The sequence below is a fragment of the Collimonas sp. OK412 genome, from assembly GCF_900112135.1.
GTDB lineage: Bacteria > Pseudomonadota > Gammaproteobacteria > Burkholderiales > Burkholderiaceae_D > Collimonas > Collimonas rhizosphaerae.
The window spans coordinates 1-57,671 of sequence record NZ_FOLC01000011.1 but is presented as its reverse complement, the minus strand read 5'-3'; the positions used below and the strand labels follow the sequence as shown (position 1 = coordinate 57,671).

Below are 57,671 nucleotides of genomic sequence, written 5' to 3'. Positions count from 1 at the left end.
TTCGTCGACGCGCTGCTTCTGGTTTTGCTTGCCGGCCTTGCGCAAGCGCAGCGGATAGGCGATGTTGCCGGCCACGGTCATGTGCGGGAACAGCGCCAGCGACTGGAACACCATGCCGAAATCACGTTCGCAGGCCGGCACGTGGGTGAGGTCCTTGCCATCCATGCTGAGACGGCCGCTGGTCGGCGTCTCGAGCCCGGCGATCATGCGCAGCAGCGTGGTCTTGCCGCAGCCGGACGGCCCCAGGAAACATACCAGCTTGCCTTCGGGGATGCTCAGGTTGACGTGCTTGACGACGTGCACAGCGCCAAAGTGCTTGTTGACGTTTTCGATAATTAGTTGATTGCTCATATTGTTCTCGTCAGGTTGGAACGTATTGCTTCACGATTCGGCTAGAGCGCCACGCCATCATCGCCCACCAGTTTTTCCAGCAGCCAGATCAGGCCGAAATCGATCAGGACGATGAATACGGCGAAGGAAAAGACGGTCGGGTCGAGCGACGATACGGTGCGGCTGTACAGCCATACCGGCAAGGTCATGGTATCGACGTCGTACAGGAAAAAAGTCACCGTGAATTCGTTGAAGGAGACGATGAAGGCGAACAGCATCCCGGCCAGGATGCCGGGCCGCATCAGCGGCAGCACCACGTCGAACATGGCGCGCAGGGGCCGTGCTCCCATCAGGTAAGCCGCTTCTTCGAATTCCGGGCCGATGCCGGCAATCGACGCCGCGCAGTTCTTGACCGCGAACGGCAAAGCCAGGATCACATGGGCGATGACGAGCCGGAAAATGCCCAGTTCGACCGGAAAATAATTGAACACCAGCAGCAGCGAAATGCCCAGCATCACCAGCGGATACACCATCGGCAGGGCAATGAACTGCTCGACTACGGCCTTGCCGGGAAAGTTGAAGCGATTCAGCGCATAGGCGGCGGGAATGGCCACTGCGGCGGCGATCAACATGGTCGCGAACGCCACCATCAGGCTGGTGCCCAGCGCCTGTCCCATCGACAGCACGTCGCTGGCGTCGGGCGACATGAAGGTGTGCCAGGCTGCGCGATACCACTGCAAGCCGTAACTCGGCGGCGGAAAAGCCAGCGTGTCGGAAGCGCCGAACGACATGATGATCATGGTGATGATCGGCATTGCCGCCAGTATCAGCACCACTGCCGCCAGCACGCCGGTGAAACGGGTGAGCTGGCCGGGCAGGGCGCGCCGCAGGAACGGCAGGGTAAATGTAGTCATCGTGTATTCCCCAGCATCTTCCGTGAACGATGCACCAGTTTCTGCGACAGTGCCATCACCGCCAGGGTCGCCAGCATCAAGACCACGCTGGTGGCGGATGCCGCCGGCCAGTTGAGCAAGGGCGTAATCTGGTCGCGCACCAGCACCGCCAGCATCGAGACCCGGCGTCCGCCGAGCAGCAGCGGCACGGCAAAGGCGCTGGCGTTGTAGGCGAACACCAGCAAGGCGCCCGACAGGATGCCCGGCATCGCCAGCGGCAGCAGCACGTGGCGCAGGATTTGCCAGCGGCTGGCGCCCATGGTGGCGGCGGCTTCTTCGTAGCTGCCGGAAATCGCTTTCAGGGCGCTGGCCATCGGCAGCGCCGCCAGCGGAAACGCGGTTTGTATCAATCCCAGCAAGACGCCGTTTTCGCGATACAGCCATTGCACCGGGCGCTGCACGATGCCCAGCGCCAGCAGCGAATTATTCAGTACGCCGCCGGGGCCAAGGATGATCAGCCAGCCATAGCTTTGCAGCAGCAGGTTTACCAGCAAGGGCAGCAGCACGCCGGTCAGCAGCAGACGCCGCGCCAGCTTGGATCTGGCGCGCGCCATGGCGATCGCTACCGGGATCGCCAGCAGCACCGCCAGCACCGTGCTCTGGAACGCCAGGCGCAAGGTGAGCCAAAGCGACTTCATGTAATAAGGCGTCGCCAGGTCGGCGTAACTGCTCAGCGAAACGCTGCGCCATTCATCGCCGTTGCTGCCGACGCTCATGCGGATCACCGCCAGCGCCGCTGCCGCCAGTACTGCCAGGAACAGCAGCACCGGCGCCAGCAGCAGCCACGGCCGCGCATTGGAGTCTTGATCGAGCATTGCTTTTACCTTTGCCTGTAGCGGTTAGGCCGAAAAGATCTCGGTATAGCGGCGCACCCATTCGCTTTGCACCACGGCCAGCGCCTTGTCGTCGTGGATCTGCGCTTTTTCGGCGATCTGCCTGGCGCTGGGAACATAGCGGCTGCTGTCGGCCGGTATTGAGGCCTTGGTGTTCACCGGGCCGTTGAGGACGTCGGCGGCCATCTTGCCTTGCACCACCGGATCCAGCGTATGGTTGATGAAGGCGTGGATCAGGTCGAGGTCGCCCGGATGCGATTTCGGAATCACCGTGTACATCAGCTGCGCCGCAAAACCTTCCTTCATGTCATAGGTGACGCCCATCTTGTATTCCGGTTTCTTGATCGCGACCGGGAAGAAGGCTGGCGAGTAGATGCCGCCCAGGTCCAGCGCATTGGTGCGGAACAGTTCGGCTACCTGGTTCGGGTTTTCGCCGAGCATCAGGATGCGGTCCTTGAGCAGCGCCAGTTTCTTGAAGCCGGGGTCGATGTTCTTTTGCGAGCCGCCCGACAGCTTGGCGGCAATGATGGCAAGGTCGACTGCCTCGACCCAGCTTGGCGGCGGCAAGAAGATGCGGCCGCTGTATTTCTCGTCCCAAAGCGCCTCGTAGCTGGACGGCGCGGCCTTGAAGGTCGAGGTGTTGTAGATCAGGCCGTTGGTCCACAGCAGGTAGCCGACGCCGAAGCCGTTGGCGCCGCTGCGGTGCTGGGGGGCGACGTCTTTCAGGTTGGGCAGGCGCGCCAGGTCCGGCTGCATCAGCAGGCCGGCATCCGCCAGGCCGGAAGCGCCGACACCTGCCAGCGTGATCACATCGTATTGCGGTTTGTTGCCGGCAGCCTTGAGCTTGGCCACCATGCCCGAGGTGCCGTCGGCGCGGTCGGCGATCACTTTGGCGCCGGTCTTTTCAGAGAAGCTGGCGGCGATATTGCGCAACGCCGCCAGGCCTGTGTCATCTGACCAGGTCAGGAAACGCAGCGTCTTGCCTTTGAAGTTCTGTTCCTGTGCAAAGACGTTCACAAATGGTGCGGATAACGTGGATGCGGCAATCGATGCACCAATTGCCTTGATGACGTTGCGTCGTTTGGTATTTGTATTTTGCATGGCTTGCTCCTGCTGTAAAAGTATGGAAACAACGATTGGATGCCTGTGGCCAGATTGATCGGCGTTATCCCGGGATGCAAGAGATGTGCCAGATGCTGCTGTAAGGCATTAGTTTTAATGATGGCTAAGATGCGTAAAGCTGATGCCTGCGAAGGCAGGGCGTAATTGCGGCAGGTGCGAGCTTGCAGCAGGAAGCTGGTGGCTTTTGGGTAGGGCGCATTTGTCTCTCTCCGGTATCAGGAAATGTATTTTCTTTGTGAAGTGTCCCTGCGGGATCTGCTCACTTTTTTATGCTTGCTATTCTTGGGCATTGCCCGGGCCTTCACAAACGAAATATAATCATAGGAGCCATGCATTTTCCTGTTGGCTTTGATCTCCGGAGACGCCCATGCGCAAGTTGCCGCCCTTGAATGCCCTGCAAGTCTTCGAGACTGTCGCGCGCCATCAAAACATCACGCATGCCGCCAACTACCTTTGCCTGACCCAAGGCGCGGTCAGCCGGCAGATATTGATCCTGGAAGAGTATTACGGCTTCCCCCTGTTCCAGCGCCATGCGCGCGGCCTGACGCTGACCGAGGAAGGCGAGCTCCTGCTGCCCGCAGTGCGCGAAAGTTTCGCGCGGATCGAAGAGATATCGAACCGGCTGACGCGGCAGCGCACCGACCTGGCGTTGAAAGTGCCGACCTGCATCATGCGTTGGATCTATCCCAAGATCATGCTGTTCCAGGCTGCCTATCCGGATATCCAGCTGCAGGTCACGACTGCCCTGCAGCACAATGTCGACTTCCAGCGCGAATCGTTTGACGCTGCCATCGTGTATGGCGCGCCGACCGGCAAGGATACCCATTCGCTTTTATTGTTTACCGAACAGCTGACGCCGGTATGCTCGCCTGCAATGCTCAAGGAGCAGCCGCACCTGGAGCCGGAGCAGTTGGCGCAGCAGACTTTGCTGCATCCGACCAGGGATCACCGGGACTGGGAAATGTGGCTGCGCTTTGCCGGCGTCAAAGGCGTGGACGCCAGCAGCGGCCAGAGTTTTGAAACGCTGGACCTGGCGGTGAATGCGGCCGCGCAAGGATTCGGCGTGGCGATAGGCGACTGTATCCTGGCCAGCGACGACCTTGAGATGCAGCGGCTGGTGAAGCCGTTCGATTGCGTGATGCCGGGGCAAAGCTATTATTTCGTTTACCCGGAAAGCGTCGCCAACCAGCAGAAAATCACGATCTTCCGCGAGTGGATCGCCCAGCACTGCATGGAGCACGCCGCGCCGCTCGCCTGAGCGGCCAGCTCGCGTCAGTCCGGCCACCATTCCTTTTTCGCGGCTAAGCCCGGCGCCGACGTATCTGTACCTTGCGTGCGAAAAACTCCTGGCGATATTTGCCGGTTTCAAAGACGGCGATTGCACACTCATTGTTAACGTTATGCGCCTGGACACGCGAAGTTGCCGGCGACTCTGCAAGAAACCGGCAGCCAGAAAATATTAATGAGAAGAAATAGTTAAATCGGCTTTGTTTTCCATGGGAAATAATAGGTGTGTATTTAGCGTCATTAGACGGTTAAATTTTGTTAATTTGTGTCAACGATAGTTAAAGATTGAGTTTTCCAGTAGTTTCATGCGGCTCTTGCTTTTACTCTTTGCTTGCATGCTGACGCCGGATTTAACAAACCGGTGAATGTGTAGCGTAGGGGTAACCGACTGGATCTGGACAGGCAATTTCCAAAAGAAAAAAAGATTTGCCGTAAGGCAATTCTACGCGCTTGTTCATTTTCAACAATCAAAGAGTAAACCGATGCAGAAAATTGATGGCGTTCTTCGAGATGATCAGTGGGACAAGCTGGAACCTTTATTGATCGGACGGCCTGGAGATTCCGGGATGTGCGGCCGCGACAATCGCCTATTCATGGAGGCGGTGTTATGGGTTGCGCTGAAATCAGGCTCATGGAGCAACCTGTCGCCCGAATTCGGCCGCTGGAGAACCAGCTACATGCGGTTCCGGCGCTGGACCAAGGCTGATGCCTGGCGGCGCCTGGCCGAAAACCTGGTTGACGACCTGGAATTGCAAGCCATGCTGGGGGCCATCGTCACCCTTGGCGACGAACACACCCGCCTGAACACGGAAAGATCGATCAGGCGCACCAACGTGAAAATCTATGGACGCGCCCTGGCTTCCGCTGCAGGCGCCAACGCAAAACCGGCACGCGCCGACGAATTGTCGTCGTCGTGGGTGTGGCTGGTTACCGACGACAGCCAGACTGGCTGATCTTCAATAGCAAAGCCCCGGCTGCAGGCGCTCATCGTGAAGCGCCGGCGCGGCCGGCGTCATCTGGCATCACGCGCCCAATGCTGGCGGATGTTGATATTGATGCAAATCTTTTTTCCTGAATCGCCACCCGTAAAGCCATTCCTGGTTGGGTAGCTGGCGCCGAAAATAACTCAAAGTTACATTAAAGCACAATAGGGTTCCCGCTCTAAAGGAGTGCCGCATCGCACTACCTTCGTGCGGTATCAGGTATTATCGGCAACCATAGGGAGAGTGTTTGACGGGAAACTTTCTGGGCGGCGCCATTCGGTTGCCGCGGCACTTCCTCGGTGTAAATAACAAAGAATGGCCCCGCCTAAGGGGCTGAGACAAGTCTGAAAAGCAATATGCCGAAGCCGCAAGCGGCCCTGGCAGTGGTTTGGACGATTAACATTCGATTAAAAGTACGATTTTGATGAATTTCATTCTGTATTCGGATATTGGCGAAAGCACGATCGATAAAAGCCTTGGTTTGCCAGAGTACAGCTATTACTTTGTCTTGAAAGCCTTTCGCGCCGCATTGGCGGAACTCGGGACGGTCACGCTGGTACGGCGTCCGGAAACCGAAGTCGACCCGCTGTTTGAAGAATGCCGGCAACGTGGAGAGGAATGCGTGTTCCTTTCCTTTTCCCCACCCAGCAAGACCGCGATCGACCTCAAGTGTCCTACGGTGTCGGTGTTTGCCTGGGAATACAGCAATATCCCCAACGAGCAGTGGGATGAAGATCCCCGCAGCGACTGGCGCAACGTGTTTGCCCGCCATGGCAGGGCTATCACCTTGTCCGGTTATACCGCACGCGCCGTGAAAGACGCCATGGGCCAGGAATTCCCGGTGCTGGCGGTGCCGGCCCCGCTGTGGGAGCAATTTGCCGGCGCCCGCGAGCGGCTGGGAAATCCTGCACTTGGCGGGTCAAACGAGATTCGCTTGCGCGGCACGGTGATCGATAGCCGCATGCTCGGCTTGTCGGCCGATGGCTTGATCGCCAACGCGGCGCAGCCGGCCGCAGTGGAGCCGCTCCCCGCGACGGCGCCGCCGCCAGCGCCGGCTCCAGCGAAAAACCTGCGCTACCGGCTGGGCGCCACCAAGCGCCATCTGCTGGGCTGGTACCGGGATGTATTGCGTGATCTGCTGCCGCTGTGGCTGGCCAGGACACTGGCGAGCGGAGGCCGCAAGGGTTATGCCGTGATACGGCCGGCGCCGCAGCCGCAGCCGGACTTGCCTGCCACGCCGCCGCCGGTGGTGGCGGCGCCGGAACCGGAAACCGCGGTCAAACTCGACGGCGTGGTGTACACCTCGGTGTTCAGTCCCACGGACGGCCGCAAGAACTGGTTCGACATGGTGACCGCATTTTGCTGGACTTTCCGCGAGGTCGAGGATGTCACGCTGGTGCTGAAAATGAACGAACGCGACCTGTCCTCCTATCGCACGACCTTGATGACCCTGCTGTCGCAGTTGGCGCCATTCAAATGCAGGGTAGTGACCTTGCATGCTTTCCTCGACGATGACGCTTACGAACAGCTGATCGGCGCCACCACCTATTATGTCAATACCTCGCTGTGTGAAGGCTTGTGCCTGCCGCTGATGGAGTTCATGAGCTGCGGCAAGCCGTCCATCGCGCCTTCGCATACGGCGATGGCCGACTATATCGACGAGCAGGTCGCCTTTGTGGTCAAGTCCGGACTGGAGCAGAATGTCTGGCCGCACGACCCGCGCGACCTGTTTCGCACCTTGCGTTATCGGCTTGACTGGTCCTCGATTTGCAGCGCTTACCGGGATAGCTACCAGGTGGCCCGGCAGGCGCCTGAAACCTATGCGCAGATGCGCGCGCATACCCTGCAGCGGATGCAGTCGTATGCATCGGTCGATGCCGTCAGGCGGCAGTTGCAGGGCTTCTTCCATCAAACCGGACGCAGCCCCGCGCTGCACGGCGCTGTACGCGACACGGTTCCCGTGGCGCTGGCCAGCCGCCTGACCTGAAGATAGCCGCACATGATCATCATCGTCTACTCGGAAACCGACGCCGGTTCGATTGAAAAGAACCTGGGTTTGCCAGAATACAGCTACTACTTCGTGCTGAGGGAATTCCGGCCGCTGCTGGAGCGGCTCGGGATCGTGGTCGCGGTTACCGACCCGGCGCGCGAAGTCGACGCGATCTACCGCAACGCCAAGGCGCACGGCCAGGACTGCGTATTCCTGTCGTTTTCGCCGCCGCACAAGACCGTGACCGGCCTGGAGTGCCCGACCATCCCGGTGTTCGCCTGGGAATTCAGTACCGTGCCGCAGGAGCCGTGGCAAGGCGAGCCGCGCCATGACTGGCGCACGGTGTTCAGCAAGCTCGGTAGCGCCATTACTCATTCCAATTACACTGTCGCCACGGTGCGGGCGGCGATGACGCCGGCGTTCCCTATCGTTTCCGCGCCGGCCCCGGTGTGGGACCGGTTTGCCGGCCTGCGCCGCTCGGCGATATCGGCCGGCGGCGTCGAGCTGCAGGTGGCGGGCACCGTGATCGATACCCGCAGCGCTGATCTCGCGCCGTTCGGACCGACCCATAAGCATGATCCCAAGCCAGACCTGATCCGGCCGGCCGCGCTGGCGCGGCTGCAGCCGCAGCAGCTGCAGCTCGACGGCGTGGTGTACACCTCGGTGTTCAATCCGTATGACGGCCGCAAGAACTGGTTCGACATGATTGGCGCGTTTTGCTGGGCCTTTCGTGATGTCGCCGATGCGACGCTGGTGCTGAAACTGACCCACCACGATATCAAGAACGCGGTCGACGCCTTGCTCGAGGATTTGCACAAGGCCACTCCTTACCGTTGCCGCGTGGTGCTGATCCACGGTTACCTGGCCGATCCCGAATATGAAAAACTGGTGGCGGCCACAAGCTATGTGGTGAATACCTCGCATGGCGAAGGGCAGTGCCTGCCGCTGATGGAGTTCATGTCTTGCGGCAAGCCGGCGATCGCCCCCGACAATACCGCCATGGCCGACTATATCGACGCCGACAACGCATTCATCATCGCTTCCAGCGAAGAGCCCAGCCACTGGCCGCATGATCCGCGCCAGGCGTACCGGACCTTGCGCTACCGGATTGACTGGGATTCCTTGCGCGCGGCTTATCAGGACAGCTATCGCGTATTCAAGCAGGATCGGACTCGCTACGAACAGATGGCGGAGCATGCGGTGCGCAGCCTGCAGCAGCATTGCTCGCAGGCGGTGATCGCGGAACGCCTCGGCGCCTTCCTGCTGGACCACGCGCGCTCTGCCGGCGCCGGCCAGCCCGCGCCCGCCAGCCGCAGTACCGATGATGCGGCGCCGGTATGCTGAAGATACTGTCAAGCTTTACGGCCTTGTTCAAGGATAAGGCGCCAGCCGCGCCGGTCCTGCCGCCATTGGTTTCGGAACAGGGCGTTGTCGATTCGCGCATGTGCGGCCTGGTCGACGCCTTGCAAAGCGGCTGGTTCAACCATGCCAGCGGCGAACTGGCCAGCGGCTTCCGGATCGGCGCCGAGGACGTGGTGCTCGACGTCGGCTGCGGCGACGGTGCGGCGACGCTGTTTGCCGCGCGCTGCGGCGCCGAAGTGATTTTTTCCGATACCGACGGCGCCAAGATCGAACGCCTGGCGCGCCAGGTCAAGGCGGTCCCGGCGCGCGCCGCGCAAGCGCTGGTCTGCGATACCGATCCCTTGCCGCTGGACGACCGGCGCGCCACGCGCATCATCGCGATGGAGATGCTGGAACATGTCGACCATCCGGCGCAGGTGCTGGCGGAGCTGGTGCGTGTCGGCCGGCCCGGCGCGCTGTATTTGCTGACGGTGCCCGATCCGGTCGGCGAACATGTGCAGCAAGGACTGGCCCCGGCCTCCCATTTCCAGAAGCCGAACCATATCCATATCTTCGAACGCGAGACGTTCGCCGCCCTGGTCGCCGAAGCCGGACTGGTGATCGAAAGCCGCCAGTCTTCCGGTTTCTACTGGAGCATGTGGATGTGTTTGTACTGGGCCAGCGCGACGCAGCAGGAAGGCGCTACGCTGGACCAGATCAAGGCGCCGTATCCGCCGCTGCTGGATGAGTGGGCGCAAACCTGGCATCAGCTGCTGACGCTGCCGGGCGGCGCCAAGGTGAAGGACAAGCTGGATGGTTTCATGCCCAAGAGCCAGCTGATAATAGCTCGCAAGCCGGATTGACGGACGACGCCCAGTACAGGATCAGCAAGGAGAGCAGGCCAGACATGAATCGACGGATTTCAGATATTCAATTATTGCGCGGAATTGCCGTGCTGTTCGTGCTGGTCGAACATACCCAGTTCAACCTGTTTGGCGAGCCGAACCGGCTGCTGACCTACATCTACCCGAATTTCGGCGGCTGGACCGGAGTCGACCTGTTCTTCGCGATTTCCGGTTTTGTCATCGCGCGCGACCTGATCCCGCGCCTGGCGCGCAGCGACGGCCGCCAGTTTTCGACCATGCTGAGTTTTTGGGTGCGGCGCGCTTCGCGCCTGTGGCCGTCGGCCTGGCTGTGGCTGGCGCTGATCCTGGTGGCTGTCGTTGGCTTCAATCGATCGGGCGCCTTCGGCATAGTGCGGACCAACCTGGACGCCACCCTTGCCGGGGTTTTCAACTACGGCAATTTCCGCCTGATGGCGACCTTCGGCCGCTCCGAATACGGCGCCAGCTTTCCGTACTGGAGCCTGTCGCTGGAAGAACAGTTTTACCTGCTGCTGCCGTTCGCCGTGATTATCTTCCGGCGCTGGCTGCCGTGGGTGCTGCTGGTGCCGCTGTTCTACCAGCTCTACGCGCACCGGCACTACGACCTGTTTCTGATGGCGACCCGTTCGGATGCGCTGATGCTGGGCGTGCTGCTGGCGATCTGGAGCCAGCATCCAAGCTACCGCTGGTTCGAACCGGTTTTCCTGAAAAGCCGGCGGTGGCTGCGCTGGATCGTGTTGCTGCTGCTGGTGCTCGGCCTGGGAGCGATGGGTTCCTATCGCTTTGCCGAATTCCGGTTCTGGGTCGGCGTGGTGGCGCTGATCTCGGCCCTGCTGGTGTTCATCGGTTCTTACGACCAGGACTACCTGATGCCGGACAACCCGTTGAAGAAGGTCTTCCTGTGGCTGGGCAGCCGCTCCTATGCGCTGTACCTGACCCATATACCGGCTTATCTCGCCAGCCGGGAAATCTGGTTCCGGATCGAACCGGTGAATACCGTCTTCGCCAAGAATTACAACGGCCGCCTGGCGCTGACCGCGATTGTGCTGGTGGTGATTTTCAGCGAGCTGAATTATCGCTTCGTTGAAACGCCGTTCCGCATCCGCGGCAAACTGCTGGCCGATCGCATCAATTTGAGTCCAGGCTGGTTCCAGGCATGGCTGGGGCGGTTCCGCAATCGTCCGTCGATCGCCGCCGCCGATAGCGAGAAATCCTAGCATGCGTAAATTGATCAACAGACTGCTCGGCGGCCGGCAGGCCATGCAAGGCAAGGCGATCGTGCCGCAGGTTGCGGCGGCGCCGCGGGTGCCGGAAGCCAATCATTTTGACATCGGCCTGAAGGATGCCGGCTACGACGGCTGGTATCGGGTCGACAGCGGTGAACTGTATGAAGGTTTTGCGATCAGAGCCGAGGATGTGGTGGTCGACGTTGGCTGCGGCGACGGCGGTTGCGCATTGTTCTGCGCCAATCGCGGTGCGCATGTAATCGTCGCCGACATCGACGCCGTCAAAGTGGCCGCCACCACGCAACGCCTGAGCGGCACGCCGGCACGCGAGGTACAGGGAGTGGTGAGCGACGCCAATCCGCTGCTGTTGCCGGATGGCGTGGCCAGCAAGATCATTTCGATGGAAGTGCTGGAGCACGTCGACGATCCGGCGCAATTCCTGCGCGAGCTGGTGCGCATCGGCAAGCCTGGCGCGCAGTATTTGCTGACGGTGCCGGATCCGGTAGCGGAACAGCTGCAGGTCGGGCTGGCGCCGGAGGTGTATTTCCAGAAACCGAATCACGTGCGCATCATCCAGCGCGACGAATTTGAAAAGATGGTGACAGATGCCGGCCTGGTGGTTGAACGGCATGAATACTGCGGCTTCTACTGGTCAGTCTGGTGGCTGTTTTTCTGGATTTGCAAGGTCGATCTCAACAACGCCAGTCATCCTTTGCTGGATAACTGGGCCAAAACATGGGAGGCGTTGATGGACACTCCGAACGGTGAACATGTGAGGCGGGCATTGAACGATTTGATGCCGAAAAGCCAGGTAGTCATTGCGCGCAAGCCATGATTGGCGGCGCAGCATGGCATTGAGCAGACAGCAAAGGAGCGGTTACATATGAAACGACTATTTGTTACCGGGCAATCGGGGTTTGTCGGCCTTGCCTTTGAACGCATGCGGACACATATTGCAGCTGCGCATGGCTGGGAGCTGATATCGGCCAGCAGTCCTTATGACTTGCTGGAGCCGGCAGCTTTGGGCCCCGTAATTCAGCAGGCCCGTCCAGACGCCGTCATCCATCTTGCCGGACAAACCTTTATCCCGGAAGCATTCCGCGACCCGGCGCATACCCTGGACGTCAATCTGAAAGGAACGCTGCACCTGCTGCAGGCACTGCAGCGCAACAATTTCAACGGTACTTTCCTTTACGTGAGTTCGGGCGACGTGTATGGCAAGGTGGATACTGAGTCGCTGCCGATCAGCGAGCAGATGCCGGTGCGTCCGCAAAATCCCTATGCAGTCAGCAAAGCGGCGGCTGAACTGCTTTGCTATCAATGGAGCTGCAGCCAGCCATGGCGCATCCTGGTCGCGCGGCCGTTCAACCATATCGGTCCGGGACAGCGCGACGATTTCGTGGTTTCCAGCGTTGCACGGCAGCTGGCGCGCATCCGCCAGGGTCTGCAGGAGCCACGCATACAGGTGGGCGACGTCGACGTCAGCCGCGACTTCCTGGATGTCGAAGATGTCATTTCTGCCTATCTGGCATTGCTGGAGAATGGCCTGAACGGAGAAACCTACAATGTCTGCTCAGGCAAGGAATACCTGATCCGCGATCTGATCTCCAGCATGCTTTACCTGACTGAGATCGATGCTCAAATCGAACAGGATCCGGCGCGGTTGCGGCCATCGGACTTACGCAGGGTCAAGGGCAGCAACCAAAAAATCACGCAGGCAACAGCATGGCGGCCCAGCATTCCGATGCAGCAGACTCTGCTGAATGTTTTATCAGACTGGGAGAGCAGGGCAGCGGCAGAGCATGCAGCTCAAGTTCATTTGCGTGACGAAAAAAATTAGAACAGACACATGGAGAAACAGGTAATGACAAAAACAGCATTGATTACCGGCGTGACCGGGCAGGACGGCGCCTATCTGGCCAAGCTGCTGCTTGACAAGGGCTACAAGGTGCACGGCTTGCTGGCACGGCGCAGCAGCGACACGCTGTGGCGCTTGCGTGAATTGGGCATTCTGGAAAAATTGCAGTTTGTCGAGGGCGACCTGGCTGACGCAACTTCCGCCATCCGCGCTGTGTGCCAGTCGCGGCCGGACGAAATCTATAATCTTGGCGCGCAAAGTTTTGTCGGCACTTCCTGGAATCAGCCAGTGGTGACAGGCATGGTGGATGGCCTGGGCGTCACGCACATGCTAGAAGCCATCCGTCAGTTTAGTCCCGAGGCACGGTTCTACCAGGCATCTACCAGCGAAATGTTCGGCTTGATCCAGGCCGAACACCAGGATGAAAACACTCCGTTCTATCCGCGCAGTCCGTATGGCGTGGCAAAACTTTACGGTCATTGGATTACCGTCAATTATCGCGAGAGTTTTGGCTTGCATGCATCCAGCGGCATTCTGTTCAACCATGAATCGCCTTTACGCGGAATCGAGTTTGTTACGCGCAAGGTGACTGACGCAGCGGCGCGGATCAAGCTCGGCAAGCAGCAGGAGCTGCGGTTGGGAAATATCGACGCCAAGCGCGATTGGGGATTTGCCGGCGACTACGTCGAAGCGATGTGGCTGATGCTGCAGCAAGAGCGGGCCGACGACTACGTGATCGCTACCGGCGTAACCACCAGCGTGCGGGAAATGTGCCGTATCGCCTTTTCTCATCTCGATCTGAATTACGAAGACTACCTGGTGATCGATCCGCAGCTGTTCCGGCCGGCTGAAGTGGATGTGCTTCTCGGGAACCCGGCGAAAGCGCACGATAAACTGGGCTGGAAGCCAAGAACAAATCTGGCGCAACTGATGCAGAAAATGGTCGATGCAGACATGCGTCGCGTAGCTAAAGAATAAGGGGGAGATGAAGATGCGTACGCCAGAACCCGGTATTCCATTGACAGCAACGGCGATCATCGTTCCGGTGGTGCTTTCGGGTGGTGCAGGCACCCGTTTGTGGCCGGTATCGCGGGAAGGACATCCGAAACCCTTCATCAAACTCCCGGACGGCAAGAGCCTGTTGCAAAAGACTTATCAGAGAGTGGCGCAGCTGGGCATCCGCGGCGATATCTTGAGCGTGACGAACCGGGATTATTATTTCCAGAGCAAGGACGAATTCGTTTCGGCCGATCTGGGCTCGCATTATCGCCCGCATTTCATCCTGGAACCTTCCGGCCGTAATACCGCGCCGGCAATCGCGGTCGCTGCGCTGTCGTTGCGCGCGCTGCACGGCGACAACACCATCATGGTGGTGATGCCGGCAGACCATTTGATCAAGGATGTGGAGTGTTTTACTGAAGCCGTGCATCATGCGGTAGAAGTCGCCAAGCAAGGTTATCTGGTTACATTCGGGGTTCGCCCGTTGACGCCGGAAACCGGCTTCGGCTACATCGAATGCGGCGCCCAGATCGACGGCGCCGGGGCGGCGCAGGTTAGCCGCTTCATAGAAAAGCCGGATGCCGAACGCGCTGCCGGCTTTGTCGAAAGCGGCCGTCATCTGTGGAACGCCGGCATATTCTGTTTCTCGGTGTCGGTTTTTTTAAGCGAGCTGGAAAGGCATGCACCTGAAATCCTGGCGCAGGCGGCTGCGTGCGCCGAGGCCAGCCCGACGGCTGCGTCGGCCGGCGTCTTGCTGCAGGAACTGGATGGCGACAGCTTCATGGCGATGCAGGATATCTCCATCGATTATGCGGTGCTGGAACGCTCCGACCGGGTGGCAGTCATACCGGCCGGTTTCGATTGGAACGATATCGGTTCCTGGGGCGCCCTGCGGCAACTGGTGGAACCCGACGAACAGGAAAATCGCGTACTGGGCGAAGCTGTGCTGATCGACAGCCGGAACAACTACATATATTCCGAGCAGCGCCTGGTGGCGACGGTCGGCGTCAATAACCTGATCGTGGTGGATACGCCAGACGCCCTTTTGATTGCGCACCCGGATCATGTGCAGAATGTGAAGAAAGTCGTGCACCAGCTCAAGAGCACCGAACACGCCACTTATAAACTGCATCGCACCGTGTTTCGGCCGTGGGGCAGTTATACCTTACTGGAGCAAGGACCCAATTTCAAGATCAAGCGCATCGTTGTCAAGCAGGGCGCATCGCTCTCATTGCAGATGCATCATCATCGCAGCGAACACTGGGTGGTAGTGCATGGCATGGCCAAGGTGGTCAACGGTGAGAATGAAATATACGTCAATACCAACGAATCGACCTATATTCCTGCCGGCACCAAACATCGCCTGGAAAACCCGGGTTTGCTGGAACTGGTGATGATCGAGGTGCAGAGCGGCGCGTACTTGGGTGAAGACGATATCGTGCGCTTTGACGACAAGTATGGCAGGTGCAAGCCATGCTGAAAATGCAGATGCAGACAAAAAACCAGACCATGCTGCGTTCGCTGTGGCACTACCACGGCTTCATACTCGGCAGCGTCAAGCGTGAATTCCAGGCGCGCTATCGCAATTCGATGCTCGGTGCGGCCTGGATGGTGTTGAATCCGCTGGCGATGATTGTCGTGTATACGGTGATTTTTTCGCAGCTGATGCATGCGCGCCTGCCTAACGCCAGCAGCCAGTTCAGTTACGGCATTTATCTATGCGCCGGTTTGTTGACCTGGGGTTTTTTCACCGAGACCGTGTCGCGCCTGCAGAATGTATTCCTGGAAAACGGCAACTTGATCAAGAAGCTGAATTTTCCGCGCATTTGCCTGCCGGTCATCACGGTAATGAACGCCGGCTTGAATTTTTCCATCATCTTCGGCTTGTTCCTCGGTTTCCTGCTCATCTCCGGCAACTTCCCTGGCTGGGTGTTGCTGGGCATGCTGCCGCTGTTGCTGATACAAGTGCTGTTTTCCGTCGGCCTGGGCATCGTGCTTGGCGTGCTGAACGTGTTCTTCCGCGATATCGGCCAGCTGTTCGGCATCGTGCTGCAGTTCTGGTTCTGGTTTACGCCTATCGTGTATACGGTTTCCACCTTGCCTGCGAAAGTGCAGACCCTGCTTAAATTCAACCCGATGACTGCCTTGATCGGCGCTTACCAAGGGATTTTCGTGAGCGGGCTTTGGCCGCAATGGAGCGACTTGTGGCCAGTGACGCTGCTGAGCACTGCCTTGTGCGCCTTTGGAATGCTGCTGTTCCGCCGGCACGCGGGTGAAATGGTGGATGAGCTCTGATGGGTAAGGTAACCGTTAAAAATTTGGGCAAGGCCTACAAGTCATACGATGGACGCTGGGCCCGGCTGGCCGAATGGATCTTGCCGTTTGCCCGGCAACGGCATCAGCTGCATTGGGTGTTGCAGGATATCGGCTTCCAGCTGGAGGCCGGCGAGGCGGTCGGCATCGTCGGCATCAATGGCGCAGGCAAGAGCACCCTGCTGAAGCTGATCGCGGGGACCACGCAAGCCACCACCGGCAGCGTGGCGATCCAGGGGCGGGTGGCTGCGCTGCTGGAACTCGGCATGGGTTTTCATACAGACTTTACCGGCAGGCAGAATGCCGTCATGGCCGGCCAGCTGCAGGGTTTGAGCGGCGCTGAAATCGAAGAGCTGATGCCGGCTATCGAAGCATTCGCCGAAATTGGCGACTATATCGACCAGCCGGTCAGGACCTACTCCAGCGGCATGCAGATGCGGCTAGCATTCAGCGTGGCGACCGCCAGCCGGCCGGACGTGCTGATTGTCGACGAAGCCTTGTCCGTCGGCGACGCCTATTTCCAGCACAAGAGTTTTGAGCGGATCCGCGAATTCCGCCGCGCCGGCACCACCTTGCTGATCGTCTCGCACGACCGTTATGCGATACAGACCATTTGCGACCGCGCCATCCTGCTCAACCGCGGCAAGCTGGAGATGCAAGGCGATCCGGTGGAAGTGATGGATTTTTATAACGCCATGCTGGCGGAGAAAGAGCGGCAGACAGTCCGGCAGGAGCGCCTGGCCGACGGCAGGCTGCGGACCATTTCCGGCACCGGCGAAGCGAGCATTACATCGGTAGCCTTGTTTGATGACGATGGCAGGCAGCTGGAAGTGGTGGAAGTCGGCACGGACGTCACGCTGGAAGTCAGGGTTGCCATAAACGCTCCGGTATCGCGCCTGGTCATGGGGTACATGATCAAGGACAAGCTGGGGCAATCGATCTTCGGCATCAACAGCCACCGGCTCGGCATGCCGCAGGCCGATTTGCAGCCGGGCGAGGACCTGGTTTATCGCTGCCGCTTTCCGATGAACCTGGGGAAGGGCAGTTATTCGGTGGCGATTTCCCTGTCCCGGCTGGATTCTCATCTCGACACCAACTATGAATGGCGTGATTACAGCGTTATTTTCCATGTGATCAATACGCGCCATCCCGATTTTGTCGGTTGCGCATTCCTGGATGCCGAGATGGCGGTAGAGCGTTCGCACGACCGTGCCAGCGTGAGCAAGGATGGAGTGACGGCATGACCAGGCTGCTGATCGAGTGCACCTACGTGTTCCACCACCCGGAAATGAATTCCGGGATACAGCGCGTTGTCCGCAACATCATCAACCATCTGCCGTCGCTGCAGGAAGAAGTTGTCTGCATTCCCGTCATTTTCAAAAACGGGAAGATACTGGAAGTCAAGCAGCTGACGTCGGAACATGCCGACGATTGGCAAGGCCGTTCGCAGCGGGCATTGGAAAACCTGGCGCGGAAGCTGGTGCAAGTGCGCAACCGCTATTGGCTGATCCACGCACGCCTGCTGCGGTTATGGCCATGGAGAGCTTCGCATAATGTGAGGCGAGTGACATTTGTACTGTGCCGCCTGGCAAGCGCCTCGTTCGTGCTGCCCCTTTATCTGACCGAATGGATCCTGAAAAAGACAGAAGAAAACCCGCGCGCGTTTGAGATGCAGTGCCGCGCCGATGACACCCTGGTGCTGCTGGATTCGTCGTGGCATGCCGATTTTTTCCCCGTGGCGGAGAAGTTGCAGCGGCAGGGAGTGACCATCGTCTCGGTCATCTACGACCTGATCCCGTTGAGCCATCCGCAATTTTGCGACGGCCCGCTGGTGCAGGTGTTCGACCGCTGGTTCGAGTGGATTGCCAATACGGCAAACGGATTCGTTGCCATATCCAGCACCATCCGCGACGAAGTGCACCATGAGGTGCGGCAGCGGCTGGGCAGTGAACGCGCCGGCAGCCGCTGGTTTGATTTCTTCCACCTTGGTTCCGAGCTTGACCTGGTCGATGCCGATAAATCGGTGCGCGGCCCTGTGGAAAAATTATTCACCTCCGGCCTTTCCATTTACCTGATGGTGAGCACCATCGAACCGCGCAAGAACCACGCTTACCTGCTGGACGCCTTCGAGCAGCTGTGGCGGGAGGGCAGCGATGTCGTACTGTGTTTCATCGGCCGCATAGGCTGGAAGAATGAACGCCTGATCGAACGCGTAAAAAAACATCCGCAGCTGAAGCGGCGCCTGTTCATGTTCAACGATCTCAGCGATGTGGAGCTGGAATATTGTTATAGCCATGCAAAAGCACTGGTTTTCCCGTCGTTTGTAGAAGGTTTCGGCCTGCCGCTGGTGGAAGCCATGCAGCGCGGCTTGCCGGTGATGGCCAGCGATATCCCGGTGTTTCATGAAATCGGCGGCGAATTCGTCAGCTATTTTGATTTGAGCGAGCCGGCATCGCTGGCCCGGCAGGTCCGGCAATCGGAAGACAGCGGCATTTTCCCGGCAGCGCGGCAGATATCGGGCTGGTCCTGGCTCAGCTGGGAAGATTCGGCGCGCCAGCTGGTGAAGCGGGTTGTGCGCCAGGTGCGAACGCAAAAGCAAAGTGAGCCTCATGAAATTGAACATTGCCCTGAATAGCAAGATCCTGCTTGCGCCACGCACCGGCATCGGCAACTACGTTGTTGAGCTGGCGCAGGCTCTGCAGCAGATGCCTGACATCGGCATGCAATATTTTTGCGGCTTGCGCTGGCAGGACGCGCTGGTCGGCGAGCCGATGCAGGATTATTCGCGCTGGGCCGGCATGGCCAAGCGCTTGCCGGCCGCCTATGTTTTCCGGCGGATGATCGAACAGCGGCGTTTTAACCAGGGCGTGCACAGGCTGCGTCCCGATGTGTATCACGAACCCAGTTTGTGGCCGCTCAATTTCAACGGACCGACCGTGATGACCGTGCACGACCTGACGCATGTCCATTTCCCGAAAACCCAGCCTAAAGACCGTTTGCGCGAAATCGAACGCCGGCTGCCGTCGGCCCTGGCGCGCGTCAGCCGGATCCTGGTGGATTCCGAATTCATCGGACAGGAGATCAAACAGCATTTCGGCGTGCCGGACCAAAAAGTGGTGGTGGCGCCGCTTGCCAGTTCTTCTGTTTTCCAGCCCAGGGTGGAGCAGCAGCTGGCTGCCCGTCTCGGCAACCTGGGTTTGGCCTATCGCGGTTTCATCTTGTCGGTCGGCACCCTGGAGCCGCGTAAAAACCTGATGCTGACGCTGAAGGCGCATGCGCGTTTGCCGTTGCCTTTGCGCGCGCGTTTCCCCTTGCTGGTGGTGGGCATGCCAGGCTGGCAGGCGGAGGAATTGAACGGCGCGCTGGCGCAGGCGGTCAGCGCCGGCCATGTGCGCCTGGCCGGTTACCTGGACCAGGCGGACCTGGCTTGCGTCACGGCGGCGGCCAAGATGATGGTGTTCCCGTCCTTGTATGAAGGGTTTGGCTTGCCGGTGCTGGAAGCGATGGCTAGCGGCACGCCGGTGATTGCGTCTGATTGCGCCAGCCTGCCGGAGGTCGCTGGTGCCGCCGCTGCCTATGTCGATCCTCAGGACGAGGCGGGGCTGACAGAGCAGATGCGCCGGCTGATGGAGGATGACAGGGCCTGGATGGGGCAGCGCATAGCGGGCCTGGAGCGGTCGGTGCAATTTTCGTGGCGAAAATGCGCAGCCGTTACTGCCGATGTGTATCGGCAGGCGGCTAATGGCTGAGTAGTGTCGGCTGCCGTTGGGATAGGCGGCCCTGATAAATAGAAAATAGCCTTTCACTTCTGGCCGGAACAGAAGATGGGGCAGATTACGAGAGGAGTGTGTAATGCGGGTTCTTCATTTCTACAAGACTTATCAGTCGGAATCGTACGGTGGGATCGAGCAGACCATTTACCAGTTGTGCAAATGTTCGTCCGCCAGCGGCGTCGAGAGCGAAGTACTGACGCTGAGCGATGACCCTGATCCTGCCGAATTGATGTACGAAGGACACAAGGTGCATAGGGTAAAGCTCGACCTGCAGATCGCGTCGACCGGATTTTCGCTGTCCGCGCTGAAGCGTTTCGCGCAGCTTGCCGCCGAGGTCGATATCGTGCATTACCATTTTCCATGGCCATTCATGGACCTGGCCCATTTCGTTACGCGCATGAACAAGCCGAGCGTGGTGACCTATCATTCGGACATCGTGCGCTACAAGACACTGCTGCAATTGTACCGGCCGCTGATGCACCGTTTCCTGAGCAGCGTCGACGCGATTGTCGCCACTTCGCCGAATTACCTGCAAACCAGTTCCGTGCTGGCCGGGTACAAGGACAAGACCCAGGTCATTCCCATCGGCCTCGACAAGAACAACTATCCGACGCCATCGACGGAGCGGATGGAGAAATGGCAAAAGCAGATCGGCGGACGTTTCTTTTTGTTCGTGGGAGCGATCCGCTATTACAAAGGTTTGCATATCCTGCTGGATGCGGCGCGCGGCACCGATTATCCGATAGTGATCGTAGGCGCCGGACCGATCGAGCAGGAACTGAAGCAACGGGTCCAGGAGCAGGGCTTGCGCAACGTGATCTTCCTCGGCATCGTCGACGATGAAGACAAAGTCGCATTGCTGCAGCTGTGCTACGCCATTGTGTTTCCGTCGCATCTGCGTTCCGAGGCGTTCGGCATCTCCTTGCTAGAAGGAGCCATGTACGGCAAGCCGATGATTTCCAGCGAGATCGGCACCGGCACCAGCTATATCAACAACCACCGCGAAACCGGACTGGTGGTTCCTCCCAGCGACCCGGACGCCTTCCGGCTGGCGATGCAGCAGCTTTGGGATGACCCGGAACTGGCGCGGACCATGGGAGCGCGTGCGCAAGCGCGGTATCAGAAATTGTTTACGGCCAGGGTAATGGGAGAAGGCTATGCCAGCCTCTATCGCGATGTGCTGCAAATGCACGGGCAGACGGAAACGCAGGTGAGCCTGGAAGCCTGAGCCGCCGCGCCAGAGGCGATTCTTGCGGTGTGTGATACGATCGTTTAATGAATAATCTATTTGATTTACTGTTTGAATAGATTGTAACTATTAAAAACAATGTATTACATTCCTGCATAGTCTGGACGTATGTTATTTCGTATGTCGCTCAATCGCTTGTTCTGGCTGATTTCGATCTTGCTGATGCTGCTGTTCCTGGTCTTGACCGGCAGGATCGTTAGCAGCGAATGGTCCGTATACGAACGCAGCACAAAAAGCATGCCCGCCATCAAGAATCTTCAGCTGGCATTGCTGGTGGAAGAAAAGCTGGCGGCCGAGCGCGGTCCCGGCCATTCGCTGCTGATGCAAGAAGCGGACGCTGCCGCCAGCGAGCTTGCAGGACTGGAGCAGGCGCGGTCCGCCAGCGACCAGGCGCTGGCAGCGTTACGTCATGCGGTGCAAGCCGTTCCGTCGCTGGCTGCGCAGGCAGCGGCGACAGAGCTGGCGCTGGCGGCGGCGCGCAAAGAAATCGATCTTCTGTTGTCACTGCCAAAACGGCAGCGCCATATGGCTGCCGTCGACGCCGCGCTGGAGACGATGGCACGTGTCGACAGCGGTTTTGCCCCGGTCATCGCCACGTTGTCCGACATTGCCGTGCGGTCGGATGCGCAGCTTAGCGATGGCCTGGAAGCCGCTCTGCTGGCTTCCAGCCTGCGCAATATTGCGGGCCGGATAGGAGCGGTCTTTACCGCTCCGGTGATCATGCAGCGTCCTTTGACTTCCCAGGAAATCCACGCATTTTTGAAACTGTCCGGACAGGTCGACCAGCTGTATTCCGGGATTGAACTGCAGTTGCGCCCGTATCGGGACCGCCCGGCCTTGCAGGGCGCTTTGGACGAGGTGCGCGATCGTTACCTCGGCGCCAGCCTGGGATTCCTGGACGAGCTGTTCGCAAATGGGCGCAGCTCGGGGAACTACGATTTGAGCGGCCGTGAAATGGTCATCCGTTACATGCCGGGAATGGCAGCAATTCCGCAACTGCGCGACCTGGTCCTGGCTGAGATGCTTCAGCAGGCCAAAGACAAGAACAGGCGGGCAGCCTTTTTCTTGCTGGCGGCAGCCGGTTTGGGATTAATTGCGCTGGCTATTTTCATTCTTCTCGCACAGGTAATACGGCAGCGGGTCCTGCGCCCGATTCTTGACGCTACCAACCTGTTCGTTTCGCTGACCGGCGAACGGTTCGACACGGCGATCCCGATACCGCGCCATGACGATGAAATCGGCGCCATGATGCGTGCAATCCATGTGCTGAAGGCGCATAGCCTGGCCAAGGTCGGCCTGGAAAAACAGCGCGAAGAAATGATTGCGCAATTGCAGACTTTGTCTGACACGGATTTCCTGACCGGCCTGCTGAACCGACGTGCCTTTTTTGCGCAAGGCGAGCAGCAGTTCGGCATTGCCCAGCGCTATCGGCGGCAATTGACGCTGATCCTGATGGACGTTGATCATTTCAAGGCAGTCAACGACCGCCACGGGCACCACGCCGGCGACCAGGTGCTGCGCGTAGTGGCGGACCTGTGCCGGCGCCATCACCGCAAGGTTGACCTGCTGGCGCGTTACGGCGGGGAAGAATTCCTCCTGATGCTGCCTGAAATCGACATGTCCCAAGGGTTTGCCGTAGCGGAAAAATTGCGCGGCGCGATCGACGCTTGCCATATCCTGCTGGACGACGGCGCGATGCTCAATGTCACTGCCAGTTTTGGCGTCGTGGCATTTGAATCCGACGAGGATCTTGAGAGCCTGATCCGCCGCGCCGACCAGGCTTTGTACCAGGCCAAGCACAGCGGCCGCAACACAGTCGTGGCGACTCCGAAGGGGAAACAAGACGAAACGATTGCCTTCGCCTGATACCTGTTTTGAGGCTGCAGTCCAACCCTCGCAGAGAGATTTCCATCAAGAAATTTTTCCGTTTTAGTTTGCTAGAATGGCGGGCTAATCTTCGGAGACACAGATGAATAAATTCCTTTTTCTTTGTACCTTGCTGCTGGCGCCGCTCGGCCACGCAGCCACGCCGCAGCAGCAACTCAATGCGCTGTTCGAAAGCGACTGGCAGTGGAGCATGCGCAACGCGCCTGAATTTGCCACTGCGGTCGGCGACAACCGTTATAACGACCGCCTGTCGGATGTCTCGCTGGCCGCCAGCCTGGCCGGCACCGCCCACCAGCAGCAGATGCTGCAGCAAGCCGAGCGTATCGACCGTAGCAAGCTGAGCGGACAGGACCTGCTTTCTTACGACCTGTTTATCTATGAAAAACAGAAAAACATCCAGGCCGCCAAGTTTTATCCCTATAACCCTGAGCCGATTTCGCAGCTGAGCGGCGTCCAGTTCGAGTTTCCGCAGCTGGTTGCGCAAACGCCGTTCAAGACGGCCAAGGATTACCGCAATTACCTGGGACGCTTGCGCGCCTTGCCCAACTATGTCGACGGCGTGATCGCGCAATTGCAGCAAGGCGTCAAATCCGGCTGGGTCGCGCCCAAGGTTACGATGAGCGTGGTTCCCGGGCAGTTGCAGGAATTTGTCGCCAAGCTCGACAGCAGCCCGCTGGCCGCACCTTTCAAAAACATGCCGGCGTCGATCCCGGCGGCGCAGCGCGCAAGCCTGGCGCGCGAAGGCGAGCGCTTGCTGCATGAAGGCGTGGCGCCGGCTTTCCGCAAGTTGAACGCGTACATCGGCGACAGCTACCTGCCGGCCTGCCGCGACAGCATTGCGGCATCGAACCTGCCCGGCGGCGCAGCGTACTACGCTTACAAGGTCAAGGAAAACACGACCACCAGCATGACGCCGCAAGCGATCCACGATGTCGGCTTGCAGGAAGTGGCGCGGATCCAGGGTGAAATGAAGCTGGTGATGGAGCAGACCGGTTTCAAGGGCACGTTTGCGGAATTCATCACCTTCCTGAATACCGATCCGCGTTTCTATTACACCAGGCCGGAAGATCTGCTGGCCGGCTACAAGGACATCATCAAGAAATCTTCCATCCAGCTGCCGCGCTTTTTTGCCGATGTTCCGCGCGCGCCGGTCGACGTCAAAGCGGTGCCGGAAGTGGGCGCCGAGAACCAGGCCGGCGCTTATTACGAACCAGGGACGCCGGACGGTTCGCGCCCGGGCTACTTCTTCGCCAACCTGTCGAAACTCGATTCGCGTCCCAAATGGGAAATGGAAACCTTGACCTTGCACGAATCGGTGCCGGGCCATCATCTGCAGATCGCGCGCGCGCAGGAAATCAAGGGTTTGCCCGAGTTCCGCCGTTTCGGCTGGTACGTGGCGTTCGGCGAAGGCTGGGCGCTGTATGCCGAAAGCCTGGGCGGCGAAATGGGTTTCTACACCGATCCCTATTCCAGGTTCGGCCATCTCAACGATGAGCTGTTCCGCGCCGCCCGCCTGGTGGTCGATACCGGCATGCATGCGCTGGGCTGGACACGGCAGCAGGCGATCGACTACATGAACGTCAACACGGCCAATCCGCCGCACGACAACCAGGTTGAAATCGATCGTTACATCGTCGATCCGGGCCAGGCCCTGGGCTACAAGATCGGCCAGCTGAAAATCAAGGCCTTGCGGGAAAAAGCGCAGCACGAACTGGGCGGCAAGTTCGACCTGCGGCGCTTTAACAACGCCGTCATCGACAACGGCGCCGTGCCGCTGGAGATGCTGGAAACGCAGATCGACCTGTGGATTGCGCAGCAGGCAGCTGCGGCTTAGCGTTCATTGCCTGAACCGGTTCCGGCCGGTTCAGGTGTAGCGGTCGGCCAGCAGCCTGGCGATCCAGTCGACAAACACCCGCACCCGCGGCGACAGGTGTTTGTTGTGGGCGTACACCACCGATACCGGCAACGGCGCCGGCTTGTAATCCGGCAGCACTTCTTCGACGGCGCCGCTCTCCAGCAACTCTTCCAGTCCGAAACGCGGCGCTTGTATCAGCCCCAGTCCGGCGATGCAGCTCGCCAGGTACGCTTCTGAGCTGGCTACCGAAATCTGGCCGGGCAGCTTCAGGAAACGCGGTTCGCCATCCTCCATGTATTCCCAGCCCAGGTCGCGTCCGGTGCGGCTGGAAAAAAAATTCACCACCATGTGATGCTGCAGGTCGCCCAAGGTCTGCGGCCTGCCGTAGCGGTCCAGGTAAGACTTGGCGGCGCAGTTGATCTGTTCCATGCTGCCGATGCGGCGTGCGACCAGGGTGGAGTCGCTGAGCGGCCCGGCGCGCACCACGCAGTCGACCGCTTCGCCGACCAGGTCGATGAAGCGGTCGGTGGCGCTCAGTTTGATCCGCAGGTTCGGATACCGGGCAAAAAAATCCGGCAGCGCAGGGATCACCGTCGTGTGCGCCAGCCGCTCCGGCAGGTCGACCCGGATCACGCCGCGCGGCTGCAGCTGGTCGCGCTGGAACAGAGCTTCGACGTCTTCGAATTCCGCCAATAATCGCGTGCAGCGTTCGAGATAGGTAATGCCTTCATCGGTCAGCGTGACTTTGCGCGTGGTTCGCTGCAGCAGGCGCACGCCGATGTGCTTTTCCAGCGCCTGGACCGCGTTGGTGACGGTGGCCGGCGGCAGGTTCAACTGTTCCGCGGCGCGGCTGAAACTGCCCAGCTCGGCGACGCGCGAGAAGACTTCCATAGTCTGGATCCGGTCCATGGTTACTCCGATTATTAGCGTTTCTCGAATAAATAAATCATTTTATGCGCATTTATTAACGGCTGGGCTTGGACAATAATGTTTTCAAGGCAGCTGGATTGGCGTTTCCCCCGGGCTGCCATCGAATAACCTGTCAAGGATCTCATGATGAAAAAGCTTCAACTAGGCAGCAGCGGCCCGCAAACCTCCGTCATCGGCCTCGGCTGCATGGGCATGTCCGACCTGTACGGGCCCGCCGATGAAACGGAATGCATCGCCACCTTGCACGCGGCGATCGATGCCGGCGTCACCTTGCTCGACACCGGCGATTTCTACGGCATGGGCGCTAACGAAATGCTGATCCGGGAGGCGCTGCGCACGCGCAATCGCGACCAGGTCCAGCTCAGCGTCAAGTTCGGCGCCATGCGCGACCCGGCTGGCGACTGGCTCGGCATTGACGGCCGGCCTGAGGCGGTGAAGAATTCCCTGGCTTACACCTTGCGCCGGCTCGGCACCGACCATATCGATATCTATCGTCCGGCGCGGCTCGATCCGGCGGTGCCGATTGAAGAAACGGTAGGCGCTATCGCTGACATGGTGAAGGCCGGGTACGTGCGCCACATCGGCTTGTCCGAAGTCGGCGCCGGCACCTTGCGCCGGGCGCAGGCAGTGCATCCGATTGCCGAGCTGCAGATTGAATATTCGCTGATCTCGCGCGGCATCGAAGCCGAGATCCTGCCGGTCTGCCGCGAACTGGGCATCGGCATCACTGCCTACGGCGTTTTGTCGCGCGGCCTGATCAGCGGCCACTGGGGCCAGGACAAGGCGTTCTCGCCGGGCGATTTCCGCGGCCGCAGTCCGCGTTTCAGCAGCGACAATCTCGGGCACAACCTGGCCTTGCTGGAAGCCTTGCGCGCCATCGCAGCCGACAAACAAGCGACGATGGCGCAGATCGCGATTGCCTGGGTCATGTCGCGCGGCAAGGATATCGTGCCGCTGGTGGGCGCGCGCCGCCGCGATCGCCTGGCGGAATCGCTGGGGGCATTGGATGTCCAGCTGAGCGCCGCTGACCTGGCGCGGATCGAGGCGGCTGTGCCGGCCGATGCAATCGCCGGTGAGCGTTATGCGCCGGCGGTGATGGCGCACATGGATAGCGAACAGCCACACCCGGCTTGAGCGTGCTTCCCGGTGAAAACGGGCGCTAGAGCTTCAGCTGCAGGAAATCCAGGAAGCAGGTGATGCGCCGCGCCAGCTGGGTATTCCTGTAGTACACCGCGTGGATCTGCTGGCGGTAGCCATTGTTATGCTCCGCCAGGATATCGACCAGGGTTCCGCGGGCGATATCTTCGCGCACCATGAAAGCCGACAGGCAGGTGATTCCCAGGCCATGCAGCGCCAGCTGGCGTATGGTTTCGCCGCCGGACGCCAGCAGCGTCGGGCTGATCGCCAGGTTCTCTTCCTGTTCCAGCCGCAGCGGCCAGGTGTTGAGCGATTCCGGCTGGGTGAAGCCGATCAGCTGGTGCTGCTTCAATTCTTCCGCGCTGGCCGGCGTGCCATGCCGGCGCAGGTATTCGGGGCTGGCGACGATGTGCTGCAGGCTGGCGCCCAGGCGGCGCGCATGCAGCATCGAGTCTTGCAGCGCGCCGTGGCGGATGGCGATGTCGGTGCGCTGCTGCAGCAGGTCGATGTTCTGGTCGTTGCTGGTCAGCTCAAGCGTGATGTCCGGGTAGCTGCTGCGGAATTCGGCAATGTGCGGCACTATGCAATGCAGCATGAAGGGCGGCGAAGCGTCCACCCGCAGGCGTCCCGACGGCCTTTGATGGCGCACCTGGATCGCTTCTTCGGCTTCCTCCATCGCGGCAATGATGGTGCGCGCCTTTTCCAGGAAAAGATGGCCTTCTTCCGTCAGCTCCATGCGGCGCGTGGTGCGCGTGAGGAGGGAGGTGGCCAGTTTCTGCTCCAGCCGCGACAACGCCCGGCTCAGGCCGGAGGTGGTCTGGCCCAGCTGTTCGGCGGCGGCGCTGAGCGTGCCGCTGTCAACCACGGCAATGAAAATCCGCAGATCGTCTGAGTGGATATTCATCTGGTCTTAATGGACGCCGCCGCCATGGCTGCCCAGGTTGGCGGGCGCTTCGTCTTCCATGCTGGCCAGGCCTTGCAGGATGCCGCAATCCTTGGCGGCCTGGCTTCTCTGGCATTGCTTGCGCAGCTGTTTCAGCTGGATTTGCAATGCCTTCAATTCGCTGATGCGGTCGGCCACGTGCTCGATATGATGGTCCAGCAGGCTGTTGACCTCCGCGCAATTGTCTTCCGGCAAATCGCGGAACTGCAATAGCCGGCGCACTTCGTCCAGCGTCATGTCCAGCGAACGGCAATGGCGGATGAATTGCAGGCGTTCGATATGCGCCTGTCCGTACAGGCGGTAATTGTTTTGCGAGCGTGCCGCCAGCGGCAGCAAGCCCTCGCGCTCGTAATAGCGGATGGTTTCCACCGGACAGCCGGCATGGCTGGCCAGCTCCCCGATTTTGAGTGAAATTGCGCTCATGGCGGCTCTTCCAAGGTTATTTCAAGATAAATCCTTGACCTTATAGTAGCTACAGGGTTTTAAATACGCAAGGAGTAATCGATTGCATCCTCAAAACCCGAGTCAAGGAGTACACCATGGGCCGTTGCGAGCACGACCATAGCGACCATCGCGACCATCACGATCACCGGCATGGCCATGATCATAAGCATGACCATCAGCGCCAGCATGCGCAGGCAGACGCGGGCGCGTCCGCCGCCGGCCATGCGCCGCTGGTTGCAGGCGCGGAACAGGCGGTGTTCCTGATCCAGAAAATGGATTGCCCGACCGAGGAAAAACTGATCCGCGACAGGTTCAAGAACATGGCAGGGATCGAAGCCATGCAATTCAACCTGATCCAGCGTGAGCTGACGGTCCAGCATCGCCTGCCGTCGGTGGACGCCATTGTCGCCACCTTGCAGGCGCTGGACATGGCGCCGGCGCTCAAATCGGACACGCTGACCGGCGCCGTCGATCTGACCGCCGGCGCCGGCGACGGCGCTTTCAAGATATCCCGCAGGAAGTGGCTGCTGATGGCGCTCTCCGGCATGACAGCGGTAGGCGCCGAGGCAGTGGCGTGGAGCGGCGGCCAGGATGGCTCATGGCTGGTGATCGGCCTGGCGCTGGCGGCGATCCTGAGCGGCGGCCTGGATACCTTGAAAAAGGGCTGGATCGCGCTGCGCAATTTTTCGCTCAACATGAATTTCCTGATGTCGCTGGCAGTGATCGGCGCCGCCGTCATCGGCCAATGGCCGGAAGCTGCAGTGGTGATTTTCCTGTTCGCGCTGGCGGAAATGATCGAAGCCCTGTCGCTGGACCGGGCCCGCAATGCGATCAAGGGGCTGATGGCGATGGCGCCGGACCTGGCGACGGTGCAAGGCGCCGGCGGCGAGTGGCGTGAAGTAGCTACCGGCGAGGTGGCGCTGGCCGCGCTGATCCGCGTCAAGCCGGGCGCCCGGGTTCCGCTGGACGGCGTGGTGACGGAAGGGCAGACCACCATCAACCAGGCGGCCATTACCGGCGAGAGCATGCCGGTGGAGAAACAGGCCGGCGACCAGGTGTTCGCCGGCACCATCAACGAGCGTGGTTCTTTCGTTTACCGGGTGAGTGCGCTGCAAGCCAATTCGACCCTGGCGCGCATCATCAAGAGCGTGCAGCAGGCGCAGGGCGAGCGCGCGCCGACCCAGCGCTTTGTCGATCAGTTTGCCCGTTACTACATCCCCGCGGTAGTGCTGGCCGCGCTGCTGGTGGCCGCCTTGCCGCCGCTGCTGATGGGGGCGGCGTTTTATCCGTGGCTGTACAAGGCACTGGTGCTGCTGGTGATTGCCTGTCCTTGCGCGCTGGTGATTTCGACCCCAGTGACGGTGGTGAGCGGGCTGGCGGCGGCTGCCAGGAACGGCGTGCTGATCAAAGGCGGGGTGTACCTGGAGATGGGACGCAAGATCAAGGCGCTGGCCCTGGATAAAACCGGCACGCTGACCCTGGGCAAACCGCGCGTCACCGACGTGCAGCTGGTGCAGCCGGTTGCCGCTGGCGATGGCAGCCGGCTGCTGCAGTTGCAGCGCCTGGCGGCCAGCCTGGCCAGCCGTTCCGATCATCCGGTATCGGGCGCGGTGGCGGCGCACTGGCACGGCCTGGGGCATGCCGGGAACTTGTTTGAAGTCAGCGCGTTTGAAGCGCTCACCGGCCGCGGCGTGCAGGGCAGCATCGACGGCCGGCAATTCTATCTGGGCAATCATCGCCTGGTGCATGAGATGGATATCTGCAGCCCGGCTTTGGAAGCGCGCTTGTCGGCGCTGGAGAGCGAAGGCAAGACCACCGTGGTGCTGTGTTCGGCGACCGAGCCCCTGTTGATCCTGGCGGTGGCCGATACAGTGCGCGATATCGCAGCCGAAGCGGTCGCCAGGCTGCATGCGGTCGGAGTCGAGGCTGTCATGCTGACCGGCGACAACGCGCATACCGCGCAAGCCATCGCGGCCCAGGTCGGCATCAGCGACGCCCGCGGCGACCAGCTGCCGCAAGACAAGCGCGACGCCATCAATGACCTGCGCGCGCGTTACGGCTGTGTCGGCATGGTGGGCGACGGCATCAACGATGCGCCGGCGCTGGCGCAAGCCGATATCGGTTTTGCGATGGGGGCGGCAGGCAGCGATACAGCGCTGGAAACCGCCGACGTGGCGCTGATGGATGACGACCTGCGCAAGATCGCGGATTTCATCCGCTTGAGTAAAAAGACGCATACGGTGCTGATGCAAAACATCACCCTGGCGCTGGGCATCAAGGCCATCTTCCTGGTGCTGGCCCTGACCGGCGAAGCCACCTTGTGGATGGCGGTGTTCGCCGATATGGGAGCGAGCTTGCTGGTGGTGTTCAACGGCTTGAGGTTGCTGCGGGCATTGCGCTGATTACGGATTCTCGATGGATTCCGAGGACTTCGCCAGCCACTCGCGGCCCTTGAGCATCAGCTTCCAGTAGACCCAGGGCAGCACGGAGGTCTTCAGCAGCCAGGCGCTGCGGCGGGCAATGGTCGGGTCGAGCCGGAAGGTTGGCAGCAGCTTGCCGCCGTAACCGAACTCGGCCAGTATGACCTTGCCCTTTTCCACCGTCAGCGGGCAAGCGCCGTAACCGTCGTAACGCGCGTCCAGCGGTTTGCCGGCGCAGGCGGCGAGCAGGTTGCTAGCCACCACCACGGCTTGCTTGCGGATTGCCGCCACGGTCTTGGCGTTGGCGGTCGAGCACACATCTCCCAGCGCGAACACATTCCGGTAGCGGACGTGCCGCAGCGAAGCCGGATCGACTTCGCACCAGCCGTCGGCGTTGGCCAGGGGACTGTTGCGCACTGCGTCCGGGGCAACCTGCGGCGGCACCGCGTGCAGCATGTCAAACGGTTTTTGCTGGCGGCTGGTATTGCCGGAATTGTCCTTGACGTCGAACCAGGCCAGCTTGTTTTCACCATCGACCTTGACCAGGTTCGATTCAAGCACCAGGCGCGCCTGGTATTTTCCGACGTAGCGCATCAGCGCCGGCACGAATGCCGCGACGCCGAACAGTGCGCTGCCGGCGTTATTGAATTCAACTTCTATCCGCTTCAGCACGCCTTTGCGCAGCCAGTAGTCGCACGACAGGTACATGGCTTTTTGCGGTGCGCCGGCGCATTTGATCGGCATGGCCGGCTGTGAAAACAGCGCCTTGCCTTGTTTGAGCTGCGACACCAGCTGCCAGGTATATGGCGCCAGGTCGTAGCGGTAGTTCGACGTCACGCCATTTTTTCCTAATGTTTGCTCCAACCCTTCGATCTTCTCCCAGGCCAGCCGCAAGCCGGGGCAGACAATCAATTGCTGGTAGGCGATCAGGCAGCCGTTGTCGAGCCGGATGCGGTTATGGTCGGGCAGGAATTCCGCTGCCGCATGCTGGACCCACTGTGCGCCTTCAGGTATCAGCGACGCCATCGGCCGCACGGTTTTTCTGCTGTCGAAAATGCCGCGCCCGACCAGCGTCCAGGCCGGTTGGTAATAATGCAGGCTGCTCGGCTCGATGATGGCGACCTGGGCGTTGGGAGCGCGCTTGAGCAAGCTGCTCGCGACCGCGATGCCGGCGGAACCGCCGCCGACGATCACGATTTCATACTGCTTGAGCTTGTCGTTGCCTGCGCCGGCGGCCTGGATCGGCGCGTCGATCAGGTTTGCCAGCCGGAAGATGTTGGTCGAGCGGTTGCCGGTACGGCAAAAGGCAAGGACAGGAGCCGGCAGGTCGGCCAGCAGCCGGCGCAGCGCCATGCCATGTTCTTTGCTGAGATGGGTGGCGTCGGCGGGCAGGTAGCTGAAGGCAAGGCCGAGCGCTTCGCAAGCTGCGGCCAGGTCCTTGCTGCTGGCGTGGTGGCCGCCGTCTTCGCCGTCGGGCCGGTTGCAGATCACCGATTTGTAGCCGGCGGCCAGGATAACCGGCAAGTCTTCCAGTTCGATTTGGCTGGCAGTTGAAAATAAGTCGTTATGCTTGAAGATATTAAAGCTCATAGGTGCTGATTCCATCGTGATGGGCGGGTGGCACTACTTACTTGGTTTTGCTTGAGTCTTCTTATTTCCAGTCTGATCCTGGCAAGCGCATGCGGCGCGACGGGCGATGGCGGCAGCCTGTTAAAGATGGCACGGCGGGAAGGCGTGGATAATGATGCTTTTACGGCGCCTTGGGAGACTGACCGGAGCCAGGGATTGACCTTCGGTTACCAATTCTGTTAACAATGTGCGGTCAGGGTTCGCGGCCGCGCCATATCTTGTTTTTCTCCAGTGAGGTTATCTGTTAAAACGTAGCGTTGCTGCTTGCCTGCTACTTGTTTGATTGTTAATAATATAAGATGGATTAGGCATTTGTCAATGTTGTATATAGTTATATATAGTTATGTACTGTTAAGTTTGAGGTGGAGATAGATGGCACGTCCGCAAATAGAAGTCATTTTTGACGAGAATACCGCCACGTTTACTTACGTGGTTTATGCCGCTGCAGGCAGCGAATGCGCGATCATCGATCCGGTGCTTGATTACGATCCGGTCGCCGGCCGCACCGCAACTACCTCGGCCGACCGCGTGATCGAATTCGTGCGCAGCAAGGACTTGAAGGTGCAATGGCTGCTGGAAACCCATGCCCATGCCGATCACATTTCGGCGGCGCCCTATCTGCGCCGGCGCCTGGGCGGCGCAATCGCCATCGGCGACCAGATCAGGGTGGTGCAGGGCGTATTCAAAAAAATATTCAACCTGCAATCGGAATTTTTGCTGGATGGCAGCCAGTTCGACCACTTGTTCGCGCCAGGCGAGATTTTCCATATCGGCAGCTTGCGCGCGCAGGCGCTGCATGTGCCGGGCCACACGCCAGCCGACATGGCATATCTGGTGGGCGACGACGTCGCGTTTGTCGGCGACACGCTGTTCATGCCCGACCTCGGCAGCGCGCGCTGCGACTTCCCCGGCGGCAGCGCCAGCAGCCTGTATCGCTCAGTGAGCAAGTTGCTGGCTTTGCCGCCGTCGACCCGGCTGTTCGTATGCCACGACTATCCGCCGGACGGACGGCCTCCTGCCTGCGAAGCGACAGTTGCTCAGCAGCGTACAGAAAACATCCATGTGCGCGACGGCATCAGCGAAAGCGAATTCATCGCCATGCGCAACCAGCGCGACGCCACGCTGGCCTTGCCGACCCTGATGCTGCCGTCGATCCAGCTCAACATCTGCGCCGGCGTGCTGCCGGCGGCGGAAGAGAACGGCGTGAGTTACCTGAAGATTCCCTTGAACGTCGCTTTTTAAGGCAAAAAGGCTTAAAAGGACGATCCGGGCTGCCGCAGGAATTCCAGTTCTTCAGGCGTCGACTGGCGTTGCAGGATCCGGTTGCGGTGCGGGAAGCGGCCAAAGCGGGCGATGATGCCGCTCCTCCTGAGAAGGCTCGGCAAGCGTATCACTTCCGCCCGCCTCCTTGGTCTTGCCTGAGGGGCACTTCAGCGGCGAGTCAGTCGGATCAGAGATTGCGGTCGGTTACGACATAAAACTTGCTGGCGCTCTCGACGATTTCAAACATGCCGGTAAAGCCGGGCGGGATGATGCCGGTGTCGCCGGGACCGAACGACTTGACTGCACCGGTGCTGTCGCAGCTGATTTCGACTTTGCCGGTAAGGATGTGAAAGAATTCATGTTTGGATGTTGCCATTGAAATCTTGTAGGCGCCGGTTTCTGCACTCCAGATACCGGAACTCAATCCGAATGAAGGGTCAACGAAATAACTGCGTGTGGTTCTTTGCGGTGCGCCCTTGACGCGCATCTCCGGATCCGGCTGGCGAACGGAAATATCTGGTTGGATCTCGGCGTAGCTGATGATGGTTGCAGTTGTCATGGTGAGTAGCGGATGCGGGCGTTAAAAAAATTGAGACAGTCGTAGTCGGTGTTGAAAATGTAGATGGCTAGTCCAGAATGCGTCCGAAACGGACCACCGTGACACCGGGCCGCAGCTGACGCAAGGATGGCATCACCAATACGCAATCAGGATAGGGAGTGGTGACTGGCTGGCCGCTGTCCCAGCCGATTACCGTGCCTTGTTCGGCAAAGGTTTCGAGGCCGGTATAGGCGCCGGCAAAGCGGAAGTCCATGCTGCTGGCGACTACCGGTTGCGTAACCTGGATGACGATGCTGGCGGTAGACGGCTCAGGCCACCAATCGTCCGGCAAGTCGCTGCGTTCGATGACACCGGCCAGCAACAGGAAGCGCGCGGTACTGTGCTTGGCAACCGTGACACTGGCAGCTTCCCAGTGCTGGCCGCACTCGATCAACAACGCGTTTCTAGCGCTGGCGTTGTCGCCAAAGGCGCCATAGTCGCGCATGCGGCGACCCTCGGGATGGCCGGCATCGCTGATCACATGCTGAGGAATATTCAATTGCCGCGCCAGCGCTATGCCTTTGGGCAGCGGGCCGGAAACGATCAGCGGTGCGCTGCGTTCATGCATGGAATGAATGTCCAGCAATAAATCGACCGTATCGATCACCGGCAACATGGCGCGCGCGCGGCGCAATTCGGACGAATCACGCGTTTGGTCGTCAAGCACTTCGCGGGTCCAGACGCGATTCAAATCTTGATCGACAAAACGCGATGCATCCGGGCGCAGCGGATCGAAGCGCTGGTATCCCTCGACATTTGCGAAGGACAGCGTCAATTTGCCACGACGTGGCTTGAGGCCAAGATCCAGTAATGCCTTGACCACGATTGCGCCGCACACTTCGTTGCCATGCGTGAGGGCATTGATCATGACGTGAGGGCCGTCGCCCTGCGAGGAAAAGCTATGCACGTACGGGATATCGGTATTGCCCGCACTGTAGGGCAGCAGATCGGGAAAGGCGATTTCGATCGGATATTCAGGGAAGGCGCTGCTCATGGCTTCGATCTTGAAAGTAGGGAAAAGGTTGACGAAAGACTGATTGCATTCAAGCCAAGCCGCCCTGGCACAGGTATTTGGTGTGCATGTAGTCATCCAGACCGTAGCGCGAGCCTTCGCGGCCATAACCGGATTCCTTGACGCCGCCGAACGGCGCCGCTTCGCTCGCCAGCGCGCCTTCGTTGATGCCGACGATGCCGCTTTCCAAGTGGTTTGAAACACGCCAGATGCGCGCTGCGTCGGCGGCGTAGAAATAGGCGGCCAGGCCGAACGGTGTGTCGTTAGCCATTTGTATGGCTTGTTCTTCGCTGCTGAAGCGAAACAGCGGCACCACCGGGCCGAAGGTTTCTTCCTTGAACAGCAACATGTCTGTGGTGGCGTCGCCGAGTATGGTCGGCGCGTAGTAAAACGGTCCGCTGGCGAGGTCGTTGCGTACCGCAGAGCCGCCCAATAACAGGCGGGCGCCGTGGGCCAGAGCATCCTGCACATGGAGCGAGATTTTTTCGATCGCGCGGGCATTGATCATCGGCCCGATCTGGACGCCATCGGCATTGCCGGGGCCAATCTTGAGCGCTGCCACCCGCGCCACCAGTTTGTCGGCAAAAGCCTGGTACACGGAATCTTGCACATACACCCGGTTGGGCGACACGCAAGTCTGGCCGCCGTTGCGGAATTTGGCTGCCATCAAACCGTTGACCGCGGCATCCAGATTGGCGTCGTCGAAGACGATGAACGGCGCGTTGCCGCCCAGCTCAAGCGATAATTTTTTCAAGGTAGAGGCAGAACCGCGCGCCAGATGTTTGCCCACCGGGGTGGACCCGGTGAAGGTGATCTTGCGCACCCGGCTGTCTTGCAGCCAATCGTCGACCACAGCCGGGGTTTGGGTGCGCGAGGCGCAGACGATATTGATCACGCCTGGCGGGAAGCCAGCTTGCTCGGCCAGCCAGACCAGAGCCAGCGCGGTCAGCGGCGTATCTTCGGCCGGCTTGGCCACCACCGTGCAACCGGCGGCCAGCGCCGGTGCGATCTTGCGAGCAATCATCGCCAGCGGAAAATTCCAGGGCGTGATTGCCGCCACGACGCCAACCGCCTCGCGCACCACACTCATGCGTTTGCCGCGGACCTGGTCGGGAATCACGTCGCCGTAGGCGCGTACCGCTTCTTCGGCAAACCATTCGACATATGTAGCGCCATAGGCAACCTCGCCCCGCGCTTCCGCCAACGGCTTGCCTTGTTCGCGGCAGATCAGCTTGGCGAGATCGTCGGTGTTGGCAAGAATCAGCGCGTGCCAGCGCTTGAGCAGACGGGCACGGTCGCGGGCGCTGGTTTGCCGCCACGGTTCCAGCGCCGTATGCGCGGCATCGCTGGCGGCGCGGGCGTCGGCGGCATCGCCATCGGCCACTGCGGTGAAATCCTGGCCGCTGGCCGGATCGGCGACGGCAAAGCTGGCGCCGCTGTGGGCTGCGCGCCAGGTGCCGCCGATAAAATGCTGTGAACGTAGCAGTTCCGGATTATTTAACAAGAGAGGCATGAACGGTTCTTCCGATAAGAGTTTCATGGCGCACCTCAGGCAGCATCGCTGATCAGGCGGGCGATAGCTTGTCCCATCTCGGTGGTGGAGGCATTGCCGCCCAGATCGCCGGTGTGCGGTCCGCTCGCCAGCACCGACTTGATCGCGGCGACGATGGCGTCATGTGCTTGCCGGCCGGCGCCGCTGCCCTTGGTGAGGAAATCGAGCATCATGGCGCCGGACCAGATCATCGCCACCGGATTGGCGATATTCTTGCCGTAGATGTCGGGTGCGGAGCCGTGCACCGGTTCAAACAGCGATGGGAAATTGCGTTCCGGATTCAGGTTGGCCGATGGCGCCAGGCCGATGGTTCCGGTACATGCCGGACCCAGGTCGGACAGGATGTCGCCGAACAGATTGGAGGCGACCACTACATCGAAGCGTTGCGGCTGCAGCACGAAACGCGCGCACAGGATATCGATGTGCTGCTTGTCCCAGGCTACATCCGGGTAAGTGCCGGCGACTTCCGCCGCCCTGGCGTCCCACCAAGGCATGGAAATCGAAATGCCGTTGCTCTTGGTGGCGACAGTGACGTGCTTGCGGGCGCGAGTCCGGGCCAGCTCGAATGCATACTTCAATACCCGTTCGGTGCCGCGGCGAGAGAATACTGCCTGCTGCATGACGATCTCATGTGGCGTACCTTCGTACATGATGCCGCCGACCGATGAGTATTCCCCTTCCGTGTTTTCACGCACGATCATCATGTCGATGTCACCCGCCGCACGTCCCGCCAGCGGACTGCGCACGCCATCGAAAGTCTGCGCCGGGCGCAGGTTGATATATTGGTCGAATTCGCGACGGAATTTCAGCAGCGATCCCCATAGGGAAATATGGTCAGGGACGATGGCGGGCCAGCCGACCGCGCCAAAATAAATAGCATCCATTCCCGAGAGTTGTGCTTTCCAGTCTTCCGGCATCATGCCGCCGGTTGCTGCGTAGTAGTCGCAACTGGCCCAGTCGAATTCCGTCAATTCCAGCGTGATGCCGAAGCGTCTGGCGGCGGCGCTGATTGCGCGCAGGCCTTCCGGCATGACTTCTTTGCCGATGCCGTCACCGGCGAGCACGGCGATTTTGTAGGTGGTATTCATGATTTCCTTTTTCTGTGGCGGTGTCGGCCCGGGAAATGTGCCGCCAGATTCACAAGCTAATGCAGAACATTATATTCACTCTGATTGGGAATATAATCTGTGTTTTGTTGAAGCATTGTGCACAGATCGTGAATAAAATGCCGACCCCGGAAGACTTGCGCGTATTTATCGCCGTAGTGCGTAAATCGAGCTTCTCGGCTGCCGCCGATGAACTGGGCAGTTCTCCTGCCTATGTCAGCAAACGTATCCGGATTCTCGAAGAAGAACTGGCAACCCGATTATTTCAGCGCACCACGCGCAGCGTTGTAATCACGGAGGAAGGCGAGCGCATTTATCACTGGGCGCAGCGAATACTCGACGATATCGATCATCTGCTGCAGGAGGTGTCGATCAAGCGCCAGGTGCCGCGTGGGGCGCTGCGCATCAGCAGCAGTTTCGGTTTCGGCCGCAATGTCGTCGGTCCGGCGATTTCGCTGTTGCTGGAGCGTTATCCGCTGTTGTCGGTGCGTTTTGAGGTGTTCGATCGGCTGGTGGATATCGCCAGCGAAGGTTTTGATCTGGATGTCCGGGTCGGCGATGAGATTGCGCCTCACCTGATTGCACGCCGGCTAGCGTCGAACCATCGGGTCTTGTGCGCGGCCCCGGCATATCTGGAGAAGCGCGGCCAGCCGCAGACGCTCGGCGAACTGGCGCAACACGACTGCCTGGTGATCAAGGAACGCGATCATCCGTTCGGCGTGTGGAAGTTGCGTGCCAACGGCGACGAGCAAACGGTCAAGGTCACCGGGCCGCTGTCGACCAATCACGGTGAAGTGGCAGTGCAATGGGCCATCGACGGCCGCGGTGTGGTGCTGCGTTCAATCTGGGACGTCGGTCAATATCTGCAAAATGGCCAGTTGCTCAGGATATTGCCGGCGTACAGCCAGGAGGCCAACGTCTGGGCGGTTTATCCATCGCGCTTGAGTAACTCGTCCAAGGTGCGGGTCTGCGTTGAGTTCCTGCAGGAGTATTTTTCCAACCTCGATGCCGCTGACAGGTCGAAATAAGAATCGACCCGGCGTCGCGCCCTGGAAAATACTCAGTTTTCGATGCTCAATTCTGCGACGTGATGAATTTTTCCAGCGGATACTGGCTTTTGATGAACGGCGACTTGATGACGATATAGCTGAAATATTTTTCAATGTTGAGATGTTGTTCCAGCAGATTTTCGATGATGCTCTGGTAATGCACCACGCCTTGGGTGACGAATTTCAGCAGGTAGTCGTAACCGCCGCTGACCAGATGGCATTCGACAATTTCGTCAATGCCTCGGATGCTGGCTTCGAACTTTGCAAAATCTTCGCGGCGATGATCGGACAAGGTGACTTCGGTGAACACAATCTGGACGTTGCTGAGTTTTTCCAGCTGAATATGGGCGCCGTAACCGGAGATGTACCCGGCTTTCTCAAGGCGTTTGACGCGGATCAGGCAAGGGCTTGGCGACAAGCCGACCAGATCGGCCAGCGCGACGTTAGTGATGCGGCTGTTTTGCTGCAAATGGCAAAGAATGCGTAAATCAATTCGATCAAGTTTCAAGGCCGCGCTGGTGTTCATCATCGACTCCGTCATCAAACATCTTTTCTGGGCTTATCCATGGTATCACGCAGTATGCGCCTGCAAGCCGCCGCGATTTGTCAGTGTGAACAAAAAATTCCGGCGCGACTGCCAGCGAATGTGCTGTCGCCCCGGATCGCTTGTGTGTACGCCTTAAGCCAGTGCGCTGCGGACGTCCGGCTGCTCAAGCACCTCGTCCAGGATTTTCCTGAGCCGGCTGAACAGTAGCTCGAATTCACCGCTGGTGTAGCTCAGCGCCGGGGCGAATCCAAGGATGTTGTCACCGAAGGCGCGAAAAACCAGGCCACGCCGATAGGCTGCCGCTGCGATCCGTTCCGATAATTTCAATGACGGCTCAAAGCGCCGCTTGCTGGCCTTGTCGGCCACCAGTTCCAGCGCGCCAAGCAAGCCGCGGCTGCGCGCATCGCCGACCAGGGGATGTGCCAGCAGCTCACGCAAACCTTGCTCAAAATGCGGCGCCTGGGCCATGCCATTGGCCAGCAGACCGCCTTCGTGATACAGGCGCAAAACTTCGAGGCCGATGGCAGCGCTGACCGGATGGGCTGAATAGGTTTGCCCATGGCCGACCACCGCTTCTCGTGCGGCGCCGTCGGCGATCGTGTTGTACAACCGGTCCGACATCATCACCGCGCCCATCGGTGCATAACCGGCGGTCAATCCTTTTGCCATGGTCATCAGGTCAGGCTGCACGTTTTCCGCTTCGCAGGCGAATAGCGGGCCGGTGCGGCCGAAGCCGGTGATGACTTCATCCACGACAAACAGGATGTCCAGTTCGCGGCAGGCGGTTTCCATCGCCTTGAGCCAGCCGACCGGAGGCACGATGACGCCGCCCGAGCCCTGGATCGGTTCACAGAAAAATGCCGCTACATTGTCGGCGCCGAGCTGCGCCACCTTGTCGCGCAAGGCCTGCACGGAGCCCTGGATCAGTGCCGCGTTGTCGTTGCCGAGCGGGTTGCGATACGGATAGGGTGAGGCGATATAGTGCTGGTTCGGCAGCGGCAAGTCGAAGTTGAGATGGAAATTGGACAATGCAGTCAATCCGGCGCCAACCGATGACGAACCGTGATAGCCTCGCTCCAGCGAGATGAATTGTTTTTTGAACGGCTGGCCCAGAGAGTTGTAATAATGGGTGATATAGCGCACTGCAGCGTCCACTGCATCCGATCCACCCAGCGTAAAGTAGACATGCTGCAGTGAAGCCGGAGTGAGTGCTACCAGCTTTGCCGCCAGCAAAATGGCAGGCTCGGAACCATAAGAAAAATAGCCGGTGGCGTAAGGCAAGCGCGTCATTTGTTCGGCAGCGACACGTACGATGCTGTCTTGGCCGTAGCCGGTATTGACGCACCACAGGCCGGAGAACGCATCCAGCAATTCATGCCCATGCTGGTCGGTGAGATAGGCGCCGCGCGCCGATTGCAAGATGGCGACACCCTGCTGCTCGTGGCCGCGGAAACTGGTTACTGGATGGATCAGGTGACTACGGTCAAGTGCGACAAGGGTAGAGTTTTGCATAGTGTTTTCCAAGGGAGGCTGTGGCGTGTTCGGCGGCTGTTGCATCGAAAATTGTGCAACCATATTACGTCCGCCAGCGCAGCGTTAGCTTGCAATATGCTTCTCTGAAAGCGGCAAGAATTGGGTATTTCAAGTGCGACGCAACATTTTCTGCGGTCGCTGCCGGTACCGCCATTTTTCTCGCCGGATGTTTTTCAATATCCCCGCCTCCTGTCGACCAGGCCAATCAACGACTGGCCGGCCTGATGGCGGCGAATATTGTCGAGCACGGCTTCGACTGCGCCGGCTGGTTGCGTCATGCTGGCAATGTGGGGAGTAAGCACGATTTCCGGACGACCCCAGAATGGGTGGCCGGCGGGCAGCGGTTCGGTCTCGCAGACATCCAGCGTGGCCGACGACAATTGACCGCTGTCCAACGCTTCCAGCAAATCCGCTTCGACCAGGTGGCCGCCGCGGCCGACGTTGATGATTGCAGCACCGATCGGCAATGCCGCAAATAATTTTCGGTTAAGAATGCCGCGTGTGCTCTCGGTCAGCGGCAGCAGGCAGATCAGGATATCGCTGCACGCCAGGAACGCCGCCAGCTCATCTTCGCCGGCATAGCATGTGATGCCTTCCAGGGTGCGCGCCGAGCGGCTCCAGCCGACGCAGGGAAAACCAAAGTCATGCAGCTTGGCCAGCACGGACTGTCCGAGCACGCCGAGTCCAAGCATGCCGATGCGGCGGCTTGCCGCGGGCTTGACCAAATGCGCCTGCCAGCGCTGTTCGCGTTGCTGCCGGGCGTAAAGGTGGCTTTGCCGATGGATGGCGAGTACCGCGTGTGTGACGTATTCGACCATGCCGTCGGCGATGCCCGGCTCGATCATGCGCACCACCGGGATATGCGGCGGCAACAACGAAAAATCGAATTGATCGATGCCGGCTCCCACCGAAAATACTACTTCGACATTGGGAAACCGGCTTGCCATGTCTTCCGGTGGCAACCAGGCGGCGAGATAACGAACCTGCTCGGCTGCACCGTAGTCTGGCCAGCAGTGAAATGGAATATCCGGTGCTTTTTCGGCGAACAAGCGCGCCCATTCGGCGCCCCGCACCGGGTCCGCCTTATATAGGAAACTCATGTCGTTCCTTGAGGATGAAAGCGTTGCAATTCGCGCTGCTTGCGTTGTGCGTGCCAAGCGTCGCGTTTAGCCGAGCGCCTGGTTGATCAGCGAATACAGTTGCAGGCCGGGATCTTTTTTTGCTGGAGCACCCTTGAGCATGGCGATCACGGTATCGACCCGGGTTAATCCGATTTCGCTCAGCCATTCGCTCAGGCCGCTGGCGTCTGGTACATCAATCCGGATGAAAGATCCTGCGTAAGTGTTGATCCAGTGGCTGATAAGCGCTTTTGCATGGACGGCATCCGGCGCGATAACCGGCCCGATAACGCGGCCATGGCCGAAACGCCGCACCAGTGCAAAACCCAGCATTTCGCCGTCGCGGTCGATGGCGACACCTTCCGCCACATCGTTTAGTGCAGCCAGGAGCTGGCTGCGATCCATGCCGGTAGCGCGCGCGTCAAGTGCTTGCAATCTGGCGATATCGTTGACGCCAAGCGGCCTGATCCGTTCACCCGCAGGTAGCGGAATCAACGGCGACTGCATGGCGGAACCCTGGTGCTGATGCAGTTTTCCGGTGGCGGCAAAGCCCAGCTTTTCATATAGCGGCTGGCCGGCCGGCGTAGCGTGCAGCATGATATTGCGCGAGCCTAGCTCCTGCAACAGCTGCTCCATCAATTGACGCCCCAATCCAAGGCCCTGCTGAGCTGCCTGCACGATAACCATGCCGAGCGTGGCGTAGGCGTTTCCGAAACGCCAGCACAAGGCGCTGCCGACCAGGGCTGGGGGCTGGCCATCGCTCCGCCTCTCTATGGCGAAGCCGTTGCCTAACTGATAAATGAATTGCCAGTCTTCCAGGCTGTGCGGCCATTTCAGCGCCAGCGACAGACGATGACAAGCGGCGAGATCGGTCTCGCCAAGCGGGCGCAGCGTAAATTGGCTGGCAGTTTGTTCTTGCATGGCTTTCTCCTTGTCGATAACTCGCCGGACCTTGCTGCCTGGGTAGGGTGCAGCAAGATTTTTGGTGATTTCTGGTGATAGCGAATGATGCCCTGTTTCTTGCAGCAGGATTCCTCCATCTGCTGCGGAATTACGCAATCTTGTTGCGAGCTGGACTATCGTCTCAGCACAAAATACGCCGTATTCCGGATTAGCATCGGCGTTATGAACAAAACGCATCAGGCGGCGCATAAATCGTCATATGTAACGCCACATTCAGCACCAATTACTCTAAAGGATATTCCATGCAAGATTTTGCCCCGGATCAGGTTGTGGTTAACAGCGCGCATTTCATCGGCGGTGTTTATGTCGATGGCGGCAGCAATCTGATTGACGTGCTGCGCCCATCCGACGGCCATGTCTATGCCGGTTTGCCGGTGGCCGATGCAACGCTGGTGGATTGCGCCGTGGAAAACGCCTGGCATGCATTCAAGACCAGCAATTGGGCTACCCAGCCTCCGCGCGAACGGGCGCGCATCCTGCGCCGCTGGGCCGACCTGATCGAGGCCGACGTTGCCGTGCTGGCGCCAATGGAGGCATTGGGATCGACGCGCCCAATCCGCGATGCCGTCCAGTGGGACGTGCCGTTTACGGCTGAGGGCATCCGTTTTTTTGCAGAATTTGCGGATAAGCACGGCGGCGAAGTCGCGGCGACCCGCAGCGATCACCTGGGGATGACGATCAGCGAGCCCTATGGCGTGGTGGCGGCGATTGCGCCGTGGAATTTTCCACTGGTCATGGCTTCATGGAAAATCGGCCCGGCGTTGGCGGCTGGCAACGCAGTAGTTTTAAAACCCTCGGAAATGACGCCCTATAGCATCTTGCGGGTGGCAGAGCTGGCTATCAAGGCCGGTATTCCCGCAGGAATTTTCAATGTAATACAGGGCAATGGCAGGATCACCGGCGACAGCTTGTGCCGTCATCCCAAGGTGTCGAAAGTCACTTTCACCGGTTCGACTCAGACCGGCGCCGCGATCATGCGGGCTTGTGCCGAAAGCGGCACCAAGCCGGTAACGCTGGAGCTGGGTGGCAAGAGCCCGCAAATCGTGTTTGCCGATGCCCCCGACCTGGACAAGGTAGCGCGTATGGTGGCTGCTGCGATTTCCGGCAATGCCGGCCAGGTCTGCGTTGCCGGCTCGCGCCTGATCGTACAGCGCGGCGCGGCAGAACAAGTTGTAGCCGGCATCGCTCGCTCTTTCGAAGCTTTGCGTGCAGGGCCGACCTGGCAGCAGGCAACCACGCTGGCTCCTATTATTTCCAAGGGCCAGGCCGACCGCATCGACGGCATCGTCAACCGCACCATCGCCGCCGGCGCGCAACTGGTGACGGGCGGCGCGCTGGCGCCGCGCACCGGTAACGGTTCCTATTACTTGCCAACCATCCTGGCCGGCGTCAATAGCGGCATGGAAGCAGTCAACAGTGAAATCTTCGGCCCGGTGCTGACAGTGCAAGTATTCGATGACGACGCCGAAGCGCTGACGCTGGCCGCGCATCCGGATTACGGACTGGCAGCCGGCGTACACACCAGCGACATCGGCCGGGCGCTGCGCTTCGCCCGCACCCTGGAAGCCGGTACGGTGTGGATCAACCGCTACGGACGCACCTCCGATTTCGTGATCCCCACCGGCGGCTACAAGCGCTCTGGCATGGGCAAGGATCTGGGACGGCAGGCATTTGAAGCGAACCTGCGGATCAAGAGCGTGCTGATTGATTTTGCCGAGTAGGACAGGACGCTGGTGTTGATAAATGCCCATCTTTTCGCACCGTGATGGTGAATTTTCGTGGAATTCGCCCTGCCATAGAGCATTGCTGCACTGCTCGGCAAGCTGTGCTGATTGAGCCGCATAAAACAAATGTTTCTGTTTCATGACGGCTTGAAAACGGGAGATTCACAGTATTTTTGTATGGTGTAATCATCTCGTAAACAAGAGATCGGCTAACACCGCCGCCGACCGCACAAGTCTGTTTTCGCCGCCGCCGGGAGCTGTTCCGGAAGCTATTACAACCGTTAGAGGACTACCTTAAATGACCATCTTCAGGCCAAAATTCATTACCTTCGATTGCTACGGCACATTGACCCGCTTCCGGATGGGGGACATGGCAAAAGAATTGTTCGCAGACCGCGTTTCCGCAGCCGATATGCCGATGTTCATACGGCAATTTGCCGCCTATCGCCTCGACGAAGTGCTCGATCAGTGGAAGCCTTATGAAGAAGTGGTGAAGAATGCCGTGAAACGCACCTGCGCCCGTTGGAATATACAAACCACCGAGGAAGAAGCCGGCTTGTTCTATCAGGCAGTGCCGACCTGGGGTCCGCATGCAGATGTGCCGGAACCGTTGGCGCGGGTAGCCAAGGAATTCCCGCTGGTAATTTTTTCGAACGCTTCCGACGACCAGATCCAGCACAACGTCGACAAGCTAGGCGCGCCGTTCCACAAAGTGTTTACCGCACAGCAGGCGCAAGCCTACAAGCCGCGCCTGCGCGCTTTTGAATACATGCTGGATAACCTGAACTGCAATCCGGAAGATGTGCTGCACGTTTCGTCCAGCCTGCGTTACGACTTGATGCCGGCCAGCGACATGGGCATCAAGAACAAGGTATTCGTGGCGCGCGGCCATGAACCATCGACGCCACACTACGGTTATACCGAAATCACCGATATCGGCGGTTTGCCTGGCGTAGTCGGTCTTTGAACCGCATCCCCGCCACCGTCTTGTCAGGAATCGCATGAAACTGGAATCTTATTGGCTAGACACGGCGCCAAGGTTTTCCGCCGGCGCCGAGGGGGCGGTGCCGGAGAAAGCCGACGTCGTTATCGTTGGCGGTGGTTTTACCGGCTTGTCGGCGGCATTGGCGTTGAGCCGCAAGAATCTGTCGGTGGTGCTGCTGGAGGCGGGACAGGTGGCCGGTGAAGCATCAGGCCGCAACGGCGGCCAGTGCAATGGCGGCCTGGCGCACGATTTTTCCGAGCTGGCTATGCGCATTGGCAAGGATAAAGCCAAAGAGTTGTACCAGTCGTTTGTGAGCGCTGTCGACACGGTGGAAAAAATTGTCGTCGATGAAAAACTTGATTGCGACTTTAAGCGTTGCGGCAAGTTGAAGGTTGCTGCCAAGCCGGAACACTATGCCAAATTACAGCAGGTCTATAGCGACCTGATCGACGACGTCGATCCGCAATTGGCTCTGGTTGCGCCGCAAGACATTGCACGGGAAGTCGGCGGCAACGGTTTTTATGGCGGTTTGCTGCAAAAGACTAGTGCGCAATTGCATGTCGGTAAGTTTGGCGTGGGTTTGGCGGATGCCGCAGCCCGCCATGGCGCCCGCATTTTCGAATCGGCCGAGGTTACCCGGCTCGAACAATTATCCGGGCAGGCTTACCGCGTGCATAGCAGCAGAGGCACGGTGGAAGCGAAACAGGTGTTGCTGGCTTGCGGCGGTTGCGGCACCGGGCCGTTTGCGTATTTCCGGCGGCGCCTGGTACCGGTCGGCAGTTTCATTATCGTCACTGAGACCTTGCCGCAAGCGTTGCTGGACGTGATTGTCCCGGGCCAGCGGAATTATGTGACAACCAAGAACATCGGCAATTATTTCCGCATTACGCCGGATCACCGCTTGTTGTTCGGCGGCCGGGCGCGCTTTGCCGTGTCCAATCCACGCTCGGACCAGAAGAGCGGGGCATTGCTGCAGGCGGCGATGGTCGAGATGTTTCCGGCATTGCGCGACACGCGCATCGATTATTGCTGGGGCGGTTCGGTCGATATGTCGGCCGATCGCTTGCCGCGCGCAGGTACTCACAATGACCTGTTCTACTCGCTCGGCTACAGCGGCCATGGGGTGCAGATGGCGGTCCACATGGGCCAGGCCATGGCTGATGTGATGATGGGAAACCCGCAATCCAATCCCTGGCGGGAAATGCGCTGGCCGCCGATTCCCGGCCATTTCGGCAAGCCCTGGTTTTTGCCGCTGGTAGGCGCGTACTACCAGTTGCGCGACAAATTGAGTTGAGCGCCTGCTCCGTGCCGGCTCTACGCCGGCTTTAATAAAAAGCTGTTGGCAGCGGCATGTTAATTGCTAGTTTAGTTGTAAAGCGATGTTGCAATCAGGCTCGGCCACCGCAGGCTGTTCATATATCGATGAGCAGGGGGAGAGCGTAAAAAAAACGCTGACCGGAGGTAAGGTTGGTCATATCATTTTTTTGATTTTTTGGGCGAGGCTATCATGACAACGAATAAATTCGAGCAGGACAAAGCGAGCGGTCAATCCAGCGTCGGGGAGCAACTGGAAAGCGCACACACCGGCTTTACGCGGCGCGACATGATGCGCACGGTATTGGCCGGCAGCATGATGGTGGGTACCGCTGGCAGCATGCTGGCGGTGGCCGGGAATGCTTATGCACAGACGCCGCGGCGCGGTGGCAAGATCAAGATCGCGACGCAGTCCAGCTCCACCGCCGATACCCTCGATCCGGCCAAGGCGGCGCTTTCCACCGATTACACCCGGGTCAACATGTTCTATAACGGCTTGACCACGCTGGATGCCAAACTGGCGCCGCAAATGGTGCTGGCGGAAGAAATCAATACCAGCGACGCCACGCTGTGGACTATCAAGCTGCGCAGCGGCGTTCGTTTCCATGACGGCAAGCCCTTGACTCCCGCCGACGTGGTGTATTCATTGATGCGCCACAAGGATCCGGCGACGGCATCGAAGGCCAAGGCGCTCGCCGACCAGTTCGAATCGATCAAAGCCAGCGGCCCCAACGAAGTACAGATCAAGCTGACCGGCCCGAATGCTGACTTGCCGGTAATCCTGGCCACCGCTCAGTTCCTGATCATCAAGGACGGCACCACCACATTCACCACGGCAAACGGAACCGGCGCCTTCAAGTGCAAGGAATTCACGCCGGGCGTGCGCACCGTCGGCGTTCGCAACGAAGAATACTGGAAGTCCGGCAAACCGTACCTGGACGAAGTCGAACTGTTCGGCATTCCAGACGAAGCAGCGCGCATCAATGCGCTGCTGTCCGGCGACGTGCACTGGATCAATGAAGTAAATCCGCGCTCGACCCAACGCGTCAAGTCGAGCCCTGGTTATACCGTACTGGAAACCAAATCCGGCCTTTACACCGACCTGGTCATCCGCCAGGATGTGGCGCCAGGCAAGAGCAACGATTTCACGCTCGGCATGAAATACCTGATGGATCGCGAACAGATCAAGACTGCCGCCTTCCGCGGCTATGCCGTGATCGGCAACGATCAGCCTATCGATCCGACCAACCGCTTTCATTTCGCCGGCTTGCCGCAACGCCCATACGATCCGGATAAGGCCAAGTTCCATTTGCAGAAGGCCGGCGTGATCGGCAGCACCATTCCGCTGGTGGCCACGGTTGCCGCCGCCGGTTCGGTCGACATGGCGCTGTTGATGCAGCAATCGGCGCAGAAGATCGGCCTGAAGCTGGATGTCAAGCGCATGCCTGCCGACGGTTACTGGTCCAATCAATGGATGAAAGTACCGCTCGGTTTCGGCAACATCAATCCGCGTCCTAGCGCTGACATCCTGTTCACCCAGTTCTTCAAGTCGGATTCCGCGTGGAACGAGTCGGGCTGGAAGAACGATCAGTTCGATCAATTGCTGGTGGCGGCGCGGGCCCAGACCGATTTCGCCAAGCGCAAACAGATGTATGCTGACATGCAGGTACTGGTGCATGAAAAATGCGGGATCGGGGTTCCGGTGTTTATCGTCAACCTGGAAGGCGTCAGCAGCAAGATCAAAGGTATCCAGCCAATTCCTCTGGGGGCGTTCATGAACTACACCGCTGCCGAATATGTCTGGCTGGAAGCCTGAGGTTCTGCTTCAAAAAGACGCAAGGCGTGTTTGTGGCCGCATGCCTGCAGCAGATTATGGCTGAGAACAACATTCGTCAGGTTGCAACTGCATGGCAGTCTAGCGCTGCAGCCGGGCGGATGTCAGAAAGGAAGATGTAATGAACGGCACGGTCGGACGTCTTATTATCAACCGGCTCGGCCTCGGAATATTGACATTGCTGCTAGTGTCGATCGGGGTCTTTTTGATTACCAACCTGTTGCCCGGCGATGCGGCGCAAGCGGCGCTCGGCCAGTCGGCAACACCGGAAACCGTGGCCGCACTGCGTTTGCAGTTCGGTCTGGATCAACCGGCGCCAGTGCGCTATTTCTACTGGCTGAGTGGATTATTATCCGGTAATCCGGGGATTTCACTGGTCAACAACGTGCCGGTAGCGCAGCTGATTGCCGGCCGCCTGCCCAGTTCTCTGCTGCTGGCGGCCGTGACTGCCGCAGTGTCGGTGCCGATTGCGCTGACACTGGGAATTACCTCCGCCATGTATCGCGGCTCCCTTTTCGATCGCGTGATCAGCGTCGGTTCAGTATCGATGGTGTCGGTACCGGAATTTCTGGTGGCAACCATTGCCGTGATGATATTTGCGGTCAAGCTGCGCTGGCTATCGGCGCTTTCACACACTGCCGATATCGCTTCGGCCGGCCAGTTCCTGAAGGCATACGCGATGCCGGTGCTTACCTTGTGCTGCGTGATCGTGGCGCAGATGTCCCGCATGACACGGGCCGCAGTCATTGATCAGTTGAGTTCTTCCTATGTCGAGATGGCCGCACTCAAAGGCGCCCGGCCAACCCGCATCGTGCTGAGCCATGCTTTGCCGAATGCTATCGGGCCGATTGCCAATGCGGTGGCGCTGAGCCTGTCTTACCTGCTGGGCGGGGTAATCATCGTCGAATCCATTTTCAACTATCCCGGCATCGCCAGCCTGATGATCGATGCCGTCACAACCCGCGACATGCCGCTGGTGCAAGCCTGCGCGATGATTTTCTGTTGCGCCTATCTGCTGCTGGTGCTGGCCGCAGACATCTGCGCGATCGTCTCCAATCCAAGGTTGAGGAACCGGTGAATACCATGCCTAACTCCAATGTCGTCGTCGCCGACAAATTGCCGCCGCCGTCGCCGGCAGCGAAGCCGCGCCGTTTTTCGATATCCATCCTTGGCCTGATCGGCCTGTGCATCGTGGTTTTCTGGCTATTGATGGCCGTGATCGGACCAACCATCTCGCCTTACGACGCCGGACAGATTGTGGATGCCGATGTCTTCGGCAGCCTCAGCAGGAAATTATTGCTGGGCAGCGACTACCTCGGCCGCGATATGCTCAGCCGGATTCTGTTCGGCACCCGTTACACCATCGGCCTGGCGCTGGCGGCGACGCTCCTGGCTTGCTCGATAGGCACCGGATTGGCGCTGTGCGCGGCGCTGGCCGGCGGTTGGGTCGACGCCGTCATGAGCCGCACGCTGGATGCTCTGATTTCGATTCCGAGCAAGATGTTTGCATTGATGATGGTGGCCTCTTTCGGTTCTTCGCCTGAGTTGCTGATCATTACGGCAGCCATCACTTACATGCCGGGTTCCTACCGGATTTCGCGCGCGCTGGCGGTGAATGTGCAAACCATGGAATACGTTCAGGCTGCCCGTGCTCGCGGCGAGGGTGCACTGTATATCACTTGCATCGAGATGCTGCCGAACATGATCCGTCCGGTGCTGGCTGACGCCGGCTTGCGCTTCGTGTTCGTGGTGTTGCTGCTGAGCGGCCTGAGTTTTCTTAGCTTGGGGGTCCAGCCGCCGGATGCCGACTGGGGCTCGCTGGTGCGGGAAAACATTGCCGGCCTGGGCGAGGGCGCTCCTGCCGTCATCATGCCGGCGCTGGCGATTGCGACGCTGACCATCGGTGTCAACCTGTTGATCGATAATTTGCGTGGCAAGCGCTCCAGGAAGGATTGATATGAACAAGAACGCCAAAGCCAACGTCAAAACCGGCGACAGTGATCTGGTCAAGGTTTCCGGCTTGCGGGTAGTCGCCACCAAAGACAGCGGCGACGATGTGGTGATCGTCAAGGATGTGGATTTTTCGGTTGCGCGCGGTGAAGTGCTGGCGCTGATCGGCGAATCGGGTTCCGGCAAGACCACCATCGCGCTGTCGCTGCTGGGTTATGCCCGTGCCGGTTGTCGTATCGTCGGCGGCAGCATTCGAGTCGGCCAGCGTGAGCTGTTGAGCATGACTCGGGCCGAGTTGTCGCACATGCGCGGCCGCGACGTCGCCTATATCGCCCAGAGCGCAGCAGCGGCTTTCAATCCGTCGAAAACGCTGATGGACCAGGTTATCGAAAGTGCGCTGATCCACAAGACCATGACACGTGCCCAGGCCGAAGCCAAGGCGGTCGGCCTGTTCCGTTCTCTGGCATTGCCTGATCCTGAAAACATTGGCAAGCGTTATCCGCATCAGGTTTCGGGCGGTCAGCTGCAGCGCCTGATGGCGGCGATGGCGCTGATTACCGATCCCGAACTGGTGATCCTGGACGAGCCGACCACGGCGCTCGATGTGACGACGCAGATCGAAGTGCTGCGTGCCTTCAAGAATGTGGTCAAGGAACTCGGCACCACCGCCGTCTATGTCTCGCATGACCTGGCAGTGGTGGCGCAAATGGCGGATCGCATCGTGGTGCTGCGCGACGGCCAGATCCGCGAGGTCGGCAGTACCGGTCAGATTCTGACCGCGCCCGAGAATACCTATACCCAGAGCCTGCTGGCGGCTGCCGCACCGGCAGCACGCGGGCAACTGCCGCTGGCGCCGGAGCAGGAACAGGAACAGGATGCGCCGTTGTTGCGCATACGGGGCCTGATTGCAGGTTATGGCCGGCCGGACAACAAGGGATTGCCGTCGGTACGGATTCTGGATGACATCAATTTGACGATACGGCGCGGCACCACCATCGGCATTATCGGCGAATCCGGCTCTGGCAAGACCACGCTGGCGCGCACCGTGGCAGGCCTGGTGGCGCCGGCGCGCGGCAGTATCACGCTCGACGGCGAACCGCTGCCGCCAACCCTGCAGGGCCGCAGCCGAGAGCAGTTCCGGCGGGTACAGATCGTGTTCCAGAATGCCGACACCGCGCTCAATCCGGCGCACACCATAGGCCGCATGCTGGCGCGGCCGCTGGCTTTTTATCATGGGCTTGACGGCAACGCGAAACGCAAGCGCATCGCCCAGTTGCTGGATCTGGTGCAACTGCCAGGCAGTGTCATCGACCGCTTGCCGGGCGAACTTTCGGGTGGGCAGAAGCAGCGTGCCAACCTGGCGCGGGCGCTGGCGGCCAATCCCGATCTGATCCTGTGCGACGAGGTAACCTCGGCGCTGGATACGGTAGTCGGCGCGGCGATCCTGGATTTGCTGGCCGAACTGCGGCGCGAGTTGAATGTGTCTCTTATGTTTATCAGCCATGACATCAGCACCGTGCGCGCCATTTGCGACGACATCGTGGTTCTGTATGCCGGCCGCATGGTTGCCAAGCGGCCGCGTGAAGCGATGATGGCGCCTCCATATCATCCGTATTCGCATCTGTTGCTGTCGTCCGTGCCGGCGCTCAAGCAGGGCTGGCTAGAGCAGGTATGCGGCCGCGTGCCGCAGGATCTGCCGGCCATCGGCGAGGTGGCGTCTTCGCCCGATATCTGTGCTTTCCTGCACCGTTGTTCGCTGCGCGTCGATGGCACTTGTAATGTAGTGCCGCCGCTGCGGCGCTCGCTGGAGCACGGCGGCGAGATTCTTTGCCATCGCACCGATACCGATTTGCAGCATTTGCAACAACCGTTGATTGCAGTCGAAGGTGTAACGGTATGAACAGCAGCAACACACGTTTTGTCAGGCTCGGCGAAACCGAGCGTGAAAAGATCGTATTTCTGATCAACGATAAGCCGGCCGAAGCGTTGCAGGGCGATACGCTGATGGTGGCGATCTTGAACAATATCGATCATTTGCGCCAGTCTGAATTCGGCGATGGCAAGCGTTCCGGTTTTTGCCTGATGGGAGCCTGCCAGGATTGCTGGGTCTGGACTGCTGCCGGTGGCCGCCTGCGCGCCTGTTCGACGCTGGTCAGCGAAGGAATGCAAATATCAACCCGTCAACCGGAGCTGACATGGCCCAACCTCGCGTAGTGATTGTCGGCGCCGGCCCGGCAGGGGTGCGCTGCGCCGAACAGTTCGTCAAGGCAGGCTTGCGGCCCACCGTGATCGATGAGGGCCGCCGCGACGGTGGCCAGATCTATCGCCGCCAGCCGGAAAATTTCAAACGTCCGTATGGTACTTTGTACGGAACAGAGGCCGGGCGCGCCGAGTCGCTGCATCGCAGCTTCGACGCCTTGCGTGGTGCGATTGATTACCTGCCGGAAACGCTGGCCTGGAATGTCAGCGAGGGCCGCATACACTTGGTCAGAAATGGCCATGTGAGTAGCCTGGCGTATGAAATCCTGGTGCTGTGCACCGGCGCCACCGACCGCCTGATGCCGCTCAAGGGTTGGCATTTCGCCGGCACCTACAGCCTCGGCGCGGCGCAGGTTGCGCTGAAATCTCAAGCTTGCTCGGTTGGCCGCGAAGTCGTGTTTCTCGGCAGCGGACCGCTGCTGTATCTGGTAGCGAGCCAATATATCAAAGCCGGCGCCAAAGTGGCGGCAGTGCTGGATACGTCGAGTTTCTGGCAGCAGCTGAGTGCAATGCCAAAATTGATGGCGCGCCCTTCGCTGCTGAAAAAGGGCGTGTTGCTGGTTGCGGCGATCAAGCGCGCCGGGGTGCCGGTGCTGAACGGCGTGACGCCGCTGGAAATTATCGGCGATGCGGATAAGGGCGTGCGGGCGGTCAGCTATCGTCAAGCCAATGGAGAAACCGCCAGCATATCTTGCGATGCGGTGGCGATGGGTTATCACCTGCGGGCTGAAACCCAGTTGGCCGATCTCGCGCGTTGCGAATTTGCTTTTGATCATGCTTCACGGCAGTGGTTGCCGAGAACAGGCGAAGACGGCCGAAGTTCTGTGCCCGGCGTGTATCTGGCCGGCGACGGCGTACGCATTCTCGGTGCCGACGGCGCCGAAAATGCCGGCCGCCTGGCAGCGCTGGCAGCGCTTGCCGATTGCGGTCACACGGTGGACCAGCCAGAGTTCGCAGCGTTGCGTAAGCAACAGCTGGCGATGGAACGTTTCCGCCAGGGTTTGCTACAGGCATTTCCCTGGCCGGCACGGCAAGCGGCCAGTTTGCCCGATGAGGCAATTGTCTGCCGCTGTGAATGCATCACCGCCGGTGAGTTGCGGCACGCGGTGTCTGGCATGGGGGCTGTTGAAGCAAATCGCGCCAAGGCTTTCAGCCGAGTCGGCATGGGCCGTTGCCAGGGACGTTATTGCGGTCATGCCGGCGCCGAAGTGATTGCGGCGGCAGCTGGCATTCCGATTGCAGAGGTCGGCCGTTTGCGGGCGCAAGCGCCGGTCAAGCCGCTGGCGTTCAGCGTTGTAGAGGATGCGCCATGACGACCCGGCAGGCGGATGTGATTATCGTAGGTGGCGGCATCATGGGCAGCGCCACTGCTTTTTTCCTGCGTCAGCGCGGACGCTCTGTGATATTGCTGGAACGCGGACTGTTGGGGCAGCAAGCCAGCGGCACCAATTTCGGCAATGTGCGGCGGCAAGGGCGCTTCTTGCCGCAGCTGCCGCTGGCCAATCGCTCGCTGGACATCTGGCGGCGGCTACCGCAGCTGATTGGTGAAGATGTGGAGTTTTTACCCTCCGGCCATATCCGCGTCTGCTATGGCCAGGATAGGGTCGGCATGCTGGAGGAGTATGCACTTGCTGCGCGTACTTACGGCCTCGACCTGGAAATGTTCGCCGGCGAACGGATGCGCGCACGTTTCCCATTCCTGGGGCCGGAGGTCGGCGCAGCGTCGTATTCGCCGCTCGACGGCCATGCCAATCCACGCCTGGCGGCGCCGGCGTTCGGTCGTGCCGCAGCAAAAAACGGCGCGCAGATTTTCGAGAATACCGAAGTGGACGCGATAACCAGGCAGGGCGACGATTTTCTTGTCAGCGCCACCGACGGCCGCTTGTTTAAGGCGCCGGCGATGCTGGTGGCGGCGGGAGCCTGGGCCGACAAGCTGTGCCTGCAATTCGACGAACCGGTCGACCTGGTTGCGCGCGGTCCGCAAATGGGGGTTACCGAACCGGTGCCGTATGGTTTGAAGACGGTGGTGGGAGTGACTTCGCCGCGTGACGAAGAGATTTTGTACTTCCGCCAGATCCCGCGCGGCAACATCATCTTCGGCGGCGGTGGCCGTGGTCCTGCTTACCCGGATCTGCGGCGTGCCTACGTGATGCCGAAGAATACCTTGAACCAGTTAAGGCAGTTGCAGCGGCTGGCGCCGGCGCTGGCGAATTTGAATGTAATCCGGGTGTGGAGCGGCGTTGAAAGTTATATGCCGGACGACCTGCCGGTCATGGGGCCGAGTGCCCGGGTCAGCGGCTTGCATTACGCATTCGGCTTTTGCGGACATGGCTTCCAGCTTGGCCCGGGAGTTGGCGATGTGATGGCGGAGCTGATCGATACCGGACGTACCACGACACCTATAGAACCGTTCTTGATCAGCCGGTTTTCAAAGCAGATGCCCGCTCAGGCTGAATTGATCTTGGATAAGTTTGTTGAGCAGGAGTGAGCGCTCTGTTTTTCACCTACTCGTAATCAATGAACATCCCGATCGCAATGCAGAGTGACTGACGGTTTCTCGCACTCTCGTGGTGAGTTTTAACAGAATCCGCACCGTTTCCATTCAACGGTGACCTCTGCAGCAAGCCATGCTGGCGCTAGCGCCAAAAACCATGGATTGTGTTCCGCGAGATTGATAAAACAAGATATTTGTGCATTCTCACCATGGTGTAATCCATTTCAGAAGATACAGTTTTCGACGGGCAGCAATGTGTTTCGTCGAGTTTGTGGAATTGCCGATCTCCGCGGCCTGGCCGTTGAGGGCGGACTTTGATAGTCAAGGAGGCAGGTATGAATTTTGCGCAGGATGGAAAAAGCCCTCCCAGGAATCTAGTTGGCATCGGCGTGGTCGTTGTTTTGCATGTTCTTCTGGTTTATGGACTTCTTACAGGGCTTGCCCGTAAGGTTGTAGAAGTGATCCAGCAGCCGGTCGAGACCAAGATCATCGAAGAGTTCAAGCCGCCGCCGCCGCCGCCGCCGGACCAGGTGGTGCCGCCGCCGCCAAAATCGGTCGCGCCGCCACCGCCGTTCGTTCCTCCGCCAGAAGTAAAAGTAACGCCGCCGCCGCAGGATAATGTGATTGCCGCGGTGACCAATGTCAAACCGCCGTCCAACGACCTGCCGACTTCGGTGGCGCAGCCGTCGGCTGCCGGCGAGGCTGGGCCGGCGCACACCAGCGCCAAGATTGCAGGAAATTGCGAGAAGCCGGAATACCCGCGGTCGTCCTTGCGCAACGAAGAAGAGGGCATGGTGACGGTCAAGCTGACCATCGGCGCCGACGGCAACGTCCTTGATTCTGCGGTTGAAAAAAGCAGCGGTTTCAAGGACCTGGACCGGGCCACGGTAAAAGCGTGGAGCCTGTGCCATTTCAGCCCCGCCATGGCCGATGGCAAAGCGGTGCAGTCGTCGACCAGGATGCAGTATGTCTGGAAGCTCGAGTAGGCGCGGATAAGCGCAAATGCGCACAAATACACCATCACGTCGCGATTGCGGCAATCTACTTTCTAAATTTTGGAGCATCAGCATGCCTATCACTCGTAACCGCCTGTCCGCCCTTGCCACTGCCCTGATGATCTCCGCCGCGACGATCTCGGCGCCACTGGCAGCAATCGCCCAAACACCAGCCGCCGCATCGGCTCCAGCAGCGTCGGCACCAGCAGCCTCAGATGCGCCGAAAGCGGCCGACACTGCTGCAGCGGCATCGCTGGCAGATAGCCCAACCCCGCCGCCACAGCCGGCAGCCAAGGAAACCGTGGACAATCCGTACGGCCTGGACGCCCTGTGGAAAGGCGGCGACTTCGTCGCCCGCGGCACCCTGATCATCCTGGTGCTGATGTCGATGGGCAGCTGGTACATCATCATCACCAAGCTGATCGAGCAGGTGAAACTGATGGGCCAGGCAAAAAATGCACAAAAGACATTCTGGAAAGCCGCTAGCGTCGAGGCAGGCGTGGCCGGCCTCAAGCCAAACAGCGCTTACCGCTTCATCGCCCAAAACGGCGTGAATTCGACCCAGCACCATGACGGCGCGCTGCTGGAGCAGATCGACCTGAATACCTGGGTGACGATGTCGATCCAGCGTTCGGTGGAGAAAGTCCAAAGCCGCCTGCAAGACGGCCTGGCATTCCTGGCAACTGTCGGTTCGACCGCGCCGTTCGTCGGCCTGTTCGGTACCGTCTGGGGTATTTACCACGCGCTGACCGCGATCGGTATCGCCGGCCAGGCGTCGATCGACAAGGTTGCCGGTCCGGTCGGTGAAGCGCTGATCATGACCGCGATCGGTCTGGCAGTGGCTGTGCCTGCGGTGCTGGGCTACAACTGGCTGGTTCGCCGCAACAAGAGCGCGATGGAAGAAATCCGCTCGTTCAGCGCCGACCTGCACTCGGTCCTGCTGAGCGGCGTGATGTCCTCGAGCTCGGCGGTCCAGGTTGCCCACATCA

Annotated in this window: 49 protein-coding genes and 1 pseudogene (1 of these 50 running past the window's edge); 33 read left to right on the top strand and 17 right to left on the bottom strand. The window is 59.7% G+C overall.

Translation table 11 applies throughout. From position 1 onward, the window contains the following. The 4 genes in view from BM062_RS13330 to BM062_RS13315 are tightly spaced (at most 41 nt apart) and all read right to left on the bottom strand, a layout consistent with a single transcriptional unit that may run on beyond the window. Positions 1-351 carry the beginning of an ABC transporter ATP-binding protein gene (locus tag BM062_RS13330; protein WP_092397580.1) on the bottom strand. The gene continues 756 nt to the left of window position 1, outside the view, so only the first 351 of its 1,107 coding nucleotides appear in the window; it begins with the start codon at positions 349-351; its stop codon lies beyond the left edge, outside the window. A gap of 41 nt (positions 352-392) precedes the next feature. Then, positions 393-1,244: an ABC transporter permease gene (locus tag BM062_RS13325; protein WP_092397578.1), complete on the bottom strand. Its 852-nt coding sequence runs from the start codon at positions 1,242-1,244 to the stop codon at positions 393-395. Next, a complete protein-coding gene (locus BM062_RS13320; protein WP_092397576.1) occupies positions 1,241-2,098 on the bottom strand; it encodes an ABC transporter permease in 858 nt (285 codons plus the stop codon). Before BM062_RS13320 ends, BM062_RS13325 begins: the two co-directional genes overlap by 4 nt. 24 nt (positions 2,099-2,122) lie before the next feature. Then, positions 2,123-3,217, bottom strand: a complete 1,095-nt coding sequence (locus BM062_RS13315; protein WP_092397574.1) for an ABC transporter substrate-binding protein — start codon at positions 3,215-3,217, stop codon at positions 2,123-2,125. 388 nt (positions 3,218-3,605) lie between these two features. Between BM062_RS13315 and BM062_RS13310 the strand changes: the two genes are divergently transcribed. The 17 genes from BM062_RS13310 (at position 3,606) to BM062_RS13230 (ending at position 24,862) form a co-directional block, all read left to right on the top strand. After that, positions 3,606-4,496, top strand: a complete 891-nt coding sequence (locus BM062_RS13310; RefSeq protein ID WP_092397572.1) for a LysR substrate-binding domain-containing protein — start codon at positions 3,606-3,608, stop codon at positions 4,494-4,496. A 511-nt stretch (positions 4,497-5,007) separates the two neighbouring features. Then, positions 5,008-5,478 (top strand): transposase, encoded by a 471-nt coding sequence (locus BM062_RS13305; RefSeq protein ID WP_175500997.1) that lies wholly within the window; start codon positions 5,008-5,010, stop codon positions 5,476-5,478. 454 nt (positions 5,479-5,932) lie between these two features. Next, on the top strand, positions 5,933-7,495 hold the full coding sequence (locus BM062_RS13300) for a glycosyltransferase (RefSeq protein WP_092397568.1): 1,563 nt from the start codon (positions 5,933-5,935) through the stop codon (positions 7,493-7,495). Between the two features lie 12 nt (positions 7,496-7,507). Next, positions 7,508-8,842, top strand: coding sequence for a glycosyltransferase (locus BM062_RS13295; protein ID WP_139220047.1), 1,335 nt, complete (start codon positions 7,508-7,510; stop codon positions 8,840-8,842). Continuing rightward, on the top strand, positions 8,836-9,702 hold the full coding sequence (locus BM062_RS13290) for a class I SAM-dependent methyltransferase (RefSeq protein ID WP_217647588.1): 867 nt from the start codon (positions 8,836-8,838) through the stop codon (positions 9,700-9,702). Before BM062_RS13295 ends, BM062_RS13290 begins: the two co-directional genes overlap by 7 nt. A gap of 44 nt (positions 9,703-9,746) precedes the next feature. After that, positions 9,747-10,940 (top strand): acyltransferase family protein, encoded by a 1,194-nt coding sequence (locus tag BM062_RS13285; protein WP_092397566.1) that lies wholly within the window; start codon positions 9,747-9,749, stop codon positions 10,938-10,940. Position 10,941: 1 nt separating this feature from the next. Further along, positions 10,942-11,784, top strand: coding sequence for a class I SAM-dependent methyltransferase (locus BM062_RS13280; RefSeq protein WP_092397564.1), 843 nt, complete (start codon positions 10,942-10,944; stop codon positions 11,782-11,784). Then, positions 11,785-12,789: a GDP-mannose 4,6-dehydratase gene (locus tag BM062_RS13275; RefSeq protein ID WP_305763969.1), complete on the top strand. Its 1,005-nt coding sequence runs from the start codon at positions 11,785-11,787 to the stop codon at positions 12,787-12,789. It abuts the gene before it with no gap. A gap of 24 nt (positions 12,790-12,813) precedes the next feature. Continuing rightward, on the top strand, positions 12,814-13,785 hold the full coding sequence (locus BM062_RS13270) for a GDP-mannose 4,6-dehydratase (protein WP_092397560.1): 972 nt from the start codon (positions 12,814-12,816) through the stop codon (positions 13,783-13,785). Between the two features lie 7 nt (positions 13,786-13,792). Further along, a complete protein-coding gene (locus BM062_RS13265; protein ID WP_217647587.1) occupies positions 13,793-15,286 on the top strand; it encodes a mannose-1-phosphate guanylyltransferase/mannose-6-phosphate isomerase in 1,494 nt (497 codons plus the stop codon). Positions 15,287-15,294: 8 nt separating this feature from the next. After that, positions 15,295-16,101, top strand: a complete 807-nt coding sequence (locus tag BM062_RS13260) for an ABC transporter permease (protein ID WP_305763968.1) — start codon at positions 15,295-15,297, stop codon at positions 16,099-16,101. Beyond that, positions 16,101-17,363, top strand: coding sequence for an ABC transporter ATP-binding protein (locus BM062_RS13255; RefSeq protein ID WP_092397558.1), 1,263 nt, complete (start codon positions 16,101-16,103; stop codon positions 17,361-17,363). Before BM062_RS13260 ends, BM062_RS13255 begins: the two co-directional genes overlap by 1 nt. Continuing rightward, complete coding sequence (locus tag BM062_RS13250) at positions 17,360-18,754, top strand: glycosyltransferase family 4 protein (RefSeq protein ID WP_092397556.1); 1,395 nt, start codon at positions 17,360-17,362, stop codon at positions 18,752-18,754. Before BM062_RS13255 ends, BM062_RS13250 begins: the two co-directional genes overlap by 4 nt. Then, positions 18,729-19,868 carry a glycosyltransferase family 4 protein gene (locus BM062_RS13245; protein WP_254785063.1) on the top strand — a complete coding sequence of 380 codons (1,140 nt, stop codon included), beginning with the start codon at positions 18,729-18,731 and terminating at the stop codon, positions 19,866-19,868. Before BM062_RS13250 ends, BM062_RS13245 begins: the two co-directional genes overlap by 26 nt. A 103-nt stretch (positions 19,869-19,971) precedes the next feature. Further along, positions 19,972-21,120, top strand: a complete 1,149-nt coding sequence (locus BM062_RS13240) for a glycosyltransferase family 4 protein (protein ID WP_092397552.1) — start codon at positions 19,972-19,974, stop codon at positions 21,118-21,120. 141 nt (positions 21,121-21,261) lie between these two features. Next, positions 21,262-23,007: a GGDEF domain-containing protein gene (locus BM062_RS13235; RefSeq protein WP_139220046.1), complete on the top strand. Its 1,746-nt coding sequence runs from the start codon at positions 21,262-21,264 to the stop codon at positions 23,005-23,007. 103 nt (positions 23,008-23,110) lie between these two features. Continuing rightward, on the top strand, positions 23,111-24,862 hold the full coding sequence (locus BM062_RS13230; protein ID WP_092397549.1) for a DUF885 domain-containing protein: 1,752 nt from the start codon (positions 23,111-23,113) through the stop codon (positions 24,860-24,862). Positions 24,863-24,892: 30 nt separating this feature from the next. Here BM062_RS13230 and BM062_RS13225 read toward each other — a convergent pair whose 3' ends face one another. Further along, positions 24,893-25,792 carry a LysR family transcriptional regulator gene (locus BM062_RS13225; RefSeq protein ID WP_092397547.1) on the bottom strand — a complete coding sequence of 300 codons (900 nt, stop codon included), beginning with the start codon at positions 25,790-25,792 and terminating at the stop codon, positions 24,893-24,895. Between the two features lie 147 nt (positions 25,793-25,939). Between BM062_RS13225 and BM062_RS13220 the strand changes: the two genes are divergently transcribed. After that, positions 25,940-26,947, top strand: a complete 1,008-nt coding sequence (locus BM062_RS13220; protein WP_092397756.1) for an aldo/keto reductase — start codon at positions 25,940-25,942, stop codon at positions 26,945-26,947. A 25-nt stretch (positions 26,948-26,972) separates the two neighbouring features. On the opposite strand, the gene BM062_RS13215 is transcribed toward BM062_RS13220, so the two are convergent. Both BM062_RS13215 and cadR read right to left on the bottom strand, forming a co-directional pair. Next, a complete protein-coding gene (locus BM062_RS13215; RefSeq protein ID WP_092397545.1) occupies positions 26,973-27,854 on the bottom strand; it encodes a LysR family transcriptional regulator in 882 nt (293 codons plus the stop codon). Positions 27,855-27,860: 6 nt separating this feature from the next. Next, complete coding sequence (gene cadR, locus BM062_RS13210) at positions 27,861-28,316, bottom strand: Cd(II)/Pb(II)-responsive transcriptional regulator (RefSeq protein ID WP_092397543.1); 456 nt, start codon at positions 28,314-28,316, stop codon at positions 27,861-27,863. Positions 28,317-28,432: 116 nt separating this feature from the next. Between cadR and BM062_RS13205 the strand changes: the two genes are divergently transcribed. Next, on the top strand, positions 28,433-30,739 hold the full coding sequence (locus BM062_RS13205; RefSeq protein ID WP_092397541.1) for a heavy metal translocating P-type ATPase: 2,307 nt from the start codon (positions 28,433-28,435) through the stop codon (positions 30,737-30,739). On the opposite strand, the gene BM062_RS13200 is transcribed toward BM062_RS13205, so the two are convergent. Next, a complete protein-coding gene (locus tag BM062_RS13200; protein WP_175500996.1) occupies positions 30,740-32,347 on the bottom strand; it encodes a bifunctional protein tyrosine phosphatase family protein/NAD(P)/FAD-dependent oxidoreductase in 1,608 nt (535 codons plus the stop codon). Positions 32,348-32,758: 411 nt separating this feature from the next. Between BM062_RS13200 and BM062_RS13195 the strand changes: the two genes are divergently transcribed. Beyond that, positions 32,759-33,628, top strand: a complete 870-nt coding sequence (locus BM062_RS13195; RefSeq protein ID WP_092397537.1) for an MBL fold metallo-hydrolase — start codon at positions 32,759-32,761, stop codon at positions 33,626-33,628. A gap of 11 nt (positions 33,629-33,639) precedes the next feature. On the opposite strand, the pseudogene BM062_RS13190 reads toward BM062_RS13195, so the two are convergent. The 5 genes and pseudogenes from BM062_RS13190 to BM062_RS13170 form a co-directional block, all read right to left on the bottom strand. Then, positions 33,640-33,756: pseudogene (locus tag BM062_RS13190) on the bottom strand (DUF924 family protein); the annotation flags it as partial. Between the two features lie 80 nt (positions 33,757-33,836). Beyond that, complete coding sequence (locus BM062_RS13185) at positions 33,837-34,208, bottom strand: cupin domain-containing protein (protein WP_092397535.1); 372 nt, start codon at positions 34,206-34,208, stop codon at positions 33,837-33,839. 67 nt (positions 34,209-34,275) lie between these two features. After that, positions 34,276-35,241, bottom strand: coding sequence for a M14 family metallopeptidase (locus BM062_RS13180; RefSeq protein ID WP_175500995.1), 966 nt, complete (start codon positions 35,239-35,241; stop codon positions 34,276-34,278). Between the two features lie 49 nt (positions 35,242-35,290). Next, positions 35,291-36,772: an NAD-dependent succinate-semialdehyde dehydrogenase gene (locus BM062_RS13175; protein WP_092397752.1), complete on the bottom strand. Its 1,482-nt coding sequence runs from the start codon at positions 36,770-36,772 to the stop codon at positions 35,291-35,293. A 35-nt stretch (positions 36,773-36,807) separates the two neighbouring features. Then, positions 36,808-37,899, bottom strand: coding sequence for a tartrate dehydrogenase (locus tag BM062_RS13170; RefSeq protein ID WP_092397533.1), 1,092 nt, complete (start codon positions 37,897-37,899; stop codon positions 36,808-36,810). Between the two features lie 137 nt (positions 37,900-38,036). Here BM062_RS13170 and BM062_RS13165 point away from each other — a divergent pair, with 137 nt between their 5' ends. Then, positions 38,037-38,945 carry a LysR substrate-binding domain-containing protein gene (locus BM062_RS13165; RefSeq protein WP_092397531.1) on the top strand — a complete coding sequence of 303 codons (909 nt, stop codon included), beginning with the start codon at positions 38,037-38,039 and terminating at the stop codon, positions 38,943-38,945. A gap of 46 nt (positions 38,946-38,991) precedes the next feature. Here the strand turns inward: BM062_RS13165 and BM062_RS13160 are convergent, their stop codons facing one another. The 4 genes from BM062_RS13160 to BM062_RS13145 form a co-directional block, all read right to left on the bottom strand. Beyond that, a complete protein-coding gene (locus BM062_RS13160; protein WP_092360029.1) occupies positions 38,992-39,492 on the bottom strand; it encodes an Lrp/AsnC family transcriptional regulator in 501 nt (166 codons plus the stop codon). A gap of 153 nt (positions 39,493-39,645) precedes the next feature. After that, on the bottom strand, positions 39,646-41,025 hold the full coding sequence (locus BM062_RS13155; protein ID WP_092397529.1) for an aspartate aminotransferase family protein: 1,380 nt from the start codon (positions 41,023-41,025) through the stop codon (positions 39,646-39,648). A gap of 194 nt (positions 41,026-41,219) precedes the next feature. Further along, complete coding sequence (locus BM062_RS13150) at positions 41,220-42,146, bottom strand: 2-hydroxyacid dehydrogenase (protein WP_092397527.1); 927 nt, start codon at positions 42,144-42,146, stop codon at positions 41,220-41,222. A 66-nt stretch (positions 42,147-42,212) separates the two neighbouring features. Next, positions 42,213-43,085 (bottom strand): GNAT family N-acetyltransferase, encoded by an 873-nt coding sequence (locus BM062_RS13145; RefSeq protein WP_092397525.1) that lies wholly within the window; start codon positions 43,083-43,085, stop codon positions 42,213-42,215. A gap of 284 nt (positions 43,086-43,369) precedes the next feature. Between BM062_RS13145 and BM062_RS13140 the strand changes: the two genes are divergently transcribed. The 12 genes from BM062_RS13140 to BM062_RS13085 all read left to right on the top strand — a co-directional run. Then, positions 43,370-44,848, top strand: coding sequence for an aldehyde dehydrogenase family protein (locus tag BM062_RS13140; protein ID WP_092397523.1), 1,479 nt, complete (start codon positions 43,370-43,372; stop codon positions 44,846-44,848). Between the two features lie 301 nt (positions 44,849-45,149). Further along, positions 45,150-45,818 (top strand): haloacid dehalogenase type II, encoded by a 669-nt coding sequence (locus BM062_RS13135; protein WP_092397521.1) that lies wholly within the window; start codon positions 45,150-45,152, stop codon positions 45,816-45,818. 34 nt (positions 45,819-45,852) lie between these two features. Further along, positions 45,853-47,130, top strand: coding sequence for an NAD(P)/FAD-dependent oxidoreductase (locus BM062_RS13130; protein WP_092397519.1), 1,278 nt, complete (start codon positions 45,853-45,855; stop codon positions 47,128-47,130). Between the two features lie 213 nt (positions 47,131-47,343). Then, on the top strand, positions 47,344-48,966 hold the full coding sequence (locus BM062_RS13125) for an ABC transporter substrate-binding protein (protein WP_092397750.1): 1,623 nt from the start codon (positions 47,344-47,346) through the stop codon (positions 48,964-48,966). A gap of 139 nt (positions 48,967-49,105) precedes the next feature. Next, the gene (locus BM062_RS13120; protein WP_092397517.1) at positions 49,106-50,062 is read left to right on the top strand and encodes an ABC transporter permease; all 957 of its coding nucleotides are present in this window, start codon (positions 49,106-49,108) and stop codon (positions 50,060-50,062) included. 5 nt (positions 50,063-50,067) lie between these two features. Further along, positions 50,068-50,940, top strand: coding sequence for an ABC transporter permease (locus tag BM062_RS13115; protein WP_092397748.1), 873 nt, complete (start codon positions 50,068-50,070; stop codon positions 50,938-50,940). A gap of 1 nt (position 50,941) precedes the next feature. Continuing rightward, the gene (locus tag BM062_RS13110) at positions 50,942-52,834 is read left to right on the top strand and encodes an ABC transporter ATP-binding protein (protein ID WP_092397515.1); all 1,893 of its coding nucleotides are present in this window, start codon (positions 50,942-50,944) and stop codon (positions 52,832-52,834) included. Beyond that, complete coding sequence (locus BM062_RS13105) at positions 52,831-53,148, top strand: (2Fe-2S)-binding protein (protein WP_092397513.1); 318 nt, start codon at positions 52,831-52,833, stop codon at positions 53,146-53,148. Before BM062_RS13110 ends, BM062_RS13105 begins: the two co-directional genes overlap by 4 nt. Continuing rightward, positions 53,130-54,506, top strand: a complete 1,377-nt coding sequence (locus BM062_RS13100) for an FAD/NAD(P)-dependent oxidoreductase (protein WP_092397511.1) — start codon at positions 53,130-53,132, stop codon at positions 54,504-54,506. Before BM062_RS13105 ends, BM062_RS13100 begins: the two co-directional genes overlap by 19 nt. After that, a complete protein-coding gene (locus tag BM062_RS13095) occupies positions 54,503-55,681 on the top strand; it encodes an NAD(P)/FAD-dependent oxidoreductase (RefSeq protein WP_092397509.1) in 1,179 nt (392 codons plus the stop codon). Before BM062_RS13100 ends, BM062_RS13095 begins: the two co-directional genes overlap by 4 nt. Positions 55,682-56,145: 464 nt before the next feature. Further along, positions 56,146-56,673: an energy transducer TonB gene (locus tag BM062_RS13090; protein WP_371326584.1), complete on the top strand. Its 528-nt coding sequence runs from the start codon at positions 56,146-56,148 to the stop codon at positions 56,671-56,673. Between the two features lie 82 nt (positions 56,674-56,755). Next, on the top strand, positions 56,756-57,671 hold a 916-nt coding region (locus tag BM062_RS13085), incomplete at its 3' end, for a MotA/TolQ/ExbB proton channel family protein (protein WP_092397505.1).

Bases quoted from the DNA above. Each gene is read 5' to 3' on its own strand.
- BM062_RS13325 (WP_092397578.1), bottom strand. From the start codon at position 1,244: ATGACTACATTTACCCTGCCGTTCCTGCGGCGCGCCCTGCCCGGCCAG.
- BM062_RS13320 (WP_092397576.1), bottom strand. From the start codon at position 2,098: ATGCTCGATCAAGACTCCAATGCGCGGCCGTGGCTGCTGCTGGCGCCG.
- BM062_RS13315 (WP_092397574.1), bottom strand. From the start codon at position 3,217: ATGCAAAATACAAATACCAAACGACGCAACGTCATCAAGGCAATTGGT.
- BM062_RS13310 (WP_092397572.1), top strand. From the start codon at position 3,606: ATGCGCAAGTTGCCGCCCTTGAATGCCCTGCAAGTCTTCGAGACTGTC.
- BM062_RS13305 (WP_175500997.1), top strand. From the start codon at position 5,008: ATGCAGAAAATTGATGGCGTTCTTCGAGATGATCAGTGGGACAAGCTG.
- BM062_RS13300 (WP_092397568.1), top strand. From the start codon at position 5,933: ATGAATTTCATTCTGTATTCGGATATTGGCGAAAGCACGATCGATAAA.
- BM062_RS13295 (WP_139220047.1), top strand. From the start codon at position 7,508: ATGATCATCATCGTCTACTCGGAAACCGACGCCGGTTCGATTGAAAAG.
- BM062_RS13290 (WP_217647588.1), top strand. From the start codon at position 8,836: ATGCTGAAGATACTGTCAAGCTTTACGGCCTTGTTCAAGGATAAGGCG.
- BM062_RS13285 (WP_092397566.1), top strand. From the start codon at position 9,747: ATGAATCGACGGATTTCAGATATTCAATTATTGCGCGGAATTGCCGTG.
- BM062_RS13280 (WP_092397564.1), top strand. From the start codon at position 10,942: ATGCGTAAATTGATCAACAGACTGCTCGGCGGCCGGCAGGCCATGCAA.
- BM062_RS13270 (WP_092397560.1), top strand. From the start codon at position 12,814: ATGACAAAAACAGCATTGATTACCGGCGTGACCGGGCAGGACGGCGCC.
- BM062_RS13265 (WP_217647587.1), top strand. From the start codon at position 13,793: ATGAAGATGCGTACGCCAGAACCCGGTATTCCATTGACAGCAACGGCG.
- BM062_RS13260 (WP_305763968.1), top strand. From the start codon at position 15,295: ATGCAGACAAAAAACCAGACCATGCTGCGTTCGCTGTGGCACTACCAC.
- BM062_RS13255 (WP_092397558.1), top strand. From the start codon at position 16,101: ATGGGTAAGGTAACCGTTAAAAATTTGGGCAAGGCCTACAAGTCATAC.
- BM062_RS13250 (WP_092397556.1), top strand. From the start codon at position 17,360: ATGACCAGGCTGCTGATCGAGTGCACCTACGTGTTCCACCACCCGGAA.
- BM062_RS13245 (WP_254785063.1), top strand. From the start codon at position 18,729: ATGAAATTGAACATTGCCCTGAATAGCAAGATCCTGCTTGCGCCACGC.
- BM062_RS13240 (WP_092397552.1), top strand. From the start codon at position 19,972: ATGCGGGTTCTTCATTTCTACAAGACTTATCAGTCGGAATCGTACGGT.
- BM062_RS13235 (WP_139220046.1), top strand. From the start codon at position 21,262: ATGTCGCTCAATCGCTTGTTCTGGCTGATTTCGATCTTGCTGATGCTG.
- BM062_RS13230 (WP_092397549.1), top strand. From the start codon at position 23,111: ATGAATAAATTCCTTTTTCTTTGTACCTTGCTGCTGGCGCCGCTCGGC.
- BM062_RS13225 (WP_092397547.1), bottom strand. From the start codon at position 25,792: ATGGACCGGATCCAGACTATGGAAGTCTTCTCGCGCGTCGCCGAGCTG.
- BM062_RS13220 (WP_092397756.1), top strand. From the start codon at position 25,940: ATGAAAAAGCTTCAACTAGGCAGCAGCGGCCCGCAAACCTCCGTCATC.
- BM062_RS13215 (WP_092397545.1), bottom strand. From the start codon at position 27,854: ATGAATATCCACTCAGACGATCTGCGGATTTTCATTGCCGTGGTTGAC.
- cadR (WP_092397543.1), bottom strand. From the start codon at position 28,316: ATGAGCGCAATTTCACTCAAAATCGGGGAGCTGGCCAGCCATGCCGGC.
- BM062_RS13205 (WP_092397541.1), top strand. From the start codon at position 28,433: ATGGGCCGTTGCGAGCACGACCATAGCGACCATCGCGACCATCACGAT.
- BM062_RS13200 (WP_175500996.1), bottom strand. From the start codon at position 32,347: ATGAGCTTTAATATCTTCAAGCATAACGACTTATTTTCAACTGCCAGC.
- BM062_RS13195 (WP_092397537.1), top strand. From the start codon at position 32,759: ATGGCACGTCCGCAAATAGAAGTCATTTTTGACGAGAATACCGCCACG.
- BM062_RS13185 (WP_092397535.1), bottom strand. From the start codon at position 34,208: ATGACAACTGCAACCATCATCAGCTACGCCGAGATCCAACCAGATATT.
- BM062_RS13180 (WP_175500995.1), bottom strand. From the start codon at position 35,241: ATGAGCAGCGCCTTCCCTGAATATCCGATCGAAATCGCCTTTCCCGAT.
- BM062_RS13175 (WP_092397752.1), bottom strand. From the start codon at position 36,772: ATGCCTCTCTTGTTAAATAATCCGGAACTGCTACGTTCACAGCATTTT.
- BM062_RS13170 (WP_092397533.1), bottom strand. From the start codon at position 37,899: ATGAATACCACCTACAAAATCGCCGTGCTCGCCGGTGACGGCATCGGC.
- BM062_RS13165 (WP_092397531.1), top strand. From the start codon at position 38,037: ATGCCGACCCCGGAAGACTTGCGCGTATTTATCGCCGTAGTGCGTAAA.
- BM062_RS13160 (WP_092360029.1), bottom strand. From the start codon at position 39,492: ATGAACACCAGCGCGGCCTTGAAACTTGATCGAATTGATTTACGCATT.
- BM062_RS13155 (WP_092397529.1), bottom strand. From the start codon at position 41,025: ATGCAAAACTCTACCCTTGTCGCACTTGACCGTAGTCACCTGATCCAT.
- BM062_RS13150 (WP_092397527.1), bottom strand. From the start codon at position 42,146: ATGAGTTTCCTATATAAGGCGGACCCGGTGCGGGGCGCCGAATGGGCG.
- BM062_RS13145 (WP_092397525.1), bottom strand. From the start codon at position 43,085: ATGCAAGAACAAACTGCCAGCCAATTTACGCTGCGCCCGCTTGGCGAG.
- BM062_RS13140 (WP_092397523.1), top strand. From the start codon at position 43,370: ATGCAAGATTTTGCCCCGGATCAGGTTGTGGTTAACAGCGCGCATTTC.
- BM062_RS13135 (WP_092397521.1), top strand. From the start codon at position 45,150: ATGACCATCTTCAGGCCAAAATTCATTACCTTCGATTGCTACGGCACA.
- BM062_RS13130 (WP_092397519.1), top strand. From the start codon at position 45,853: ATGAAACTGGAATCTTATTGGCTAGACACGGCGCCAAGGTTTTCCGCC.
- BM062_RS13125 (WP_092397750.1), top strand. From the start codon at position 47,344: ATGACAACGAATAAATTCGAGCAGGACAAAGCGAGCGGTCAATCCAGC.
- BM062_RS13120 (WP_092397517.1), top strand. From the start codon at position 49,106: ATGAACGGCACGGTCGGACGTCTTATTATCAACCGGCTCGGCCTCGGA.
- BM062_RS13115 (WP_092397748.1), top strand. From the start codon at position 50,068: ATGCCTAACTCCAATGTCGTCGTCGCCGACAAATTGCCGCCGCCGTCG.
- BM062_RS13110 (WP_092397515.1), top strand. From the start codon at position 50,942: ATGAACAAGAACGCCAAAGCCAACGTCAAAACCGGCGACAGTGATCTG.
- BM062_RS13105 (WP_092397513.1), top strand. From the start codon at position 52,831: ATGAACAGCAGCAACACACGTTTTGTCAGGCTCGGCGAAACCGAGCGT.
- BM062_RS13100 (WP_092397511.1), top strand. From the start codon at position 53,130: ATGGCCCAACCTCGCGTAGTGATTGTCGGCGCCGGCCCGGCAGGGGTG.
- BM062_RS13095 (WP_092397509.1), top strand. From the start codon at position 54,503: ATGACGACCCGGCAGGCGGATGTGATTATCGTAGGTGGCGGCATCATG.